Origin of the sequence: Roseivirga sp. UBA1976 (assembly GCF_002336325.1) — a bacterium.
In the GTDB taxonomy this organism is placed as follows: Bacteria; Bacteroidota; Bacteroidia; order Cytophagales; family Cyclobacteriaceae; genus Roseivirga; species Roseivirga thermotolerans.
In genome coordinates, this window is record NZ_DDDQ01000098.1 from 29,837 (window position 1) to 81,306 (window position 51,470).

Annotated in this window: 47 protein-coding genes, 1 pseudogene and 1 riboswitch; of the genes and pseudogenes, 15 read left to right on the forward strand and 33 right to left on the reverse strand. The window is 42.2% G+C overall.

The window, feature by feature from the left end:
• Positions 1 to 314 precede the first annotated feature (314 nt).
• A complete protein-coding gene (locus tag B3763_RS09605) occupies positions 315 to 1,436 on the forward strand; it encodes a hypothetical protein (protein WP_286746005.1) in 1,122 nt (373 codons plus the stop codon).
• Here B3763_RS09605 and B3763_RS09610 read toward each other — a convergent pair.
• Positions 1,417 to 1,560 (reverse strand): annotated as a pseudogene (locus B3763_RS09610) (ketoacyl-ACP synthase III); the annotation flags it as partial. The gene B3763_RS09605 and the pseudogene B3763_RS09610 overlap by 20 nt on opposite strands.
• A 421-nt stretch (positions 1,561 to 1,981) precedes the next feature.
• On the opposite strand from B3763_RS09610, the gene B3763_RS09615 reads away from it, so the two are divergent.
• Entirely contained in the window at positions 1,982 to 3,130 is a 1,149-nt protein-coding gene (locus B3763_RS09615) for a DUF4221 family protein (RefSeq protein WP_286746007.1), read from the forward strand.
• A gap of 20 nt (positions 3,131 to 3,150) precedes the next feature.
• On the opposite strand, the gene B3763_RS09620 is transcribed toward B3763_RS09615, so the two are convergent.
• Together B3763_RS09620 and B3763_RS09625 are read right to left on the reverse strand one after the other, a co-directional pair.
• Positions 3,151 to 4,224, reverse strand: coding sequence for a 3-oxoacyl-ACP synthase III family protein (locus B3763_RS09620; protein WP_286746009.1), 1,074 nt, complete (start codon positions 4,222 to 4,224; stop codon positions 3,151 to 3,153).
• Between the two features lies 1 nt (position 4,225).
• A complete protein-coding gene (locus tag B3763_RS09625; RefSeq protein ID WP_189631556.1) occupies positions 4,226 to 4,813 on the reverse strand; it encodes a TetR/AcrR family transcriptional regulator in 588 nt (195 codons plus the stop codon).
• Positions 4,814 to 5,001: 188 nt separating this feature from the next.
• Between B3763_RS09625 and accD the strand changes: the two genes are divergently transcribed.
• On the forward strand, positions 5,002 to 5,844 hold the full coding sequence (gene accD, locus B3763_RS09630) for an acetyl-CoA carboxylase, carboxyltransferase subunit beta (RefSeq protein WP_189631557.1): 843 nt from the start codon (positions 5,002 to 5,004) through the stop codon (positions 5,842 to 5,844).
• A gap of 234 nt (positions 5,845 to 6,078) precedes the next feature.
• Here accD and B3763_RS09635 read toward each other — a convergent pair whose 3' ends face one another.
• From B3763_RS09635 to B3763_RS09645, 3 genes are all read right to left on the reverse strand, one after another.
• Positions 6,079 to 6,999 (reverse strand): YeiH family protein, encoded by a 921-nt coding sequence (locus B3763_RS09635; RefSeq protein WP_286746013.1) that lies wholly within the window; start codon positions 6,997 to 6,999, stop codon positions 6,079 to 6,081.
• A 13-nt stretch (positions 7,000 to 7,012) separates the two neighbouring features.
• The gene (locus tag B3763_RS09640; protein ID WP_286746015.1) at positions 7,013 to 8,194 is read right to left on the reverse strand and encodes a threonine synthase; all 1,182 of its coding nucleotides are present in this window, start codon (positions 8,192 to 8,194) and stop codon (positions 7,013 to 7,015) included.
• A gap of 62 nt (positions 8,195 to 8,256) precedes the next feature.
• Positions 8,257 to 9,153 (reverse strand): LysR substrate-binding domain-containing protein, encoded by an 897-nt coding sequence (locus B3763_RS09645; protein WP_189631560.1) that lies wholly within the window; start codon positions 9,151 to 9,153, stop codon positions 8,257 to 8,259.
• Positions 9,154 to 9,276: 123 nt separating this feature from the next.
• Positions 9,277 to 9,403: riboswitch (SAM riboswitch) on the forward strand.
• Positions 9,404 to 9,560: 157 nt separating this feature from the next.
• Between B3763_RS09645 and B3763_RS09650 the strand changes: the two genes are divergently transcribed.
• From B3763_RS09650 to B3763_RS09665, 4 genes are all read left to right on the forward strand, one after another.
• A complete protein-coding gene (locus B3763_RS09650; RefSeq protein ID WP_286746017.1) occupies positions 9,561 to 10,628 on the forward strand; it encodes a homoserine O-acetyltransferase family protein in 1,068 nt (355 codons plus the stop codon).
• A complete protein-coding gene (locus B3763_RS09655) occupies positions 10,625 to 11,902 on the forward strand; it encodes a homoserine dehydrogenase (RefSeq protein ID WP_286746019.1) in 1,278 nt (425 codons plus the stop codon). Before B3763_RS09650 ends, B3763_RS09655 begins: the two co-directional genes overlap by 4 nt.
• 126 nt (positions 11,903 to 12,028) lie before the next feature.
• On the forward strand, positions 12,029 to 13,333 hold the full coding sequence (nqrF, locus tag B3763_RS09660; RefSeq protein WP_189631563.1) for an NADH:ubiquinone reductase (Na(+)-transporting) subunit F: 1,305 nt from the start codon (positions 12,029 to 12,031) through the stop codon (positions 13,331 to 13,333).
• Between the two features lie 569 nt (positions 13,334 to 13,902).
• On the forward strand, positions 13,903 to 14,769 hold the full coding sequence (locus B3763_RS09665; RefSeq protein ID WP_286746022.1) for a sugar phosphate isomerase/epimerase family protein: 867 nt from the start codon (positions 13,903 to 13,905) through the stop codon (positions 14,767 to 14,769).
• Between the two features lie 129 nt (positions 14,770 to 14,898).
• Here the strand turns inward: B3763_RS09665 and B3763_RS09670 are convergent, their stop codons facing one another.
• Positions 14,899 to 17,979 carry a cadherin domain-containing protein gene (locus tag B3763_RS09670; protein ID WP_286746024.1) on the reverse strand — a complete coding sequence of 1,027 codons (3,081 nt, stop codon included), beginning with the start codon at positions 17,977 to 17,979 and terminating at the stop codon, positions 14,899 to 14,901.
• A gap of 239 nt (positions 17,980 to 18,218) precedes the next feature.
• Between B3763_RS09670 and B3763_RS09675 the strand changes: the two genes are divergently transcribed.
• From B3763_RS09675 to B3763_RS09685, 3 genes are read left to right on the forward strand one after another with little or no spacing between them, the layout of a single operon-like run.
• The gene (locus tag B3763_RS09675; protein WP_286746027.1) at positions 18,219 to 19,178 is read left to right on the forward strand and encodes a Gfo/Idh/MocA family protein; all 960 of its coding nucleotides are present in this window, start codon (positions 18,219 to 18,221) and stop codon (positions 19,176 to 19,178) included.
• Position 19,179: 1 nt separating this feature from the next.
• On the forward strand, positions 19,180 to 19,953 hold the full coding sequence (locus B3763_RS09680) for an HAD-IIA family hydrolase (protein WP_189631567.1): 774 nt from the start codon (positions 19,180 to 19,182) through the stop codon (positions 19,951 to 19,953).
• Positions 19,954 to 19,981: 28 nt separating this feature from the next.
• Positions 19,982 to 20,839, forward strand: coding sequence for an aldose 1-epimerase (locus tag B3763_RS09685; protein ID WP_286746029.1), 858 nt, complete (start codon positions 19,982 to 19,984; stop codon positions 20,837 to 20,839).
• 5 nt (positions 20,840 to 20,844) lie between these two features.
• Here the strand turns inward: B3763_RS09685 and B3763_RS09690 are convergent, their stop codons facing one another.
• Positions 20,845 to 21,669 carry a universal stress protein gene (locus B3763_RS09690; protein WP_286746030.1) on the reverse strand — a complete coding sequence of 275 codons (825 nt, stop codon included), beginning with the start codon at positions 21,667 to 21,669 and terminating at the stop codon, positions 20,845 to 20,847.
• A 276-nt stretch (positions 21,670 to 21,945) separates the two neighbouring features.
• On the opposite strand from B3763_RS09690, the gene B3763_RS09695 reads away from it, so the two are divergent.
• A complete protein-coding gene (locus tag B3763_RS09695) occupies positions 21,946 to 22,107 on the forward strand; it encodes a DUF1328 family protein (protein WP_189631570.1) in 162 nt (53 codons plus the stop codon).
• Positions 22,108 to 22,180: 73 nt separating this feature from the next.
• Here B3763_RS09695 and B3763_RS09700 read toward each other — a convergent pair whose 3' ends face one another.
• The 7 genes from B3763_RS09700 to B3763_RS09730 all read right to left on the reverse strand — a co-directional run bounded on the left by B3763_RS09700 (position 22,181) and on the right by B3763_RS09730 (position 27,740).
• On the reverse strand, positions 22,181 to 22,546 hold the full coding sequence (locus tag B3763_RS09700; protein WP_286746033.1) for a hypothetical protein: 366 nt from the start codon (positions 22,544 to 22,546) through the stop codon (positions 22,181 to 22,183).
• A gap of 65 nt (positions 22,547 to 22,611) precedes the next feature.
• Positions 22,612 to 23,511, reverse strand: coding sequence for a mechanosensitive ion channel family protein (locus B3763_RS09705; RefSeq protein ID WP_229838761.1), 900 nt, complete (start codon positions 23,509 to 23,511; stop codon positions 22,612 to 22,614).
• A 6-nt stretch (positions 23,512 to 23,517) separates the two neighbouring features.
• Positions 23,518 to 23,712, reverse strand: a complete 195-nt coding sequence (locus B3763_RS09710) for a general stress protein CsbD (protein ID WP_189631572.1) — start codon at positions 23,710 to 23,712, stop codon at positions 23,518 to 23,520.
• 211 nt (positions 23,713 to 23,923) lie between these two features.
• The gene (locus B3763_RS09715; protein ID WP_189631573.1) at positions 23,924 to 24,442 is read right to left on the reverse strand and encodes a Dps family protein; all 519 of its coding nucleotides are present in this window, start codon (positions 24,440 to 24,442) and stop codon (positions 23,924 to 23,926) included.
• 132 nt (positions 24,443 to 24,574) lie between these two features.
• The gene (locus B3763_RS09720; RefSeq protein WP_286746037.1) at positions 24,575 to 26,008 is read right to left on the reverse strand and encodes a PAS domain-containing sensor histidine kinase; all 1,434 of its coding nucleotides are present in this window, start codon (positions 26,006 to 26,008) and stop codon (positions 24,575 to 24,577) included.
• Positions 26,005 to 27,378: a sigma-54-dependent transcriptional regulator gene (locus B3763_RS09725; protein WP_286746039.1), complete on the reverse strand. Its 1,374-nt coding sequence runs from the start codon at positions 27,376 to 27,378 to the stop codon at positions 26,005 to 26,007. Before B3763_RS09725 ends, B3763_RS09720 begins: the two co-directional genes overlap by 4 nt.
• Positions 27,375 to 27,740 carry a response regulator gene (locus B3763_RS09730; RefSeq protein ID WP_189631576.1) on the reverse strand — a complete coding sequence of 122 codons (366 nt, stop codon included), beginning with the start codon at positions 27,738 to 27,740 and terminating at the stop codon, positions 27,375 to 27,377. Before B3763_RS09730 ends, B3763_RS09725 begins: the two co-directional genes overlap by 4 nt.
• A gap of 108 nt (positions 27,741 to 27,848) precedes the next feature.
• Here B3763_RS09730 and B3763_RS09735 point away from each other — a divergent pair, with 108 nt between their 5' ends.
• The 3 genes from B3763_RS09735 (at position 27,849) to B3763_RS09745 (ending at position 30,877) form a co-directional block, all read left to right on the forward strand.
• Complete coding sequence (locus B3763_RS09735; RefSeq protein ID WP_286746042.1) at positions 27,849 to 28,625, forward strand: OmpA family protein; 777 nt, start codon at positions 27,849 to 27,851, stop codon at positions 28,623 to 28,625.
• A gap of 105 nt (positions 28,626 to 28,730) precedes the next feature.
• Positions 28,731 to 30,176 carry an SDR family oxidoreductase gene (locus tag B3763_RS09740; protein ID WP_286746044.1) on the forward strand — a complete coding sequence of 482 codons (1,446 nt, stop codon included), beginning with the start codon at positions 28,731 to 28,733 and terminating at the stop codon, positions 30,174 to 30,176.
• Between the two features lie 113 nt (positions 30,177 to 30,289).
• On the forward strand, positions 30,290 to 30,877 hold the full coding sequence (locus B3763_RS09745) for a hypothetical protein (protein WP_286746046.1): 588 nt from the start codon (positions 30,290 to 30,292) through the stop codon (positions 30,875 to 30,877).
• Here B3763_RS09745 and B3763_RS09750 read toward each other — a convergent pair.
• The 9 genes from B3763_RS09750 to B3763_RS09790 all read right to left on the reverse strand — a co-directional run bounded on the left by B3763_RS09750 (position 30,874) and on the right by B3763_RS09790 (position 43,188).
• Positions 30,874 to 32,403 carry a GH3 family domain-containing protein gene (locus B3763_RS09750; RefSeq protein ID WP_286746048.1) on the reverse strand — a complete coding sequence of 510 codons (1,530 nt, stop codon included), beginning with the start codon at positions 32,401 to 32,403 and terminating at the stop codon, positions 30,874 to 30,876. The two genes, B3763_RS09745 and B3763_RS09750, sit on opposite strands and share 4 nt — an antisense overlap.
• A 501-nt stretch (positions 32,404 to 32,904) precedes the next feature.
• Positions 32,905 to 33,726, reverse strand: coding sequence for a helix-turn-helix domain-containing protein (locus tag B3763_RS09755; RefSeq protein ID WP_286746050.1), 822 nt, complete (start codon positions 33,724 to 33,726; stop codon positions 32,905 to 32,907).
• Between the two features lie 282 nt (positions 33,727 to 34,008).
• Positions 34,009 to 34,584 (reverse strand): c-type cytochrome, encoded by a 576-nt coding sequence (locus B3763_RS09760; RefSeq protein ID WP_286746051.1) that lies wholly within the window; start codon positions 34,582 to 34,584, stop codon positions 34,009 to 34,011.
• A gap of 160 nt (positions 34,585 to 34,744) precedes the next feature.
• Positions 34,745 to 36,556: an alpha-L-fucosidase gene (locus B3763_RS09765; RefSeq protein WP_286746053.1), complete on the reverse strand. Its 1,812-nt coding sequence runs from the start codon at positions 36,554 to 36,556 to the stop codon at positions 34,745 to 34,747.
• A 276-nt stretch (positions 36,557 to 36,832) separates the two neighbouring features.
• Complete coding sequence (locus B3763_RS09770; RefSeq protein WP_286746055.1) at positions 36,833 to 38,293, reverse strand: ATP-binding protein; 1,461 nt, start codon at positions 38,291 to 38,293, stop codon at positions 36,833 to 36,835.
• Between the two features lie 173 nt (positions 38,294 to 38,466).
• A complete protein-coding gene (gene qatD / locus B3763_RS09775; RefSeq protein WP_286746057.1) occupies positions 38,467 to 39,195 on the reverse strand; it encodes a Qat anti-phage system TatD family nuclease QatD in 729 nt (242 codons plus the stop codon).
• Positions 39,195 to 40,574, reverse strand: coding sequence for a Qat anti-phage system QueC-like protein QatC (qatC, locus tag B3763_RS09780; RefSeq protein WP_286746059.1), 1,380 nt, complete (start codon positions 40,572 to 40,574; stop codon positions 39,195 to 39,197). The genes qatD and qatC overlap by 1 nt, the downstream gene beginning before the upstream one ends.
• The gene (locus tag B3763_RS09785; protein WP_062300766.1) at positions 40,564 to 41,310 is read right to left on the reverse strand and encodes a hypothetical protein; all 747 of its coding nucleotides are present in this window, start codon (positions 41,308 to 41,310) and stop codon (positions 40,564 to 40,566) included. The genes qatC and B3763_RS09785 overlap by 11 nt, the downstream gene beginning before the upstream one ends.
• A 3-nt stretch (positions 41,311 to 41,313) precedes the next feature.
• Positions 41,314 to 43,188 (reverse strand): KAP family P-loop NTPase fold protein, encoded by a 1,875-nt coding sequence (locus B3763_RS09790; protein WP_286746063.1) that lies wholly within the window; start codon positions 43,186 to 43,188, stop codon positions 41,314 to 41,316.
• 252 nt (positions 43,189 to 43,440) lie between these two features.
• Between B3763_RS09790 and B3763_RS09795 the strand changes: the two genes are divergently transcribed.
• A complete protein-coding gene (locus B3763_RS09795) occupies positions 43,441 to 44,145 on the forward strand; it encodes a hypothetical protein (RefSeq protein WP_286746065.1) in 705 nt (234 codons plus the stop codon).
• A gap of 774 nt (positions 44,146 to 44,919) precedes the next feature.
• Here the strand turns inward: B3763_RS09795 and B3763_RS09800 are convergent.
• The 9 genes from B3763_RS09800 to B3763_RS09840 all read right to left on the reverse strand — a co-directional run.
• Complete coding sequence (locus B3763_RS09800; protein ID WP_286746067.1) at positions 44,920 to 45,480, reverse strand: hypothetical protein; 561 nt, start codon at positions 45,478 to 45,480, stop codon at positions 44,920 to 44,922.
• 236 nt (positions 45,481 to 45,716) lie between these two features.
• A complete protein-coding gene (locus B3763_RS09805) occupies positions 45,717 to 46,109 on the reverse strand; it encodes a hypothetical protein (RefSeq protein ID WP_286746069.1) in 393 nt (130 codons plus the stop codon).
• 3 nt (positions 46,110 to 46,112) lie between these two features.
• The gene (locus tag B3763_RS09810) at positions 46,113 to 46,775 is read right to left on the reverse strand and encodes a hypothetical protein (protein WP_286746071.1); all 663 of its coding nucleotides are present in this window, start codon (positions 46,773 to 46,775) and stop codon (positions 46,113 to 46,115) included.
• A 96-nt stretch (positions 46,776 to 46,871) separates the two neighbouring features.
• Complete coding sequence (locus B3763_RS09815) at positions 46,872 to 47,132, reverse strand: hypothetical protein (protein WP_286746073.1); 261 nt, start codon at positions 47,130 to 47,132, stop codon at positions 46,872 to 46,874.
• 244 nt (positions 47,133 to 47,376) lie between these two features.
• Complete coding sequence (locus tag B3763_RS09820; RefSeq protein WP_286746075.1) at positions 47,377 to 48,441, reverse strand: DUF6371 domain-containing protein; 1,065 nt, start codon at positions 48,439 to 48,441, stop codon at positions 47,377 to 47,379.
• A 112-nt stretch (positions 48,442 to 48,553) separates the two neighbouring features.
• Positions 48,554 to 49,960: a DUF3987 domain-containing protein gene (locus B3763_RS09825; RefSeq protein ID WP_286746077.1), complete on the reverse strand. Its 1,407-nt coding sequence runs from the start codon at positions 49,958 to 49,960 to the stop codon at positions 48,554 to 48,556.
• 96 nt (positions 49,961 to 50,056) lie between these two features.
• The gene (locus B3763_RS09830; RefSeq protein WP_286746079.1) at positions 50,057 to 50,485 is read right to left on the reverse strand and encodes a hypothetical protein; all 429 of its coding nucleotides are present in this window, start codon (positions 50,483 to 50,485) and stop codon (positions 50,057 to 50,059) included.
• A 56-nt stretch (positions 50,486 to 50,541) separates the two neighbouring features.
• Positions 50,542 to 50,826 (reverse strand): helix-turn-helix domain-containing protein, encoded by a 285-nt coding sequence (locus tag B3763_RS09835; RefSeq protein ID WP_286746081.1) that lies wholly within the window; start codon positions 50,824 to 50,826, stop codon positions 50,542 to 50,544.
• Between the two features lie 112 nt (positions 50,827 to 50,938).
• On the reverse strand, positions 50,939 to 51,470 hold a 532-nt coding region (locus B3763_RS09840), incomplete at its 5' end, for a hypothetical protein (protein ID WP_286746083.1).

Genomic DNA, 51,470 nt, shown 5'->3' on the forward strand with positions numbered 1-51,470 from the left:
CAAATGGAGGCAAGGTTCAGAAATATATTTCTTGCGACTTAAGTAAGTAACCCTATAAATTTTTATAAACTAAGAATAAATATATTTTTTAATTTATTGCTATTAATAGTTTTGCCGAGGATGTTACACCAATGACACGGTATATGTTTGTGGAGAAGATGAGATTGAGCAACTAAGAAATAATGCAAATCTAAATTGCTGTTCTGGTTCCGTTATCTATTACATAGATGTATGTAGAAACATTGATGGAACACATGGTGTAACTAAACATGGAACAAATTTGAGTTGTGCACCGCAATAAGATGAGAAATTTAATGATCAAATTGCCGATACTCTTATGTATCGGCATTTTTCTCGGTTGCAACAAGTTTGAATCTAAAACCAATACAAACGAGCTATCATTTAGAATAGAGGTAAGTAAATCTGAGCTTTCACATGGCGAACTACTTCTTTCTAGCTACCCTTTATTAAATAAAGTAATTAGTAAAGACAGTCTTTTAGTATTTGACGGTGTAAGCTCGCAACTAATACTGTTCAATTTAGTGACGAAAACGCCTATTTTTAACCTTGAGTTAGAAAAAGATGGCCCTAATTTCTTCGAAGGCCATGTTTTAGATGCAGACATCAAAGATGATAAGCTTTACGTTGTAACGAATAATTACTTCACAATTGCTGACCTTACGGGTAATGTAAGTGTTAGAAGAAAACTAAAATCATTAACATCTAATGACAATTTTCGAGTATTGGGATTCAATAGGCTTTCAGACCAATCTTTTCTATTTAGCAGATGGCTAGAATCTTCAATTTTTGCTCATCGAAAGGACAGCGTTGACCAAAGTATATTTTTTGTCTACAATTTGAGGGAGAATTCCTTCTATGATATACCTATTTTCTCACCAGAAGAAGCATTGATTAATGATTCAACTCAGGGCTTTTATGATGGACAATCTAGACACTCCTTTGTATACTTAGACTCAACTATAGTCTACAATTTTAAGTTTTCATCAAAGCTTTATTCTTATGATTTGAGAAATCAGTTGGCACAAGTAAGTAATGGAGAATTTGCTCATATTCCCAATTTGCGAGAAGCATTTCCCTCTAACCAAATAAGTGATGTCAAAGCCACCACAAATTACCTATACAACGGAGTTCAGTTTTCAGATATCGCATATGATGAAAAAAATGAACTATTTGTTCGGGTTGGATCCGAATATGTAACAAATGAGAATGGAACAAACAATGACGTAAGATACCTTATGTTGCTAGATAAGCATCTAAACAGAGTTAAGGAGTTTAAAATAAATGATAGAATATTTGATAAGCCCTTTATAAATGATGGCATTATTTATTTCGTCTCAGGCAAGAGAACCAAAGAATCTACATATGAATTAATTACTTTCGAAATTAAGAATGAATCTATAATCGAAAAACCATAGCATTAATATGCATGCCGGCACCTACCGAAGCAAAGACTATATGGTCTCCGGATTTAATCTCGTGCCCTTCCAGTTTTCCTTTCAGAATCAAGTCTAACATGGTGGGAACGGTAGCCACCGAGTTACACAAATATCAAAAGTATAATATTTATTAACACAGATTAAACAGTCGTTTTTTATTAAAATTTATCTTTCATTGACATATGCCGTTCAAAAAAAAAAATAACCACTGACATAACATGAGCCTAAATTAAAAATCTGAATTAGACAAATTCAAGAAAAAACATAGCACTATGAAAAAAATCATTTTAACTCTGTTATTCGTAGCTACTCTTGGATTAGCCACAAGTCTAAAAGCTAATGAGTGTAACGGCACGTACTACTACACCAACAGCAACTCTGATTATACATCGGCTGTAGTTGCAGCTCTAATGAATTGCTGCGCTGGAAGTACTTTAACTCTTTACAATCTCGACACTAATGAATCGTTTACAATCACTGTGCCTTTGGATGGCCCAAATTCAAGTTGTGCACCGCTTTAGGATATGAAGAACTTTAACTTGGAAATACCAAAGAGTAGTGCCATTCTAAGTCTACTCTTTGTTTTATTAATCAGTTGTAAAGACCAAAAGAATCAAGAAAACCACGAAAGACAAATTGAAATTCAAACCCAAGAACTATTTTTTGAACATGGAGATTTATTTATCTCAAATAATTCAACGTTTTGGAAAGAAATCGGAAAAGATAGCTTAATTCTGTTTGAAGGCAGAGACATCAAAAGTTTCATACTATTTAGTCTAGATTCCAAAAAGACTACTGAATTCCTAACATTCGATTCAGACGGGCCAAATTTTATAGAAGATCGAGTGTTAGACTTTACTCGATATTTAGACAGATATCTTATACTTGGGGCAAAATATCTCCACATAGCTGATAGTGAGGGGAAGATAGTCAAACGAATTCAATCAGATAAATTCGAAAACAACTTGGCAAATCCATCCGCGTACAGAATCAGTGGGTTACAAGTTTATAACAAGGACACTTTACTCATTTCAAAAAAATTGATTAGTGCAGATCTTCCTAAGATTTTAGATGAACCAAAGCAGTCAATTTTTGCCCTCCTCAATTTATCTACTGATTCTATATCGGATTTACCAGTTTATTCTCCAAAAGAAACTCTTGTTGATGACCCAAATCAGGGCTATTACAGCAATTTATCCGATCATTACTTTATTGTAAATAATAACGAAATAGTATTCAATTTTAAATTCTCTCCAACCATATACAAATACAATCTTCACACTGAATTGATACAGGAATACGGAGGTAAGACCAAAAGATTTCCTAGTAAAAGAGAGGCCTTCCCAGCAGATAGATATACTGACTATGCTTATTTATTAAGCCATCTTAATCAAGGTATTTATTTTTCGCAATTGGGCTATGATCCTTCAAATGCTCTATATTTTAGACTAGCCAAACAGGTGATAAATGACGATATGGGAAAAAGCCAGTTGAGCAACTTCCTTCAAATATTTGATAGTAATTTTAACCTAATTAAAGAGGTGGCTATTAATGAGCCCGTGGCACCCATTTTCAGCAAATTTACAAATGAAATATATTTGGTTCCTTTACTCAAATATCAAACGGAGGAAGATAAAACAAGGATTTTAAAGCTAGTAATAACAAGCCATTAATTCAAAAATCATTGTCTCTGTTAAGGCATCTGATAAACCATCGCATTGATATGCATACCGGCACCAACGGAGGCGAAGACCAAATGGTCTCCAGATTTAATCTCATGTCCTTTGAGCTTCCCTTTCAGAATCAAGTCTAACATGGTGGGAATAGTTGCCACCGAACTATTTCCGAGTTTGTTGATGGTCATTGGCATCAGCTGGTTCACATCCGGCTCGTAACCATAAAGCTTATACAGTTTCAGCAGAATGGCCTCATCCATTTTCTCATTGGCCTGGTGAATGAGTACTTTGTCAATATCGTTTAGGTCTAAGTTAGCCTTCTCAATGGCGCTCTTTATAGCCTCGGCCACATTAATGAGAGCATACTCGTAAATCTTACGCCCTTTCATTTTTATGAACTTATTCCCATTGGCACTTAGCTCGGGCTTATATGACGGGCCCATAGCCAAATACTGTAACTCTACGGAAGCGTCAGTTCTGGAAGCCTGACTAAGGAACCCTCCTGTTTGGTTTTGAGTAGCCTGAAAAATAACAGCTCCTGCACCATCGGCAAAAATCATAGAGTCCCTGTCGTGCTTGTCCACAATTTTACTTAGTGTTTCGGCACCTATAACCATTACTGCACGTGCATCGCCACAGCGAATCATTTGGGTAGCCTGAATGGCACCCTGTACCCAACCGGGACAACCAAAGATAATATCGTAGCAAGAGGTAGCGGGATTTTCAATGGCCAGATTGTGTTTTACCTTAGCCGCCAGACTGGGCATCATATCAATTCGGTTGGAGCCTTCATCCAAATCTCCAAAGTTGTGTGCTACAATAATGTAATCGAGCTCCTCCTTACTAACCGTGCTATTTTCAAGTGCTCTGGAAGCAGCTATTGAAGCCAGTTCCGAACATAACTGCCCTTTGGCCGCATAGCGCCTTTCTTTAATTCCGGTAATTTGCTCAAACTTCTTAATGATCACTTCATTGGTGTAGGCAAAGGGTTCTCCGTTTTCCTGATAGAATTCATGATTCAGAAAATCTTCATTCTTTACAATACGGTCAGGAATGCAACTCCCCACACCATTGATAATTACATTCGGCATATTATTCTTCAGATTTATAGGCAACCGCATCCCAGCAAGCCTCGGCTGCTTGCTCCAGGCGGTCATTGGTTAATTGTTGATTATGATCGAGGTGTAGTTTGGCCAATGATACAATTGGCCCATAAAGCAGTGCAATAATAGTGTACAAAGGCAGATCCTTCATTGCTTTGGCTCTTTTCGACTCTATAAAAAACTGCATAATGGGGGCTAGAATAATGAAGGTCTCTTCGCGCGTCATATTGCTCACAAAGGGAGCATATCTATACTGCTCCACAAATTGAAATTCTTTAGGATGATCAATACAGTAGCGAATAAGGTTCTTCCACAAGTGTTTGAACCGTTCTTTAAAAGTACCTTCTTCGCGGTAGTCTTGCAGCATGGCTTTAATTACCCGCTTTTTAATTTCGGTAAACAATTCATTGATGAGGTGCTCCTTGTTGTCGAAATACCGATAAATGGTGCCTGCACCAATACCCGCATGTTGCGCAATAAGCGATATGGGAGTAGCGTGAAAACCATACTCAGTCATGAGATCGAGCGTAGTTTGCAAGATTAGCGTTCTTTTGTCTGCGGTTAAATGTTCTACCATTATTTTGCGGAATGAACGTTCATTCCGCACAAAGGAAAAGACTATATGATTAGAATTCAAAGGTTTTTACATGAAAATTGCCTGTAAATGTTAAATGCACGCATGCATTTGGCTTTGCTTTGGCTGGTGATGACTTTTGATGTATTTTTGCCAACTCACTTGAGTAAACTCAACAAAAACCAGTTGATATGTCTTGGTTTCAAAGAAAAGTTAAGGGTATAACCACACCCACTGAAGAGAAGAAAGATGCGCCTGACGGCCTGTGGTTTAAAACCCCCGGTGGAACGATAGTTCACACCCGAGAATTGAAAAACAATGCGTATGTAAGCCCTGAAGATGGCTTCCATGTAAGAATAGGCTCCAAAGAGTATTTCGAAATATTGTTCGATGGCAACAAGTTCACAGAGCTGGATGCCAACATGAGCTCTGGCGACCCGCTAAAGTTTGTAGATAGCAAGCCCTACCCCAAACGAATAGCAGCTACTCAGGAAAGCACCCGACTTAAGGATGCTGTTCGCACGGCTCACGGTAAAATGAACGGGCTGGATCTTGTGGTAGCTTGTATGGATTTTGCCTTCATTGGTGGTTCCATGGGGTCAGTGGTAGGAGAAAAAATATCTCGTGCCATAGACCATGCACTGAAAACAAAAACACCCTTTCTGATGATCTCAAAATCGGGTGGTGCTCGTATGATGGAGGCCGGCTACTCGCTCATGCAAATGGCGAAGACTTCTGCCAAGCTTGCTCTTCTGAGCGAAGCCAAAGTACCTTATATTTCTCTCCTCACTGATCCTACAACGGGAGGAGTAACCGCTTCATATGCCATGTTAGGTGACTTTAATATTGCCGAACCCGGTGCTCTTATTGGTTTTGCAGGCCCAAGGGTAATTAGAGATACAGTGGGTAAAGACTTACCCAAAGGATTTCAAAGTGCCGAATTCGTGCTAGAGCATGGTTTCCTTGATTTCATAGTTGACAGAAGGGATTTGAAAAACCAACTGACCACGTTGCTCAAAATGCTTAAAGACTAAACTACTAAAGACTTGACCGAAAGGGTGTTGCATGGCAACACCCTTTTTTATTCCCCCTACTCCATTTACCTACTGGGTTTAAAACATCATAGGGTTACTCATTTAGATCGCATTTGTTAGACCAGTATACGAGCCACAAGCTGTGTTCTCACAGCGTCTTTTAACAGCCATTTGTGAAGACAAAAATGGAGGCAAGGTTCAGAAATATACTTCTTGCGACCTAAGTAAGTAACCCTAAAACATTATTTGAATAACTAAAGCTGAAGCTAAACCGATAAAAACCCACAAAAGTACTCCATACACCAGAGGTTTAGCCCCTAAACTTTTGAGCATATTTAAAGACAGTGAACCACCCATTAGAAAAAGTACGGCAGACATTAAGGACTTAGTAGTTCCCAAAGTGAAAGTCTTTAAATGGGGAGGTATAGAGCAAAAAGAAGCCAACGTAAGAGCCGCTACAAACAAAACAATAAACAGTGGCGGAGAACCCCAACCGTTTCTTCCTTTACGAAGCGAGTAGTAAAGAATTAAAGGCAATATCCACAGCGCCCTCATTACCTTGGCAGTAGTTGCCAACTCAAGTGCCTCGTCTCCAAAAACACCCGCTGCGCCAATTACAGAACTCGTATCGTGTATTGCCACAGCACACCACAATCCAAACTGATGGTTACTCATGTTTAATGCTGCGCCAACTGCCGGAAAAATAAAAACAGCAAGAGCGTTGAGCAGAAAGACCACCCCCAGAGCGGACGATGTATCCTTAGGCGTAGCCCCAACCAAGGGAGACACGGCAGCAATGGCACTACCTCCACAAATAGCAGTTCCGTAGGTGATTAATTGTGGCAACTTCCCCTTAAAGCCAAGGCGGAAAGCCAATAACACTCCTCCCAAAACAACCACCAACACCGAAAGTGATGTGAGCCAAAGGCCTTCACTGCCCACGGTAAATACCTGATTAAGGTCTATGCTAAACCCTAAGCAAACAATGACTATTTGCAATAAAAAGTGTCTGACCTTTGCCAGTTGATTTTCGAAGACCGCCCCAAGGCTATTTCTAAAAACGAATCCTAGACTTAATGATATGGCCGGATCTAAGGCAAGCGCGAAACACAGCAGCAAAGCCAAAACCGTAAGCCCTTTTTGCCAAAACCCCATAGCTGCGTTTTAGCTAGTCTAAATTCTCTAAGTACTTATAACCACTACCGGTGTTGATCATCAGTACGCTGTCAGTATCAGAAATATGCTGTGACGCTTTTAGTTTAGGTATAGCCTTAAGCAATGCAGCACCCTCAGGAGCCACCAATACACCTTCCGAAGCGGCCATTTCTTTTACTCCTGCAACCATTTCTTCTTCACTAATGGCAATACCCGTTCCTCCCGACTCATAAAGAACTTCCATGATCATATCTTCCCCAAAGGCTGTAGGCACAGCCAAACCATTGGCCAGCGATTCACGATAGGCTTTGGTTGACCTGTCAACCCCATTTAATCGATCCACTATTGGGGCACAATTTTGAGCCTGCACAACAATCATACGCGGCAATCGTGCGGAAGAATCGAGCCAACCTAAGTCCATCATTTCATAAAAGGCCTTCCAAATACCTAGAAGCCCGGTTCCTCCACCAGTAGGATAAAGAATCACATCGGGTAGATTCCAGTTGAGTTGCTCCACCAACTCATAGCCCATGGTCTTTTTACCTTCTAAGCGATACGGCTCTTTAAGAGTAGATATATTAAACGCTCCGGTCTCTTTCTCAAGTTTTGCGGCCAAAGCACCACACCGATCAATCAGCCCATCAACCAAAATTAGCTCCGCACCAAAATACCGGCATTCGTCCTGGAAAATTCTGGGCGTATGCTTTGGCATTATCACGGTAGCCTGCATACCGGCTGCGGCACAGTATGCACTCATAGCCCCACCTGCATTACCTGCTGTAGGAATTACACAGTGTTTCACTCCAAACTCTTTGGCTTTAGAAATTGCCATGCTCAAACCACGTGCTTTAAACGATCCGGTTGGGTTCAGCGACTCGTCTTTCATTTTCAAAGACTCTAAACCATAGGACTGTGCTAATTTCTTCAGGTTAAGAATAGGGGTCATCCCTTCACCCAGCGATACAATATGATCATCCTTCAAAATGGGCAGAACCTCCTGATACCTCCACATGGTAGCAGGCCTACCGGCCAGGTCTTCCGGGCGAAGCGACTGGGCAAAGTCATACTTAGCAACCAATGGTTTCTGGCAACAGTGGGCATAGGTCTGAAGAGTGTTTAGAGGGTAGTGCTTATTACAATGAGAGCACTCCAGATGAGTGGCCAGTGAAATGGAAGGAGCTATAGACTGATGCATGCCGCAAAACTGCATCGTCAATCATAACCAATCAAATGAATTAATGTAACAACCTATAACCGTTAGTTATAAACACTCTTTGCCTCGCGGATAAACGCCCGGGTGGTGTCGGTGAGGCTTTCTCCCGTCCTTGTGACAAAATTAAAACTTCTCTCTATGAGTAGCCCCGGAATATTCACCTCCTGAAGAAGCCCCAGAGCCACTTCACGCTTTATAGCCAGCGGAGAGAGAAACCCAATAGAATCATCTTCAATAAGAAAGTTCTTTAACACTTCCGTGCCACCAAGCCTAACTTTTATATTGAGATCGCTCGCTTTAATATTCCATTTAGACATGGTTCTGGACCAAGCCGAAAGAGTTCCTGAGCCAATCTCTCTCATGGCCAGTGGTGCGGCCTTAAACTCATCCATAGAAACCTCTCGCCCGGCAAAAGGACTACGCGCAGAACACACTGGCACAATGCGGTCGTTCATAAAGAATTCATAATGCAGCGCATTAGACTCTTGCTTATCTTCTACCACCGCCAAATCGATTTCATGTGCTTTCAAAGCTTTAAGTACATTTTCCGTATTCCGATTGATTAGGGTAATTTTAACCAGCGGCCATTTTTTACGAAAAGAAGAAAGCACCCTAGGCAGTACGTAAAGCGAAAGTGTGGTGCTAGCTCCAATTTTAAGCTCGGCCTTTGCTGTCATCCGGCTTTTTATGATCTCTACATCCGCCTCCATTCGGTTCTGAATCAACTTGGCTTCTCTTAAATAGGTAAGCATTTTTTCGCCCTGAGGAGTAAGTGCAATGGCATTTCCCTGGCGCTCAAAAAGCGGCACTTCAATAAGCGATTCCAGCTTTTTTATTTGCTTACTTACGGCAGGCTGAGAAATACAAAGCACCTCGGCCGCCTTAGAAAAACTCAAGTGGCAGGCTACAGCATAGAATACTTCATACGATACAGACAGCATGGTTGCAATATAAGAAGCTCTTTGAGCTTACTTAAATTTCCTTTGGCTTGTTTTGAAATGTGAAAAACGCCTGTTACGTTTGCACCATCAAGTCATTCAATCCCGATTCAAAGGGAACGAATCGATTTATAAAGAAGCGTGGAGAGACAGGCTCTATGAAGCGCTAGCAACCACTCCCGATCCATCGGGAAAAGGTGCTAAATCCTGATCCCAAAATGGGTGCCAGGTGGCATTCGGGAGAATATAAATTGGTTAAACATGCTTTCTAATCCAATTACAAAACCTTTCAGAGGTTGGGTGAAAGCCACCCAACAGGCAGCGCTTATTACCATTATTTGTTCTGATCGAATGTGTTGTGCCTAGGCCATACACCTTCTAATCCACTTTTCACACAAATCATTCAGAACATGTTAATTCAAAGCCCTAAAGGGTCGGCTGTAGCCAGTGCTCAGCCAGACGCTATACAACAATTTATTATAAAAGGAGATTTTAGCCTGGAAAACGGCAGCTTTCTTACCGATCCGGTTATAGCCTATCATACCTTCGGAAAGCTAAATGCCAGTAAATCTAATGTCGTATGGATTTGCCATGCCCTTACAGCCAATGCCAACCCGCTGGAATGGTGGCCCGGACTGGTAGGCGAACAATACCTCATTAATCCGAGCGAACACTTTATTGTTTGTGCCAACATACTAGGCTCATGCTATGGGAGTACAGGGCCTAAAGACTTCAACCCTGCCACCGGTGAGCGTTATTTGAGAGACTTTCCATTGCTCACTATTCGAGACATGGTAAAAGCCCATGAGCAGCTCAGGCAACATCTGGGCATAAACCGCATTTACCTGGGCCTTGGAGGTTCCATGGGTGGGCAGCAAATTTTGGAGTGGGCTATTGAAAGCCCTACACTTTTTGAAAACCTCTGCATTATTGCAGCCGGGGCCAAAAGTTCGCCATGGGGAATAGGCATACGCTCTGCTCAACGCATGGCTATTGAAGCCGACCCAAGTTTTTTCTCGAGCTCGCCAAAAGGTGGCTGGAAGGGACTGGAAGCTGCACGTGCCATGGCTATGATTTCTTACCGAACGGATAAAATCTATAATGAAAACCAGGAGGATGGCCAGGAAAAGATTGACGGCTTTAATGCCGAGAGCTACCAACGCTATCAGGGTTTAAAACTTCAGAAACGCTTTAATGCACACAGCTACTATGCGCTTTCCAAATGCATGGACTCGCACGATGTAGGTCGCAAAAGAGGCGGAGTACAGCAGGCGCTCAAACGGGTGAAAGCCAACACACTGGTGATAGGTATTAATTCAGATTTACTATTTACCCGCAACGACCAGCAAATACTGGCTCACGGAATAAAACATTCAAAACTCACTTTTATAGACTCAAACTATGGACACGATGGCTTTTTAGTAGAAGCCAAAACCATTTCAACCCACATCGAAAACTTCTTAAACGAGCACCCATGAAAAACATCAATATCGGACTCTTTGGCTTTGGCTGTGTTGGCCAGGGACTTTACGAAACGTTGAATAACTCCCGAAACTTTGCGGGTGAAATCAGCAAAATCTGCATTAAAAACCCCGAGAAGAAAAGAAAACTGCCGGCTCAACTCTTTACTACCAAAAAAGAGGAGATAATCAATGACCCAACTATTGACATAGTGGTTGAACTAATTGATGATGCCGAAGCGGCATTTTACATTGTAACAGAATCACTCAAAGCGGGGAAATCGGTTGTTACGGCCAATAAAAAAATGGTGGCCGAAAACCTGGAGACTTTGGTAGCACTGCAGGAGCAAACAGGAAAAGCGGTGCTCTACGAAGGAGCAGTCTGCGGCAGTATTCCTATTATTCGTACCCTTGAAGAATATTTTGGACATGAACCGCTGCTAGAGGTTAGAGGCATATTCAACGGCTCTACCAACTACATCCTCACTAAAATATTTAATGAACGGATCGACTACCCTAAAGCTCTTAAACAAGCTCAGGAACTCGGCTTTGCCGAAAGTGACCCCACGCTGGATGTTCAGGGCTATGACCCCAAATACAAACTAAGTATTCTGCTTACCCATGCCTTTGGCATTCATGTGCACCCAAACGACATTACCAATCTGGGTATTGACCGCCTCAAAGCGGCCGACCTGGAGTATGCCAGAGCTCATGGTCTAACCATTAAGCTGGTAGCCCAGGCTCGCAGAATTGGTGACAAAGTATATGGCTTTGTTATCCCTCAATTTGTAGAACCTAATCACAGCCTGGCTAGCATTGAAAATGAGTTCAATGCAGTGACCATTCATGGTGAATTTTGCGATGAACAATTATTCATTGGCAAAGGAGCCGGAAGCTTGCCAACCGGAGCAGCCGTGCTCTCCGATATATCGGCATTGAGCTACGACTATAAGTATGAGTATAAAAAACACTATAACTTAGGTCAGCTACCTTTCAGTAATCAATCGCCCGTGCAAGTATATGTCAGCTATAATTCACCGGAAGAAGTAGATCTTACCGACTTTGAAAACATTCAGGAGAAATACTTCAGCTTTGATCACTGCTATATTGTGGGGCACGTTTGTATTGGCAAGCTTCAGCAAAGCCAATGGCAAAACAATCCCAATATTAATGTAGTTCTCACAGCAGAAGCATGTCAGACCAGTCTGGGCAACCTGTGTGTATCTGACTTAAAAGAGGAAATTTCAGAACTAAAGAAAGGACAAAAAATCAGGGAAAGAATCACTGTTTAGGCCATTTTCCGGACAACTATCTTTTTTCAGGTTCTCTTACTGATTTAATCTTTTAGTCAATATATTTGTAGCCCTAACGGCCAGTCTGGCTATAATACAAAATATTGATTTAAAATCGCTTAGTAGATGTCATCTATCATTATTACTTCAATAGTTGCGTTCTCTGTGGTAATCTTGCTATTGGTTCTGATTCTGCTCTATGCACAATCAAAGCTGGTGCAGTCGGGAGACGTTAAAATCATCATCAACGGAGATGAGAAGAATCCCGTAATTGCTTCGGCAGGTTCTACCCTCTTGAACACACTATCGGGTCAGAAGATTTTCCTCCCATCCGCATGTGGTGGTGGAGGAACTTGCGCCATGTGCAAGTGTACAGTGAAAGAAGGAGGAGGAGATGTGTTGCCTACAGAAGTAGGCCACTTGAGCAGATCCGAACAAAAAGAAGGTGTTAGACTTTCTTGCCAGGTAAAAGTGAAGCAGGATATGCGCATTGAAATACCGGAAGAAATCTTCGGTATTAAGAAATGGGAATGCGAAGTAGTTTCTAACTACAATGTGGCATCTTTCATTAAAGAATTTGTGGTGAAGCTTCCTGAAGGAGAACACCTTGAGTTCGAAGCGGGAGGTTATATTCAGGTAGACGTGCCGCCAATTACCTGCGACTTTAAGGATATTGACATAAAACCTCATCCGGAAGACCCTGCCGGCCCGGACAAGTTTAAGGGCGACTGGGATAAGTTTAACCTGTGGGATCTGAAAATGGTGAATAAAGAACCCGTGTTCAGAGCTTACTCTATGGCCAACCACCCGGCTGAAGGAAACATCATTATGCTGAACATCCGTATTGCTACCCCACCGTGGGACAGAGCAAACAACAAATGGATGGATGTGAATCCGGGTATCTGCTCTTCTTATGTATTTACCAGAAAGCCTGGCGACAAAGTAACCATTTCAGGACCTTACGGAGAGTTCTTTATTAAGCCTACCGATGCAGAGATGCTCTACATTGGTGGTGGTGCCGGCATGGCTCCAATGCGATCTCACCTCTTCCACCTCTTCCACACCCTAAAAACCGGAAGAAAAGTAACCTACTGGTACGGTGGTAGATCTAAGAGAGAGCTTTTCTACCTGGAAGATTTCAGGAAAATAGAAAGAGAGTTCCCTAACTTCCAGTTCTTTGTGGTGCTTTCTGAGCCTCTTCCTGAAGACAACTGGAAAGTGAAGAAAGATATTCACGATAAAGAAGGAGACGGTTTCCTCGGCTTTGTTCACCAGGCGGTTATAGACCAGTATTTGAGCAAGCACGATGCCCCTGAAGAAATAGAATTCTACTTCTGCGGACCTCCAATGATGAACGCAGCGGTTCTCAAAATGTGTGACGACTGGGGTGTGCCTGATGAAAACGTTTCTTTTGACGACTTCGGAGGTTAATTAAACCCAACAGAATATTGAAAGCCATCTGTGAAAGCAGATGGCTTTTTTGTTATTCATTTTTCCACAACACAAGTTTACCTACCACACAGATACTAGCCAGTTACAAACAATGGGCAGATCCTTCGACATCGCTCAGAATGAAAACAATCAGACTTAGACATCCACATGGGCAGACAAGATGCATGGCAAGCCTGATCTTATCGAACTTCTCACCACAAACTGATACTCAGAACAAATAAAAGGAGAGCGAAGTAATACAACCCTACGAAGATCTTCACCCAGAGAGCTTTCTCTCTTAGCCCCTCAACCTCATTCTCCAAAAGCCTGTACCTCATAAACCAAGGGCCAAATACTTCCAAAAAGTGTCCAGAGGTAAAATCATCAACTCCCTTTATTTCCCCTCCCTTGAGTAAATAGTATATATGCAATACAATCTTTACTATCATAAACAAGAATGCCAGAAACAGGGATACAAAAGGGAAAAGCATACTATAAAGGGTCGACTATTCTTAGCTTCATCTAATTAATGTAGTCATTTTGTATATTCAACACTGAACCTTAATACTATGACACTGAAACGCAGAAACTTTTTGAAAAAAGCCGGTGGTTTTGCAGCCGGTCTGGCATTAGCGCCCTATGCCTGCGCTACCGAGAAAGAAGCTGAAGTAACCGCAAGCAATGCTTTTGGTATTCAGTTGTATACCTTACGCGAAGATTTTCCCAAAGACCCCAGAGGAGTATTAGCTCAGTTGGCCTCTTTTGGCTATAAGCAAATAGAAAGCTACGAGGGACCTCAAGGCATGTTTTGGGGCATGACCAATAAAGAGTTTAAAGCCTACATGGACGAGCTGGGTATGGAAATAGTGGCCAGCCATTGCGACATTGACAAAGACTTTGAACGCAAAGCGGCCGAAGCGGGAGAAATTGGCATGAAGTACCTCATTTGCCCCTGGCGAAGTATGCAAACACTCGATGAATATAAAAGTGCTACTGAAGATTTTAACCGGAAAGGGGAAATATGCCGAGCCAATGGTCTGCGTTTTGCCTACCACAACCATGCCTACAGTTTTACCCAGTTAGACGGGGTGTATCCTCAAGACATTTTTATGAAAGACTCTGACACCAATCTGGTAGACTTTGAAATGGACATATACTGGGTGGTAACGGCCAATGAAGATCCCATAGAGTGGATGAAAAAATACCCCAACCGATTTAAGCTTTCGCATGTGAAAGACCGGGAGAAAAATGCAACCACCCACGATGCCAGCTGCACTTTGGGTACTGGCAGCATCGACTACCCAACCATTCTGAAAGCCGCCAGGCAATATGGAATGGAACACCTCATAGTTGAACAGGAGAAATACGATGGCACTACACCCCTGCAAAGCGCAAAAGACAATGCCGATTATCTGAGCAAATTGGTTAAAGGCTAAGTCTAACCGAAGGTTGATGGAATGATCCATTTAATCCTTCATTCCAATTAGAGCGAGAAACTCTTTTTAGAATGAAGGATTTATTTTTCAGTTACCAATCGGCACATGCAGTACGAAATAGGAGCTTGCTTAGCGCACCACCAGAATTTTTTTGCGTACTACCTTGCCCTTGGCATCTCGAATGCTCAGTAAATATATGCCCTCCTGAAAACGAGAAACATTGATTTGCGACTCCTTTGCCTGTACCTCTTTCGTAGGCAATACGGTATTCCCTGCCAAATCGAACATTGACATCTGAAATGGAAAGGCTTGCGAGGCCATTTTAATGGTAATCACATCCGATACGGGATTGGGATAAGCGCCTTCCAGAATTTCAGGATCAACCTCCAGGCCGGTAATTACTTCAACGGTTACCGTAAAAGCTTTTTCTACCGCTTGTCCGGAAGCATCGGCCGAGCGAACCCGAATGGAGTAAGAAGACTGCGAATCGAAATCGAAGGAGGCCGTGGTGAGCAGGCTGTTTTCTGCTATGGAAAAGCTGGCGTTATCGGTGTCGCCATCGCCCGCCACTAGCGAATAGGTATGGGTGTCTTCAGCGTCTTCATCGGTTGTTGAAAAGGTTCCTACCTCAGTGCCCGCATCTTGTTGCTCCTGAACGGTCGCATTACTAAGTGCAATATCTGTAGGTGCATCGTTGGCATTGATAATGGCAATTGTGAGTTGCTGATCAAAGGTTGCCCCTTCGCTATCTTCCGCTCTCACTAAAATCGAGTACTCGTTTTTTGCCTCAAAGTTGAAAAGATCAGCAGTTTTAATTACTCCTCCCTCAATGGTAAACGAAGCATTATCCGTATCGCCTTGTCCGGAAACCAGGCTAAAGGTGTGCGTATCATTCGCGTCATCGTCCGTAGCCGATAAGCTACCCACGGTTGCTCCCGCATCCAGATTCTCAGCCACCTCATCCTCGCTCAGCTCAATACCTGTTGGCGCATCGTTGATGTCATTGACCGTTACAATAAAACTCTTTTCAAAAGAAGCGTTATTAGAGTCGGTTGCTTTTATGACTACAGTATAACGGCTCTTTTCTTCATAATTGAGTACCTCTTGCGCCAGCAGTTTATTGCCATCAATGGCAAACTTATCGTTGTCTTCAGCTCCTTCTATAAGCACCAGCTCATGGGTATCTTCCGAATCCGGGTCTGTTACTGCAAGCAGGCCAATCTCTGCTCCGCTTTCGTTGTTTTCGTCCAGACTGGCCGCACTGAGCGAAATATCTGTGGGATCATCGTTCGGATCCAGACTTACCCGTTCTACGGCCCCCGAGTAGAAAGCTATTCCTACCTGATTCCCCGGATCGGTTACCATATCACGATAGGCAATAATGGCCAGCGATCCATCGGCACTCATGTAAGACCATTGCGACTGCTCCCCTCCACCCTGGCCTCCGCCACTTGGCTCCGAGCCCATCATTTGTTTCCCGTTCTGATAAAAGACCTGGACATTGCGATCCAGCTTGGCCACCAGTTCATCGTTGGCAAAAAAGTGAGTTTCAGCTCCTTGCCTCAAAAAGGCAATGTATTCGCCTGTTTCAGCATCCATCATGTCTCCGCCAAAATTCACCACATACCGATCGTTATCAGAAAGCTCTGCTTCGAGCGAACCTGTATCGTTAATCCAAACGGTTTCTCCTGTAGCCACATCTACACGCGCCTGGTCGAACGATTTGGTGCCGGTAATTATAAAGGAACCATCCGATGAAAATTTAAGCCCATTTACAAAAGGCCAACCACCAATAAATGCCTTCCAGATGAGTTGTCCATCGGCCACCCTCACCTTTCTCAGGTGGTTATCTCCAGAACCCACATAGAGGTACTCATCGGCCTCATCGAAAGCCAGAAAGCGTATTTGACCCCAGTTGTCTCCCTGATCGGGTGCATTAGGCACCTGCCTGATAATGTCACCGGTATTGGCATCAAAAAGTGTAACCACTCCGGTTGGTACCGTTCCCACAGCTACCAGAGAGGCATCGTTACTGAGAACCGCCTCAAGACCTTCTATAGCCCTGGCAGAAGAATTAAGCTGAGTAAATTCTTTCTTCCAAAGCAGAGAGCCATCTTCTCCGTTGAGCACTCCAACACCGTAAGTTCCACCATTTGGAACAAGTTGATAGACTACTTTAGAACCATCAGGGCTCATATCGCCTCCCCAGCATTCGTATCCGGGCTGATACTCCCATAGTTTTTGTCCATCAAAATTGTATTTGTAAATGGTGGACTGAACCCTGTAGACGTTTTTCTCTGTATCGGAATTTCCGAACCAATTTTCCTGGCCAGGAATAAACACGACTGTTCTTTCTTGCTCTGAAACCGCCCCTCTCCAAAAACCGGTGGGGGTTACAATGGCTTGTGTAAGACTGAATTCCACCTGATACTCATAGTCTAGAGGAGCCCAATCAATCTCAATTTTTGTCGGGTCGTCAAAAGAGGCTACTTTAACTGTTTTATTAGGGAAATTTACATTGGGCATATCCTGCACATTTCCACTCAAAACCAAAAACCAGTCAGATCGGTCGGCAGCCTCAAACTCAAAGCTAAGGAGTCCTTCTCCGGCAGGCCGGGTTTCTACACTGTACTCCTGGCTTTTAATAGTTTTAACCTTCAGGTTGGCTTGCGGCATATAGCCTCCGGCTATTCGAATGGTACCGGCAATAGTCATATTATCACCATCCGTTAGTGCTGGCTCTGTTCGGCCACCATCGTTTATTATGGTAAAAGATTCTCTCAAGGCAAATTGCTCTCCTGCCTTTTCAAACCTGAATTCACCCACATGCTCAGAAGTACCCTGAGGTAACTGAAGACCATCGCCAAAATAGCAATTGGACCATACAGAAACTACGGTAGACTCACCAGGTTCCAGATTTATAAAGCCTCCATTAGGAAAAGTGGCACAGCCGGGAAAATTTTGTGGCTGATCATCGGCCCTAAAGTCAAAAGCAATATTGGTTACTGCATCGTTTCCATTGTTGGTTATTTGAACTCTAAGTTTTGGTTGCCCATCGAGCGACCAACGAATGGTACGCTGGGTCAAAAACTCGAATTCCAGATTTTGTGCCCAAGCCGGGGTGTTATTGGCAAATGTATGCAGCGGCAAAAGGAGGACAAGCAGTATAAGGCAAAAAAATTCCCTGCATGAAAAATGAAGTGATTTCATGGTCGTGTCGTTTGGTCAATAAAATTTAACAATTATTGCTCACTTTAGGAGCACAGTACTCTGATAGGCCTCTGTGTTGTACATCAATCATACGAACAAGCTAAAAATTACCCTACTTTTTCCCGTTGGCAGGCCTTAAAGCTATCGCTCGAAAACCGGCAAATTCATACCTAAAAGGGACAAAACAAGAATTAAATATTTTCCTTAGGCTTATTGCCAGAAATACAGAACTTAGAAATATGAACTGGGGATTTATTGGTTTTGGAAGAATTGCCCGCAAGTTTTTAGAGAGTCTTTTTGCTGTTGAAGGCGAAGTACCTTATGCCTTTGCATCGCGTTCGAATGCACAGACTTTGCAGCAGGAGTTTCCTCATGTAAAGGTTTATGACAGCTATGAGGCTCTGCTACAAGACCCAAAAGTGGATGTGGTTTATATAAGCACCACCCACAATTTTCATTGTGAAAACACCATTGCGGCTCTTAAAGCCGGCAAGCATGTGCTTTGCGAAAAACCCATGGGGGTTAACAGCCATGAAATAAGAAAAATGACGGAGGTGGCCGAAGCATCGGGCAAGTTTCTAATGGAGGCCATGTGGACACGCTTTTTACCGGCCTATAATGAAGCCTTGAGAAGAGCAAAAGCAGGCGCTATTGGGCCGCTCAATTACCTCACAGCCAGTTTTGGCTTTAGGTCTGAAGATAAACTTACCGCACACGGTCGTTTATTGAATCCTGAGCTGGCCGGAGGGGCCTTTTTCGATGTGGGAGTGTATCCTTTAACTATGGCTGCCGATCTTTTTGGCTGGCACCCTGAGCAGATTCAGGTAACGGCCCGGGTTGGCCATACAGGAGTTGATGAAAGTGTACAGGTACAACTTTCTTACCCAGAGGGAGCCCTGGCTCAGCTTTTTGCCAGTGTAACCACAGGCACAAACAAAGAGGCCTGCATATACGGACAAGACGGATTTATACGCCTGCCTCTCTTTTGGAAAGCACAAAGTTTTGAGATAGTAAAAGGCGATGTGATAGAAAAAGTAGAGTTGCCTTTTTTAAGTACCGGTTATGCCCATGAAATTATAGAAGTGAGAGACTGTATAAGACGTGGCGACAGGCAGTCGGCCAGGGTTTCGCTGAATGAAAGCCTGAAAAGTGCGCAACTGGTAGAAAAAATTCGTGGTCATATTTTCAAAGAAGTATAAAATGCCAAAAGGATTCTTAATCGATCAGGACGGGGTTATTTATGTGGAAAACAAAATGATTCCCGGAGCTGACAAATTCATTAAAACACTGCAAAAGGAAGGCATTCCCTTCACTTTTATGACAAACAACAGCCAGCGTACTCCGTTGGATGCGGTGCGTAAACTATCTAAAATGGGCATTTATGTAGAGCCTGAAAATGTGTATACATCAGCCATGGCAACGGCTCATTTCATGGGGCAGCAGTTTCCCAAAGGCACGGCCTATGTACTGGGAGAAGGGGGTTTAATTTCCAGTCTACATGAGCATGGCTTTACACTGGTGCAGAACGACCCGGACTTTGTGGTGGTAGGCGAAGGCATCAACTTTACGCTTGAGATGGTGAGAAAGGCTATTGACTTTATTCTGGATGGAGCCAAACTTATTGCAACTAATCTGGATCCGTCTCCCCGCAAGCCGGGCTGGAATAATCTGGGCATTGCGGGTATTGTAGCTATGATAGAAGCCGCCACCGGTAAAACGGCTTTCTCTGTAGGCAAACCCAGCCCTGTAATGATGCGCCAGGCCAGAAAACACATTGGGCTGGCTACGGAAGAAGTAACAGTGATTGGCGACACCTTGGCCACAGATATTCAGGGAGGTGTTCAAGTGGGCTATAATACAATACTTACCCTTAGTGGTATGTCCAAAATAGACGATCTCAACGACTATCCTTTTAAACCTGATTTAGTGATTGATTCCATTGCCGACCTAAAGTTGCCCCTTCCCTGGTGGTAGACTTTGAAAATGAGCAAGCGCATGCCTTATGGAAGAATTATCGTATAACGGAAACAGCATAGTAGTGGACTGCAAACGGGGAGCTGCACTTATGCAGTGGACCTGCCGCAAGGGGCAAAACCTCCTGCCCCTAATTCACCACAATAAAACCTATCTGTTCGAAGGTTCCTGGCTATTTCCCTTTCCCAACAGGGTCAGCGGAGGCCGCTACCAGTTTCAGGGGAGCAGGTATGAACTAGCCACCAACGATCTGGATGGGTTACCAAATGCATTGCACGGGCTAGTGCATGACCAGGCCTTTAAGATAGCCCGAAAAGAAGATAACTGTCTGGAACTGGCCTATTCCTACGAAGGTGACCAACCGGGTTTCCCTTTTCCCTACGAACTCCGGCTCTGCTACCAACTAAAGGGCGAGGCCGAGCTGATACTGAGCATTGAAGTGGTAAATCTGGGAGAAGCAGATATGCCCTGTGGACTGGGCTGGCATCCTTATTTCAACCTGAGTATGACACCATCTGCCCGTCTCAAACTCCCTCCTGTGACGCACATGGAGGTTGATGAGCTCATGTTGCCCACAGGTAAGGAAAGGCCTTTTAACGACTTTAAAAATTTTGAATGGCTCCATGGGCATCGCTTCGACACCTGCTTTCGGCTTCTAAAAATGGAAGAGAAAAACAGTGTGTTCCTCAGCTTCCCCAATCAGGGTACCCTGGAGCTCTGGCAAGACTTTAACTTTCCTTTTCTGCAGGTTTATAAAACGCGCGAAGATGCCATTGCCTTAGAACCCATGACTTGTGCCATAGATGCACTCAATAACGGCATTGGCCTGAAAGTACTGAGCCCCCGGCAAAGCTGGAGGCTCCAAATGGGGCTTAGGTTTTTCTAAGGTTCCTATTCGTGCAAGACCATTAGAGGAAGCGGTATATCTAACACCATTTTTTTGGTGTGACTGCCGTGGCGTAGTCGCTCAAAGAAACCATGATGACGGGCAATCATTACCAACAGGTGTATGTTGAGCTCTTTGGCCGTTTGTTGCAGTCCTTCCTCCACATCTTCATACTTTCTAAAATGAAAACTATGGTTGGTATGCTTCACATATTTTTCCATTCGTCTGGCAATATCTATCTGGTCTTTCTTATCAACTTCACCGGTATCGATATGAATAACATGAATTTGAGCATAGAAAGCTTTAGCCAAATCGACTACTACATGAATAAGATCGGGGTTTGGAACAGATAAGAAGTCTCCGGCCAAACCAATGTGAGTCATTCGCGTAATGTCGGCATCTTCCGGCAGAGCGATTACAGGCACAGGCACGTGTTTCATTACATGGTAGGCATTGCTACCAATTAGTGCTCTGGCAAAGCCGGTAGCACCATGGGTGCCCATAACTACCATGGCCACCTGCCCTTCATCATTAATTTCATTGATGCCTTCGTGCAGAGGGCCATAGAGTATATGTATTTTGTGTTTGAGCTTTTCCAACTGCGGAAAGTCTTCAACCAACTTATTCATATCGGCCTGGGCTCTTTCCTGCAGCTCATCTAAACCGTATTCTACACCTGCCACGGGAGCTCCCTCTGCAAAGCCAAGAGGCATGACTACCGAGTGAAACAACACCAACTCAAAGTTGGCCCGCTCGGCAATCTTAATGGCATTGGCCAACGCATTTCTGGCACAGGCAGAAAAATCTATGGGTACAACAATCTTTTTCATAACAACCTCCTTTTTTAAGTGTACTTCAATCTACTTTCAATTCCTTTCTTATTGGCTGATCTAAATCATCAAAAAAAATGATTTGTGTTTTCCCTGTCGGGCTTCAACGCCTGCAATAATTCTATTTCTGACAGCGGATTTCTCAATTTGAAAAGGCTTTGAGATACAAGCTGCCCCTTCAGCCACATACACATGGTCTGTTGTTTTGGTTGAATTTTTGAAACCAATAAGGTGTGCAAGGCGCACACACTATGTTCAACTAAAACTTTTGAAACTATGCTTACATGGGCCATTATATTCTTTATTGTAGCCATCATAGCAGGTTTGTTTGGTTTCAGAGGTGTGGCTACAGCCTCTTCTAAAATTGCCAAATTCCTGTTCTTCATATTCGTAGTCCTTTTTGTGATATCGCTGTTTTTACAGCTACTGGGCTACTAACCCTCAGGGGTTTAAACGAAAGAGGCTGTCTCGTTACCACGAGTCAGCCTCTTTTTTATGCTTAGGGGTAATTTTAGCCATTGCCTGATTTAAAGAAGTCTTCAATATTATTGAACGTACTTTCCACCCACTTTTTGGTGTCGTTCCAGGTCTCTTCTGTGGCATTGGCCACGTCTTCTTTGGCTCTTTCCAAAGCAGACTTACGGTCGAGCAATTCATCTTTCTTTTCTCTTAGATTTTCGGCCACATCTTCCGAAGCATCTTTTAAGTCTGCGTTTACTTCTTCCAGGGCGTTACCCACATCGGCCAGAGCTTCATCTATCTTTGCTTGAATCTCGGCCTTTTCTTTCTCCCATTCAGATTTTGATGAGTTGCCGCAGGCCACAATACCCATAGTGACCAAGGCAATTGATAAAATAGTTACGGTTAATCGTTTCATGTTTATTTTCTTTTTGGTTTAAATGATGTTTGCTAAAGTTTCAAAGGTCGTACCACTCTGGCTGTTCAGGCTTGGAGCTCCTTAAGGTGGCCGTTTAGTTTTTCGCCTCCCTTAATACCAAAGTCGAGCGTACGAATAGGGAATGGAATGGTAATATCGTTGGCATCGAAGGCTTTTTTAATTTCCATTACTGCGCTGCTCCTGGCCTGCAGGTAGTTGGGGTCTTGTGGAGAGTAGTTGATCCAGAACATTACCCTAAAGTTGATGGAGGAGTCGCCAAACTCTTCGAAAACCACGTTTACGTCTTTTTCTGAAGTGAGGTATTCATTTTTGAGAACGGCTTCTCTGGCTATTTCTTTAACTCGCTCCAGGTTATCGCCATAAGAAACTCCAACGGAAAGGTCTACCCTGCGCCTATAAGTTTTGGTATAGTTGGTGAGCGCATTCTGAAAAACCAGTCGGTTAGGAATTATGACGTGTAAGCCCTGAAATGTCTCTATAACGGTAGCTCTTAACTGTATGTCTTTGACAAAGCCCATATAGCCGTTAGTTTCTATAATATCGCCCACACTCAGCGGCTTTTTAAAGGCCATAATTATTCCTGAAATAAAATTGGCCGAAATGTCTTGAAAGGCGAATCCAATAGCCAAACCGGCAATACCTGCACCGGCTAGTAAGGAGGTAACTGCCTTGCTCAAATGCAACAGGTTAAGGGCTATAACCAACCCAGAGCCAATGACCAGAATGGAAATAATGGTAGAAAGAAGACCAATTATGGCAGGCTGTTCAATAAATCGGGCCATAACTTTTCGGGCTCCATACCTCACCATTTTAGAAAGAAAATAAAAGAGAACAAGCACTAAAATGGCCACCACAAAATTGGGCAGCATATTGGTAAGTAGTTCGAGCCATCCTTCTACCTTCTCTATTACTATGTTGATTGCTTTTGATATGTTAAAATCCACAGTGTTTTATTTTTTGGTTATTAATGCTTTCATCTCACGAAAGAGCTCTTGTCTGTCGCAATCGAGCTTACGCTCCAACCTTCGGAGCAGCTCATTCTCTTCCCCATCTTCCCAATGCAAATCGCGTTCGCTCAGCTGGCCGTAGCGACTTCTGAGCCGTGGGGCTATTTGTGACCAGTTACTTTCGAGAAATCGTTTCATTGGTATTCTAATTCGCCATAAGGCTCAAAAAATCCATACCAATCCCGAAATATGCGTTTTGGTGTTCTCTGTGAGGTTGAAGGCCTTTGCTGTGTAGAATATTGGCGTGAGCAAGTGTGGAATATTATCCACAAAAAACCCTTCGGAACAAATGCTCCGAAGGGCTCGGTCTACTTATTAACCTCACTAATACAAAAGGTTGACTCAAAAATTATTTCTTTGAAAAGGCGGTAAACATCCAGTGATTTTTCTCCGTTTTCTTCACCATAGCGTTCATCATATCTACAGTTCCGCTATCACCTTTATCGAGTCCGACATTAATCACATTGAACATGTGTTCCAGCAAAATCTCATAGTCTTTCAGAATTTCGGAAACCATTTCCATGGCTGTAAGGTCTGAGCTGGACTCTTTAATTTCCGATTCGTCCAGATATTCTTTCATAGTACTATAGGGTGTTTGACCAAACACTCTTATACGCTCTGCGATGTCGTCTATGGCCACTTTGGCATCGTTATACTGATCTTCGAACTTTTCATGGATGTCGAAAAAATCGGCTCCTTTTACATTCCAGTGAAAGTTTCTCAGCTTTTGATAATGTACACTGTAATTGGCCAATAATTTATTGAGGGCTTCAACAATTTCGGCTGTTTCCAATTTCGTATAGCCCAATCGTGAATAGGCTCTTTTCTTAGTTTCTGAATGTATTTTAGTTGCTACTCCGTTATCCATATATTTTTTTCGTTTGTTTCTGCCCTAAGTGTTGCCAATACCATTCCAGTATGCCCTGGCGCCCCAAAAGAGGGGTATAGCAGAAACTTTCGGGAAGGGAGTTCCTCAATATTGTGGAATTGCCGCTACGAACTAAAGAGCGATGGATATGGTAAAACGGGTACCCTGGTCTTCTTCGCTCGTTACTTTTATCTCGCCAAGGTGGCTTTGTACAATGTTCTGAACGCTGGTGAGCCCCAGCCCCATGCCTCCTTTTTTGGCCGTGAAAAATGGGTCGAAGAGTTTCTTCTGGTTTTCTTTAGAAATGCCCTTACCGTTGTCTTCTATGTGAATAAGAATGTGCTGTTGTTGTTGCAGAGTGCTCACCCGCAAAACACCTTCGCCTGCTTTCATGGCTTCTATGGCATTAATCATAAGGTTTACCAACGCCATTTTCATTTGGTCTTTGTCAAGCGCTACTGCCGGCAACCCCTCATGAAGTTGCAGCTCCAGTTTCATCTGTTGCAGGTTAATGCGGTCTTCAACCATCTGCACAGCGGCTTTTACTACTTCATTGACTTGACTGTTTTCCAAGCTAAGGGCTTTGGGTTTGGAAGACTCGAGCAGCCCTGAAATGAGTTCTTCTATGCGCCTGGCATTCCTACCTATGATGTTGAAGTAAAGTTCTGCATCTTCCAGGTGTTCGGGCACTTCGTCTTTGAGTTGCTCAAGAGCCAAGCTCAGATTGGTTAGCGGATTGCGTACCTCGTGGGCAATGCTGCGGGCAATTTTACCGGTCATGGAAAGCTTCTCTGCCAGTAACAATTCGGCTTCGGCTTGCTTGCGCTTGCTGATGTCTTTAATGACTCCCTGATAGAGCCCTACCTGAGCCTGGCTTTTCTCTAGAGCTACCAGGTTGATAAGACAAACCACAGTTTGTCCGTTGGCCATACGCATTTCGGCCTCAAACTCTTCTACCTTGTTGTTTTTATACAACTGTTTATTGAAGTGCCAGAAGGTTTCCTCATCAGAAAACAGCTCGGAAAGGCTCAGAAAACGTATCTCTTTTTGGTCGTAACCAAACAGTTGAAGCATGGATGCATTGGACTCCAGAATAAGATATTCGTTGTTCATGAGAAAAATAGAGTCCATGCTCTCCTCAAAGAGTTGCCTATACTTGGCCTCGGATTGGCCTAGCTCCAGGGCATGCTGTTTCTCTTCCGATACATCTACAAAACTAATGGTAAGCCCATCGGCAAACCGTGTGGCATGAATGGAATACCAAAGGGACTCCTGCCCTCTTCGAAATTGCACTTCGCGTTTAAGTCTTTCACCTGTTTCTACCACCTCTTTGAGGGAGTCGAAAAGAGCGTTGGTCACTTGCCCGGGAAAGCTCTCTAAAAAACCTGCTCCTTCAATATCCTCTGCCGAACGCCCCAGTATGTTCAGGCCCTCCGCATTAATAAGTTGTACCTGAAAGTCTTCAATACCCCCTTTGGTGTTGCGTACGGCCTTAAGAGCCACAATGCCATGGGGAGTAGTGTTTAAAATACTCTTCAGTAGTTTTTCGCCTTCTGTGAGTGTCATGAGAGGTTATATGCTTTTAGCTTGTTGTAGAGTGTTTTTCGGTCTACCTGCAAGACTTCTGCCGTCTTACTTTTATTGTTATTGGTTCGCTTCAGGGCGTTGATAATGGCCGTTTTTTCAGCGGCTTCGGTTACTGCCTTTAGGCTTGGAGGGGCTTCTCCATCTATGAGTATTTCAAAGTCGGGCTGATCATCTTCTACCGGAAAGATTATTTCTTCGGGCAAGTGTTCTTTGCTCAAAGCAGGCCCATCGCACAACAGAACAGCTCTTTTAATTACGTTTTTGAGCTCTCGCAAATTACCATGCCAAGTGTAGTTTTCTAGTATTTTGAGTGCTCTCTTGTCTATAGATTCCACGTTTTTTCGCAACTGTTCATTGGCCAGTTTAAGAAAATGTAAGGCAAACACTTCTATATCTTCCTTGCGCTCTCGCAAGGGCGAAAGCTCAATTTTGAATTCGTTTAAACGGTGATAAATATCTTCTCTGAATTCGCCTTTTCGAACGGCTGTTTTCAAGTCTTCATTGGTGGCCACTATAATGCGAACATCTACTTTGCGTTCTTGGCTGCCTCCCAGGGGTTTTACCTTTCGCTCTTGCAATACGCGCAGCAGCTTTATCTGATTCTCGTAGCTCAGATTACCAATTTCATCTAAGAAAAGTGTGCCTTCATTGGCCAACTCAAAACAGCCTTTCTTGTCGCGCAGGGCCCCGGTAAAAGCCCCCTTTACATGTCCAAACAATTCACTCCCGGCCAGGTCTTTGGGCAGAGCTCCACAGTCTACTGCAATAAACGGTGCTCCAGAACGAGCACTCTTTTGGTGAATGGCGCGCGCAACATACTCCTTTCCGGTACCCGTTTCTCCCAAGATAATCACCGACATATCGGTAGGGGCAATAAGTTCAATATGCTTATTCACCTTCTGAGCTGAAAGACTTTTGCCAGAGATAAAGTCTGTTTTGCTTGCCTCCGGCCTCGAGGGCTTTTTGGGTACAGGCGCTGCCTGCTTATGCTCTGTTTCCAGCGCATTGATAATGGTAAGCATTATTTCATCGGGATAGAGCGGCTTGGTTACATATTCAAAAGCTCCTTTTTTGAGTGCCTCCACGGCTATGCGCACATCACTGTAGCCGGTAATGATGATCACTTTGGCAGCTGGCCTTATAATCTTAATCTTCTCCAGCATTTCAAGACCATTGTAATCGGGCAGTTTAAAATCGCAAAGAATTAAATCTACCTCCTGCTTCTTTAGCCATTTTTCGGCTTCTTTTCCGCTCAGCGCTTCATGGGTTTCGAAACCCTTTTTGGTCAGATATTTTCTCAAAAGGAGACATATTTCTCTGTCATCATCTATTATGAGTATCTTCTTCATAAACGTATCTGGCTTACTGCTTCTAAAATTTCTTTTTTATTGAAGGGCTTGTTCACAAAAGCGTTCACCTCAAAAGCTTTTGCCCGTTCTCTTTCTTGCAATCCATCATAGGCACTAATAATAATTATGCCTGAAACCTCAGGCTGTTGCCTGATTTCCGGAATAAGATCAAAGCCACTGCCATCAGACAGGTTCAGGTCAAGAAAATACAGGTCGTATTTTTTTTGTTTCAGCTTTATTCGCCCCTCAGCCACACTGGTGCAAAATTCTGTATGATAGCCTGCCTTTTGAAGCAACCGGGAGAGCATCAGGCCTATATCTTCCTCATCGTCAACAATTAAAACATGTGCTTTAGCTTCCATTCTATTGAGTGTCTTACACAACGATTTTGTAGAAAAAATTACACACCTCAGCTTAATAAATAGCCCTGAGCATATTTTGTTCGAAGCGGCACGAACTTTTCTCCTTAAATGACCAAAAAAAGAATTGATATGATGATTAGAAGTAGAAACAAATGGATTGGAAGCCTGCTGGGAGTAACGGCTCTTATTGCCCTGAGCTCCTGCTCAGCCCAAAAAGACCTTATTGCTACCCAGGCAAGTAACATTGATAGTCTACAAACCAGCATGCAACAGTTGGTAGCCGAGCGCGACAAACTGCTGCAATACAATGAAGAATTGCTGAAAGAGAACGATCGAATGCAAGAGCAAATAGCAGTGTTGAGAGCGAATATTGAGGCTCAAGACGAGCTATTGGAAGATAAAACGGATAAAGCCGAGCTTGTTGAAGAGTGGCAGCAGGAAACTGAAGCCATTGTAGCTACTTTTGAAGACTATGGTATTGATGTGATGGTAGAAGAAGGTATGATTCGGCTTTCGGTAGATGAAGGGCTATTATTTGAGTCGGGCAGTGCCAAAATCAACAATAGAGGCCAAATGCTGGTTGATAGAATAGCAGAAGGTATTATGCAAATGCGCCATGCGGAGATTATAGTGGAAGGTCATACGGACAGCGACCCACTCATTGGTCCCGAAAACAATTGGGATCTTTCGGTAGAGCGCTCCATGGCAGTTGTAGAGCGTATGATCCGTGAACATGATGTTTCGGCCCAAAAGCTAATGGTTGCGGGTAAAAGCAAGTTCGACCCGGTGGCAAAAAATACCTCAGAAGCTATGAAGGCCCTGAACAGACGAGTTGAATTCATCATTGTTCCCAATGTTGAAACTCTACTGCAAGAGGTGGAATAGATTGAAACATCCATTAAAAATAGATATTTCCCAAAGCCCGAAATTCGGGCTTTGGGATTTGCTGAATCAAAAAATATTCTAAATGAATTTTATCCTGAGCCAAGCATGAAAGTATTACTGACGGGTGCTAACGGATATATAGGCAAACGCTTGCTTTACCTCTTACTGGAAAGAGATTTAGAGGTGGTGTGCTGTGTGCGCGATGCCGGCCGATTCAACCATGCTTTGGTCAATCATCCTCAACTAACCATAATAGAGGCTGATTTTCTAAAACCTGACACGCTCAATCACATCCCTCAAGACATTGATGCAGCATATTACCTGATGCACGCCATGTCTGTTTCCGGCAATGGTTTTGAAGACAGAGAAAAGCAAATGGCACAGAACTTTTTAGCCATTGCCACCCAGCGAAGCTTTGAACAAGTCATTTACCTGGGTGGAATTGCCAACGACAACGAACTATCGCCTCACCTGAGATCGAGGCTTAACACAGAAAAAATACTAAGTCGGGGGCCCTATAACTTCACTGCTTTGAGAGCCGGTATAATCGTGGGGTCGGGCAGTGGATCATTCGAAATAATCAGGGATCTGGTAGAAAAACTACCTCTAATGATTGCTCCTCGGTGGCTCAAAACCAAATCGCAACCTATTGCGGTGAACAATATTCTTGAAATACTCGACAAAACCTTACTCAACAAGGCCCTTTACAATAAGACCTTCGACATAGCCGGGCCTGAAGTAATGAGCTACAAGGAAATGCTGCTTCGCTTTGCCCGGGTAAGAGGCCTCAGGCGATTGATAGTGTCCGTGCCGGTACTAACCCCTCGACTGAGCTCCTACTGGCTATATTTTGTAACCTCAACCTCTTACGGACTGGCGCGACACCTGGTAGAGAGCATGAAAACTGAAGTAATTGCTAAACCCAACACACTAACCAAGCAGCTAGACATTGAACTAATTACTTATGAAGAAGCCGTTAGAAGAGCATTTTCGCGCATAAAGCAAAACCAATTGATATCGAGTTGGAAAGACGCTATGTCTAGTGAAACCATTAACAAGAGGTTCGAAGATCTGGTTGAAGTTCCTTCTTTCGGGTGCTTTAAAGATCACCGTCAAAGACCTGTTACTCATGAAGCTGCTGTGCTTAATAACCTATGGTCCATAGGGGGAGAAAGAGGATGGTACTATGGCAACTGGCTTTGGAAGTTGCGAGGACTTATAGATAAAATGGTGGGCGGTGTAGGGCTTAGAAGAGGTCGTACCCACCCCACTGCGATCAACTCGGGCGACTCGCTCGATTTTTGGCGGGTAATTGTAGCCGATAAAACCAATAAACGGCTCTTGCTTTTTGCCGAAATGAAACTACCTGGCGATGCCTGGCTGGAATTCAAAATAGATAAACACAATGTTCTCCATCAAACCGCTACTTTCAGGCCTAAGGGCATTTGGGGCAGGCTGTATTGGCTGGCCGTATGGCCCTTTCATGGCTTTGTATTCAATGGCATGATCAGTGGTATAGCTCAAACGAAATCTGTGGATCCCAAAATCTAATGGCAATAAAGTGATTGAAAATACTCTTTAGAAGCTTGCTACGGAGTAGCCGCCAAAAAACGCAGACTAAGCCTTGAAGTGTAATGAATTAAATATAATTAAAAACGACTGTTATGAAACCTATAGAGACCTTTGGTTATAAGAAAACCATACCCGAAGAAATTTACTTTCCTGCATTGAAGACGCTTTCTTTTTACCCGGAGCTAAAAAATGTTCGCATCATTTTTCGCTTTAATAAGCCCAATGGCCGAACGGTAATGAGCGCCCGGCCGGTAATTAAAAGTTTGTTTGGTGTGCTGGTGGAACGAGCTTATTACGTGAACATTAGCCGATTCATAAAACTAGGTAGCGAAAGTTTAAAAATTGAAGACCTTCCTGAAGATGTTCTTATTGGCTGGCTGGGGCATGAGTTAGGTCATGTAATAGACTATAAAAACCGGTCAGTGCCCGGCATGATTTGGTTTGGACTCAACTATTGGCTGTCTGGCCACTTTGTGAAAGGAGCGGAACGGAAAGCCGATGAATATGCCGTGCAGCATGGCCTGGGCGACATGATTGTAAAAACGAAAAACTACATTTTGAGCCATGCCCAGATACCGAGAAAGTACAAAGAGAAGATGAAGCGGCTATATCTCTCTCCAGAGGAGATTATGCAGATGGTAGAAACCAATCAGCATAACAACGCGCAGCCCGCTCTTTAGGCTTCTAAAAAATGTTCGAACTCCTTTAGCGACTCCTCGTTCATCATTCGAGGGGTTTTTACCTGGCCTCCCTTCTGCTTTTTCTCAGCATTCCAACGGTGAAAGTCTTCGGCAGTAATTAGCCTTACATCTACTCCTTTCAATGCTTTTGACCGGGCCACCCTGTAGTTTTTATTCTTGGTTTTGAGCAGCTCGTCCAGAGCCTCTGAAACCTCCTGAGCATTGAGGTCTTTTGCAGTTCCCAGGCCCAAAAACCACAAATGATAAAACTCTCCTTCGCGTTGAACCGCTCCCACTGTAAACTCAGGAATTTCTGCTCCAAACCTTTCTTCCAACTCCTGAATAGCCTCATTCATTTTAGCCACCGAAAGCTGTGACCCCACTACATTGAGAAAGTGTTTTGTTCTGCCTGTTATTTTGATTTCAGCTCGCTCCAGATCAGTAAACTTTACTGTGTCGCCAATGCTATATCGCCAGGCTCCGCTCACAGTAGAAATAAGAATAGCATAATCTTTCTCTAGCTCAACTTCATTCAACGAGAGAGCCGGAGCCTCAGGAAACGGGCTCCCGTATTCATCGAAATACTTCTCCTCAAAGGGTATGAATTCAAAATAGATACCTGTGTTGAGCGACAGTTGCATGGCCATATTTTGGCTGGGTCTGGCCTGATAGGCCAGAAAGCCTTCAGAGGCAAGGTAGGTATCGAGGTAAAGCATGGGTTTGCTGGTGAGGCTATCGAAACTAGCCCTGTAAGGCTCAAAGGCTACCCCTCCCGAATTGTACACCGCCAGATTGGGCCACAAGTCGTGAATGCTCTCCACCTTATTCCATTCAATAACCTTTTTTAGCATCAGCTCAATCCATGAAGGTATACCGGAAATGGCTCCAATATCCCATTCAGGTGCTTTTTTTGCTATGGCTTCCACTCGCTCGTCCCAATCGTCTATACCGGCAATCTCCTCCCCCGGTTTGTAGTAGCCACGAAACCAAAAAGGTATATTACTGGCACTTATTCCACTAATTTCGCCTTCATAATGCCCATCCACTTCTTTTAAATCGGTGCTGCTGCCCAGCATCAGAATTTGTTTCTCAAAAAAACTATCGGGCAAGTCGTGTTCCGAAAGACTTAATACCTGTTTCAGACCGGTTTCACGAATGGCTTCAATCATTTCCTGAGTGACGGGGATGCGCTTGCTCTTGTTGCCGGTAGTTCCTGAGCTCAAGGCAAAATACTCCGGTGTACCCGTCCAACTAATATCAGGTAGTCCTTCAATAGTTTTGTGCCACCATGCCTCCTTCATCCGTTTGTAGTCAAATGTCGGCACACGGCTGCGAAAATCTTCCACAAGTGTCTCAGACCGGAGAAGCTCTTCAAAGGCATAGGCCTTGCCAAATGCTGTATCTTTCGCCCGTTCGAGCAACTCGCGAAGCATGGTTTGCTGCAATTGGGAGGGGCTGTCGTTCGTTTCGGCTATTTGGCCTCCTACATCTATCGCTTTTTTAATGATTTTTCCGAGTAATGGCATAGTGTTATTCTTGTTTGCGCCCTATTTAATTCAAAGTTTAGACCAGATTAACCTTTACGGCTCAAGGGTTATTTGAAAAGGTGAAATGACCTGGCGTAACTTTCTATCCAAAGGTCTCCCTAAGTCGAATTGGTATTGGAGAGATTTTTGAATCACTATGATCAACTCAATAGCCTTACAGATGTTGGTGTGGATTATAATTTTTCTAATTATCACGGTGAGCACAGCCTTTCTTGCCTTTACGCAACGAAGTATTTCGCGCTCCAGGATACCTCGTTTCTTCTTCTTTTTGTTTGCTACGCTATTGCTGGCCACCTTATTTATTGAAATGATAAAGATGTAAGCAACGGAAGTTCAGCAACAACATACTGTGAAACCGGCACTGACAAAGCCCATTTGCTGAGTATTTTACTTTATCAAATTGACAGTGTAATTACCTATTTGGAAATAACCGGGAAAAATGCTTTTCGCCATTGCCTCTGACTTTTTTAAATAAACTTACTACTTAGCCATAACCCGATGAATGGACGAATCGGCCAGGTTAGCACTAGACGGAGTAAACCCCGCAAAATATTTAAACTCCCGAACCAGATGTGCTCTATCGGAATAACCCAGTTCATCGGCCAGGGTATTCCAGCAAGGTTTGGGGTTTTGGGTAATGCGCTCAATGGTATGGCTGAAGCGGGTAATGCGCTCGTAGGCCTTGGGACTCAATCCAAAATGGCTTTTAAACAAGCGTTGTATTTGCCTGTCGCATAAATAAAAATGATCGCGTAAAGCTTTAGTGCTGAAAAGAGCGTTTCCGGTTCGCGTGGCTCCCACTGCTCTTACGAAAAACTCATTGGCAACCTTCTGCTCATCCACCCAGTCAATGAGAAACTCATCTACCAAAGCCACCTGCTTTTCCAAATTCTCTTCTTTAAGAAGGTGGTTTCTAAGCAAAGAGAATATGGGGTTGTCTAAAAATTGAGCTTCAATGAAAGCATTGTGTACACTGTTTAGTGGAAATCTGAAAATGGCAGAAAACCACTCGGGCTTTAGCGATATGCCGATAACCTGGCTGTTGCCATGCATTTTCCAATGCACGGGTTTGTCCATGAGCCCTACGACATAGTTGCTCGGAAACACCCTCCATTCATTATCAATCTTACCCAATTGAAGCTCTCCTCTTACCTGAATAATCCACTCGGCAGTACCCAGAGGCAAACAGGTTTGTTCCGTGGTAAGGCTGTTAGGCTCAAAGTCTGTTGTGGTTACCCAATAATGGCTAACAATTCCCGATAAATAAGCCGAAGGTTTAAAAGTGTAGTAAGAAGGCCTCATGAATGAATACCAGACTTTGCCAATACTGTATTTTGCCAAAGAAGGTTGCAGCAGGTAAAGAATACTGCTGCAACCTTTCTGTTTCTATGGGTTGAGTTTCTGATAGCTAACCTCTGTTTTGCATCCGGTGCCCCCTCTAACTCGATGGTTGTAAAACTTGTACTACCTGCCTGACGAACTAGCTGATAGCTATTGCACTTGGCTTTATTATTTCGACACACATCCATATGGCTGTAATGTATCTGATATTCATTTTAGGATTCTTGAATAGTAAAAAAACACCTATAAGGTTTCGAGCGGTCGTGCTGCCGGAACAATATTGCGGACGGGAGGAGTAGATTTGAGGTATTTAAAAATAGCCCTGAGTTCGTCTTCCTCCAGCTGAGCATAGTTTGGCCATGGCATTGGCGGCAGCAAATCGCGACTGGCTTCAACACCCTTATATTTGCCTTTGGTCATGGCTGTTTTAAACTGCTCGAAAGTCCAGTTGCCGATTCCTGTTTCGTCCGAACTAATGTTTGCCGCATAAGAGACGCCCCAGGGGCCCACGGCCACTGTGCTTTGGTGGCCAAAGAGTACCCATTCGCTTACCAGTTCTTTATTGACCGCAGGGAGTGGTTCGTTTTGAGGGTGCCCTGAGAGCAAACGGGTGTTATCTTCTTCCGGACCAAATGCCGTAAAAACCTTGGGCGAATGACAGTCGCCACAACCAATGGTGGTAACCAGCTTTTTCCCTTTTAAAATTTCCTGCTGCTCTGTAAGTATTGGAGCCGTTATTTGCTGCTCCATAACAGCCGGTTGGCAAGCGGCTATTAGCCCCACTGCCAATGCCACCATGTAATTGACCTTGCTTTTCATAATGTTTGTTGTTGTAAGTTTTGAGTATGAATTTTTATGAAATTCAGTCACAAAATTAGAGCAGAGCCTTCGTTGGAGTATTGAAAAAAAGCGACATTCTAGCGAAAAGCACCTTACTTTCAGGGCTTTGCAAAGTGTGTAACCCAAAAAAACGGAAGGTCTACCGACTCAGACGAAAAACCCAGGCATGTTTCCCTTCTACACGACTGAACTTTATACCGGAGGTATCAATAATCAGCTTGCCTTTTCGGTAGTGCCAGGGCAGGTCGATAGAGTCATAACCTAAAAGATTGATTCGGGTTTCGCTATTGGGCCGGGGAATAGACAAAACCAACTCATCATCTGGCCATTGCATGGTAATGGCATATATATTACCCCGGTTTTGTGTATAGGCAATGTGTTGCTGCAGCGATTGGTAAGTGGCCTTCAACCCGTTTTCATTGCCTGCGAGGTTTACCAGTAAATTTTTCTGAGGGATGACTTCTTTCTTGCCATTGGGTGTTATCCAGTAGAGTTCCAGACGGGCATTGTGAGTTTTCTCAAAATATTCTATTCGTATGGGATACCTATTGTTTGCCTTTAAATTCAACACTCCCTGACTTACTACTACCGCATCATTACCCATAACAAAGCCATTGGCTCCCTCGGGCGCATTCTTCCATTGGTTAATAACGAGTTGGTCATTGATCCACACCCGAACCCCATCATCGGCCAGTGCTTCTATCCGGAACGGGCCGCTTTGGTCTGGCCTCAAGTATCCTTCCCAAATGGCTGTAAACTCATCTTCCCTTATAGGACTTCCGGGGCTATTCCTTACCCAGTTAAAGTTTATTTGAGCATCCACTCGCTGCAAAGTGACCTGGCGCTCCTCACCACTTACGGTATACGTTTCAGCTCCATAAATGGCTTCCCCATTAATGGCCAGCCAGTCGCCTAATTGCATTAACCGATCTTGCTGTAAAAGCGGAATCTGACCATCAGCTGTTGGTCCCACATTAATAATCATTCCCCCACCATTGGCCACAGCTCTTACAAAACTGTGTACAAGTTCAGTACCGGTTAAGTAGGCTTGCAACTTCTCGAATCGGTTCAATCCAAACGAGCGCCCCAGGCCTCTTACCTCTGCCCACGGCCTGTCTGAGGTCTTTATTCCTGAGCTGTATTCCGGTGTAATAAAGCCCATTCCTTCGCTACCATTGCCCCACCGGTCGTTTACCACAGCGTCTGCTCCCACCAAATTAAAGTACCAGGCTATTAATTCAGCGGCATGCCATTCTTCAGCCGAATTGAACCACTCTCCATCCGCAAAAATCAGATCTGGCCTGTAAGTGGCGACAAGCTCTTTGAATTGCGGAATCATGTGTTGCTCTACATATGGGCCAATGTTACGATGCGGGTCGGTATCCCAACGATGCAATGGGTGGTTCCATTCAGGCAATGAATAGTATAGCCCCATTCTAAGTCCTGCGTCTTTCACAGCCCGGGTCAGTTCTCCCACCAGATCACGCTTAGGCCCCACTTCCATACTGTTCCAGTTGCGGGCATACCGGCTTGGCCAAAGCGCATAACCATCGTGATGCTTGGCAGCCATTACCACATATTTTGCACCTGCCTTGTGGAATATATGTGCCCATTCATCAGGGTTAAAAAGTTTTGCTTTGAACAATGGAGCAAAGTCGTTGTAGGTAAATTTTTCGCCATAATTTTTCTTCATGAAGTTGGTTCTCAGCGAATCACCCAGCATCAATCCGCGCAAATACCATTCTGCATAATCTTCTTTATTGCTGTATGCGGGAACAGAATAAACGCCCCAATGAATAAATACACCGAGTTTGGCATCGGTAAACCACTTGGGGTAAGGGCGGTTCTTCAATTCTTGCCAATTGGCCGAATAGACTTTTTGCCAACCGAAAGCCGGGGTATAACACAAAGTAACAGCCAACAACACAATAGAAACTAACCTCTTTTTCATGGGGCCACAGGAGTAAACCTCTAAGTTAAAGGAAATGGGGTGATGAACTAACTCGATTTAGAGCAACAAAAAAAGCCGATCAAATGATCGGCTTTTACGGTGTAGCGGGAGCAGGACTTTAAATACCATTGATAGTCAGTATCTTACAGTTTATTGTAAAACAATATATATCACAATTTAACCTCCTAATGAACTGGGTTTCCGTTTTCCAATTAAGCAAATACTTACTGTTTATCAGCTATTTACCTATCATTTCCGTTTTCTAATTAAGCAAAATTATGCCCAGAATGGAACATATTCTGCAAACTTCGTTGATACATTATGAGGATCCTTTGGCTTAATCTTATTCTGTTCAAGCGCTTCTTTGATAATTAGAGAAACTTGGGCTCTCTGTTTTTCATGCATACCAAGGCGCTCTCTGAGAGATGTGTTTGTCATGCCTCCGTCAGCATAGTATTTTATCACAGCATGTTGAAAAGCGGCTTCAACCCTCTCTGCCTTTGAAAGTTGGGCAAATGTTTTTGGAGAATACATTGTAACCCTAAAAGAGTTCTCAAGCTCTTCAAATTTCAATGGAGGAAGGCCATATATTTCTATAGCTATAACAGCTTTTTCCAAACCAGAACCCCTCTCTTCACAAATATTGTATCTTCTAAAAGCTGATGCCAATATCTCATTTCTTGACTCAGGCGTAGTTCGAATTAGTCTATCAATCTTTTTCGTTGGCAGTAACCTTCCTGGATTTGAAATGGATATTCTATCATCAAAAACTTCAATCATAGGCCCTGCTCCTTTAACCGTAAAATCCTGATGAATGAGGGCATTTGCAATTAACTCCCTCAGCGCAATTTCTGGATAAACACTCGTCTCTTGTCTTAAGGCATTCTTTATAATTTCACTACTCGGCAATAGGGCCTTTAAGAAGGTAATCAACCCCTCAAATCCAATTGCATAACCCTTTGAACCTGGGTATTCCTTTTCTGCTTCTACCTTATTCTTGCCTTTATACTTTATCAATCTAATGGTCTTTCTAGCAAGCCCATCAAACTCCTTTAAATTGTATGCTGCTGCCAAAGCTCCAAAATTGGTGATATAAAAGCCAGAACCATCAACTTCATCGAGCATTTTTTCATGGATCATCCAGTCGATAATCTCCCTATCAGTTGAGGGTACCGGTGCCTTTAAGAGTCTAAGAATTGACCTATAATCTATCATACTAAAAATCTCATGAGCCACCTTTAACTTTGAAGAGTGCAGCTCTTCAAAATGCAAAGTCTTACTATTGAGCATTAAACCTCCCAGTTCTTGCCGTGAAGCCTGCCTTGTTGTTCCACCACTTCGTATAAAAGCATCTTCCATGGTTCCTCCTTTTAAATGAACTGGTTTGATTGAGCTTTCCTTAACATACACAAAAAGTAAACTCACTCCTTCATAAGTCTGAATAGTGTGATCTATTGTTATAACTGGAAATAAACTGTCACGACAGATTGAAGAAAGTCTTTGCACAACTTGTTCAGCATCCACTTTTGAAATTCCAATAGGATTCGCTGTATTATCCTCTATGCCAAAAACCAAATAACCACCTCCAGGTAGGTTAGCAAAGGCAGATAAGTGCTTACTTAATTTTTTACTGTTTGGAGATAGTGTCTCTTTCCAGTCTATTTCATTCAACTCCTGAGGTACGGGTTTTAAACTATGATCCAATAAGTCGATAGCTTTTTTATACCATTCTTTCATTTTCCGTTTTCTAATTAAGCAAAAACAGACTGTATATCAGATACTTATATACTAATTCCGTTTTCCAATTAAGCAAAACTAATTCCATTTGGTGCATAAACAAATAGGCGAATATTATTCGAATAATCTCATCTTCATGGAGACCATCATTGATTTACTAATGTATGATAAGGTTATCTTATCTGATTAATCATCTTGCTAAAGTTCCCATCTACCACCTTTTCAGCTTCATCGATAGAGCACTTCCATACATTAGCCAAATAATTCAGAACAAGGCTCACATGAGAGGGTTCAATAGGCAACCCATTATTCTCAATGAAGGGGCCATCTGTTTCAGTCAACACTTTTTCAGCAGGAATTCTCCCAACTATCTTTTGCCCATTCCTACTCTTTACCATGGCCGGATTGACAGAAAAATAAAAACCATGCTCTGCTATCTTATCAATAAGCTTTAAAGGACCGCTATACCAGTGGAATATGGCACATTTAATATCATAGTCCATTAACAGCTCAAAAACCTGTTTTTCGGCCTTTCTAGAGTGTATACTCAATACCTTCTTTTGATCACGGATATTAGCCAAAATTCTCTTGAAGCTTGCTACCTGAACTTCCTTTGTACTGATTCCCTCATGCGAAAAATCTAGACCTACTTCTCCTACATATGAGGTGTACTGCAGCGATCTCAGGAAGATATCAAATTCTTCATTATGCTTATTCGCTTCAAGTGGATGCATGCCTAAGGCTAGTCGGATTCTCTTGTATGGTCTTACATACCTGAACCCCATTTCAAAATGACTTGGTAAGTTGGTCACCCCAATTACAGTCATTTGAGATCTGTCAATTCTTTTAAGCAGTTGCTTTGGATTGGGATAAAGGTCAATGTGACAATGGGTATCTATCATTAGAGGCCAAGATGCTTTTTTAATTTCGAATTGCCTTTATCCGAAATCCATTTAATGATTTCCTTCCTGGAATTCACTACTACATCCGCATAAGCATCTAGTTTGGACTGCTCAATATTTCCATCGACTAAGAGGTTCCTCTTAATTTTACCTTTATCTAAATCTGTCTTGAGAAAATCAAATAGTGCTTTGATGTCTGGCCTAAGTTTATCAAAGTCTGTCGCTTTTAGTAGATCAATTCCAAAATCTTCATTATCCCAGGATTTCGCATGAAGGGCAGCTCTTCGGTAAATACAGGGCATGCAAACACCACATTGTCCCGCTTCTCTATTATCCCAATGATATTTATGGCCTCTTTTCCCACACGACTTTGAATCCTTATATGTTGACATCAAAACGGTCTTATCTGAGGAATTATTAACCATACTACCCTTTGTCATAAACTCGAAAGGATTGAAGAGTCTCGTAGTAACTCCAACCGTTAGGAGAATATTTTCAAGAGAGTTAAGAAAGAAAGGGTGGGTGGTTCTAGTACTTAGTGAACTGGATCTGGAAGGAGTAAGAGGGTGATTAAGAGAAATGGTGCCATTTTCTGGAATTATAAGTTCAGTTACTTTTGGCATTTTCCTTATTAGATATAGACCCAGACTAATAAATAGTAATGAACGGCTTCTTTGGTTAAGATCTCTAGAAACTGTCTTTCCAGTTGAAAGCTTACTTTCAACCTTGACTCTCGTTCTTATATGCTCATATCTACCAGGGTAATGTTTTGCAAATTTGCTTATAATCTGATCTTGATCTGACTTAGGTCCAGAGTAAGTGGAATCAAAATGTGAGATTAAAACTCCCTTTTCTTTGATACTTAACTTCTTTAGCTCATTTATTACTCCCATTAATGAATCTAAGCCACCTGAAAAAAGACTTGCGAACTTATATTGATCATAGTCAAAAACTGGGATGTATTTCTTTCTTCGATTAGTTCGCTCCAGGTATAATTTAGAAACAAGTAGAGGCTTAAATGTCAGGGTCCACAAATCTCCGGTTAAGAAGCTTAGCATATCTTCAAATTCCGATTTGACTGAGGCCCATTTGTTAGTGTGCCGCACTGGAATCTCCAATTCAAAATCTCTAGTCCATCCATTGAATGACCATACCTTTCGGGCAAACAAATCATCAACTGCATATATTATGGAAGAGATCAAAAACAGATCGAACTCGATTGAATCTGTCTCTTTTGTAAAGTCATATAATCTTTCAAAATCAGGAAAGGATAGACTTGCTTTAGTTTCTACACCATCTTCCAAATATGAAATTTTAACATCTCCAAACTGCCCTTTTACAGTAGGAGTGGAAGCTTCTACTTTAATTTTAATCATCATCCCCAAATACCTTTAAGACGTCTTCTTGGATATTAAAAATTATTCTTTCCCCATCACTAGAGCCCCAATCCACCTTATTCAATGGATTAGTTTTGTTCATTTTTGTAAGTCTGTTATCAATGAATTTCTTTATTTGACCGAATAAGTTTGAACATTCTGCTTTACCTTTCTCTTCCACTAACTTTTCATAGAACATTACGGAGAGATGCTCAAACACATAATGTCCAAAATAATCAATAACTACCTCTTCTAAAGAACTCTCCTCCAGAGTAGCTTTCAGGGCTTCTTCCAATTCATCTGGCGTTTTTGCATCCTCAGCAATTTTTTCAAGTAATTTTCTCGTTGCCTCTTTAGCTGCTTTGTCATCTATTGACCTGGCAGAGCCGCTACAATAGTCAATCAGATGGTTAATTATGTCTTCCGCTGATTTACCGGTTAGATCAGTTAACCCAGTATCTGCAAGAGCTTGTGTTAAATCTCCTCCGGATGACGAAAAGCCTCCTAAAAAGCTACCTAACTTTTGAGCTGATCTTGCCCCTCCCTGCCCGGCTATTTTGGATTTGCCTCTGCCTGCATTTGATGCTCCCCCAACCACATTGACAAACTTGCTTAAAATTGAGCCAATATTTCTTTCTGCAATTTCACCGGTAGTACAACTTCTGGTTACTGAACTACTCAGATCGCCCCATTGAGGCTGCCCTTTAACTCTGGCTCGATATGACTTTGAAGTACCCATAATTTAAAGATTAAATGCTTTGGCTGCTTTTCCTTTTGAATTTGAAAAGAACTTAGTAAGTGGCTCACCTAAATCAGGATGAGACTTGAACTCTGACAAACTTGAACCAATAGCAGCTGGCATCTTTGCAGGACTCATTACATTTAGAAGTTCTCTATACAATCCTATACTTCCAGGTATACCCTCTTCCATAAGAAGGATGAATATTTCATGCGCTCGGTGACTGTCAGGCTGTTTTTTAATTGAATTGATTGCAAAGTCAAGGAACTGTTCAAGTTCATGGTCTATCATTGGTTTTATTTCGTCCCCAATTATCTTTCTAGAAACGGAGGCACTGATATTTTCCTGATCTAGTTTCTGATACACCATTTTTACAATCGGTGAAATAAGACTTGCCCCTGTAATAGTAGATGCTACATTGTCTCTTGAAAGCCAGAAATAATCCCTTAAATCAACTTCACTGAAGTAAGGTTCGACTTTCAACCACTTAATAACCTTATCCTTAGCCCAGAACTTATAACCTGAATTAATTGCTTCCCTTGCCTCGGAAAAACTAACATCCAGTGTTTTTTTCTCTAATTCTTGAAGCTGAACTGGCTTACCTTCCTGAGTCGACTGCCAATCATAGAGTTGTCTAAAAAGATCAATCTCAGTGTATTCAAGAATCATTAATTTGGCCAAAACAGCCTCATTAAAGCCTGAAATAGATGCAATTTTGGACAGCTTATTTCTTAAAGTGAAGGTGTTTAAAAATCGCTTTATCTGACGGGGATTGCCATAAAGACTTTGTGTGATAATTGGGGCTAGAGCTGGAATAGATCCTAGGCTTGATTTTAATTGCTCATATTCCTCATTAGTCACGATGGGCTTTAAGTTGACCAGGCCAAAGACTCCATACCTATTTTTTGATCTAAAATCCTTAAAAGAGACAAGAACCTTCTCGAAGCTTTTTGGCTCCAATTCTCTCTTTGAGATTAAAAGGGAAATATATGTCTCTACTTCAGAGTCAGAGAGCTTGGGCAATGAATATGGTACTTGTATTAACTTCTCCAGATAGTCATCAACTATACGAGTATTGTTTCTGACCTCACCTTCTTCATTATCATTTAATCCATATCTAGCACGTATGGCATGTCGTACGATTCTCGGATCAGCACCAATTACAAAAGCAGTATTGTCAACATTTAAGAAAAGCTTAATTGCCTCCAAGTTTTCAATAATTCTGTCAGTCGTGCATCTGTCCAAATCATCGATAACAACTATAAGCTTCTTTATCTTTGAAGTCTCGATCAATTCTTTGAATTCTTCCCTAAAATCTCGAATAAGAACAGTTCCATAGTCCTCCTTTGGGGAGTCCTTCAAAAGTGATTTAAGAAATTCTTCAGGCTTATCTCCTTTCAGTTTGTCCGAAATGTCGGAGGCGCTCAAGCTACCTAATTTCTGTGTTAGATATGGTATCAAAGAAACTCCTCCGGTGGCATATGCCGTGGCGGCTGGAATAACTACATTTTTGAATCCCAAGCCAGCAATACGAAGCCAATTGACAGACTTTATCATTGAAGAGGCTTTGTCTCTGACCTTTTTGTCAAACTTTTTATTTTCTTCAAATTCCTTCAAGATCGACTCTAGAAGAGCCGCCTTAGCGTCATCATAGCCCTCGAAGAGCCAACCATTGAAATAAAGAACAAACGTACCCTCATCCTTATTTTCAAGATTCTTGGTGAGTATCTTAAGAATACTAGATTTGCCACTACCCCAATCACCAAATACACCAATAGTGATTGGTAACAAGTTGTTATCCTCTAGAACTTCTGTAATCAGCTTAGCATGTACATCATAGCCTAAGAGATCTTCTGTAGTTTCGTTATCAGACCACATATTTGATAAAACTATTTGTTCTTATTGTTGAATAAAATACCTATTTCTAGGTATTTACATATAGAAATAAGCTATTTAAAACATCAAAACAGAGTCATTATTGAAAACCAATATCAATTGGTAAGACTTTAGATTCAGATTACCTTCAATATTGACACCCTTCACCAGTAATTCACCGTTGAATTGGCACAATCTTAGCCTTTGTTAACCCGAACGCACCTATAAGGCGTTCGCGAACGCTAACCCCGAACAATGGCCGAACCAAAAGCAAAAACCCATATTCAGCAGCTGGGATTCTTTGACCAGGATTTAAACTCCAGCTCCCATGATCAGATCATGATCTGGCTTCAGGATAACATTAACCAGATAATCAATGATCTTTACTATGAACCTATCGAGCCATGGGAGATCCAGAATCTGGTAACATCAACTAAGGAGAAAATTGAAGAGCACCTTCCGGAACTAATCCGGAGGAATCAATACCGGCAGGAATTTGAGCAATACACAGACTTGATCAATTCCCTGCAGGAGTGGGACGGTTCTAAAATTCTCAATAGAGAGTGGGAACGGCCACCAACTAGAGTTTATTCGGTTAAATGGGAAACCTGTATCGAGCGGACCGGTAGATCTCCTGGAGACAAATTCACTCTGGGCTTTGTAGACATGAGTGTTTCCTATACAAAAACCCATTTCTATATGAAAGGAATCCCTTATGGCCATGCCAGGCAGAACCAATTATCCGAATATGCACTTCCTTGGTTGGAGTTGCTAGAAGAACACTATGAGGTTTTCTTTGAAGTGAAGACCCGGATCCAATCGGTAGGAGCTCTTCTAAGACAAATTAACTTCTACAAAAGCCATAAGCCAGGTAATTATGTAGTGGTTTCTCCAGATGACCGACATAGGGATCTACTGGCCAGTCAGGGAGTAGGGTTTGTAAAGGCGTTCTCCAAATAACCGAACGCAAGACGAACGCTAATATTTGCGTTCGGGTATCCGTTCGGGTGCGTTCGCGAACGATGAGAACGGCCGTTCGACTTCCGTTCGTGATACCACCAGACGCTGTTCTTGTTATTCCAAACAGTGAAATCAGTGAAAATTACCGAATAACCGCTTAACTATCCGGTTATTGACCGGTGTTCTAACCGGTTTAACCGGATAGACTAGCTGATTATTCACTTAAGTAACCGATACTTACCCCCAGAGGCTTATAAACATCCCGAGCACCAGGGCGAACACAAATTATACGTTCAGGTGGCCGTTCGGTGCGTTCGCGAACGGAAAGAACGGGCGTTGATAAGGCGTTGGAAATCATCAACAACGCCATTTCTTTTGGCGTTGGTTCGTTGATCAACGGCTACCAACGGGCGTTGGCAACGCCCTCAACAGTGCTTAAATGGCGTTGACCAACGCAGACACAACGGTTATTCAGCGGTGTTTTAACCGGATAAACTGGCAGATTATTCACTTAGTTAACCGGTAATTATGCGTTTATCCAAGAGTAAAAGAGCATGATTTATAGGACGGTTATTTACATTAACACTACACTAGAAACTTTCATTTATTGATGAGTCTATGATCTTATCTATTAAACTGGGAGCATAGGTCAAAATGAGTTGTTTAATATTTTCCTTTTGCCATTTTTGGCAATAAGGTGAAATGTAGACTTGATTAATAAGTTTCTCCAAATCAACATTGAATTGCAATACCTTAGGTAGTTCTGAGGGATTATCAAATTGTCTTTGAACTTCTAGAGCCCAATTCCTCTGAATCTTTAGGAGGTGATTCATCTGAAAATTTGCCTAGATAAGAAACCAAAAATCTAACTTCTGACTCTTCAAAATATGCCGTGGATTTTGTATTAGAAGTTATGGTATTGGATTGAATTTCTTCCGGATCAAACGAATCTCTGTAATCAACTATTCTGTAATCGTATGCCTTGTCTCCCCAATCTATACTATCAATAACTTGTTGAACTGTAGTTACAATGGATATCCCCTGTAGGGTTGAATCCAAATATGAATACCATAAAGCTCTTGACTCAAAATCTTTCATTGTCCAACAGCTTATGTAGGTAGAGTGCCTCATATGATTTATGAATTTCGTAGCACCATCCTTATTTTCTGAAGGCATGTGATTAAGTATAAGTGATAATTCATTCCTATCTGCTGCTATAGCTACTTGATTAAAAGTCAGCCTTCTGTTGAAAAACAAATCGAGCAATTTGTCCATTCCCATGTATCTCCATATTACAGTTGAATCAACGGGCCTTTTAGGTGTTTGAAATCCCATAATCAAATTTAAGAATTGACTGGCTATTTACTTTAAATTGAAACATTAACTACTTACTAATTAAGCAGTTATTCAACAGTGGGAGAACCAGTTTAACCGAATAATCCTTAGAAATTAACCGCTTAGTAACCGCTTAGTATGCGCCTATACCAGCTAGATAACCAATGAAGCCAGGAAATAGGGCATAAAAAAACCACTCCCCCCGGAGTGGTTCCCCAATTGATATATGCCATCAATTACTCGATGGTTTCTACCAGTCCATTTAAGGACTTTTCTTTGTCACGGCCACTTAATGCAATGGCCGTACCGAGAGCTAGTACAAGTACTCCACCGACTATCAAACCGGTATTGGCACTTTGCTTTTTCACTGGTGCATTCATATTTGAAGTCTGTAATTGATTTTGAGCTGCCAGGTTCTGAAACCTAAGTTGCTCCAGCTCTAAAGCAGCTTGGTTATTCTGAGCAGTAATCTGCTGCTGAAGTCTCAAAGCCTCCAATTCTCGTTCAGCTTGTTTCTTAGATTGATTTCCACCAATAAGGTTAGAAACGAAATCAATCCCACTTCCTATCCACTCGCCACCATTAAGGCCTGGCTCAAGAGAATAATACTGACCATATTGATTATACATGGCTTAGTATTTCTTAGGAGAGAACTCTTCTTCTAGGATACCATCGAGCGCTTGCTCTTCTTCCGTTTCTACCACTATCTCATCAGTGAAGTCCGAAATCTCTAATGCTTCCTCAAGGTAAAGGAGATCGTTCTCATCAAAGTTTAACTTAATGGTATCCCCTTCTTCTTTATTGAGCACTAATTGCTCCAGATGATCAATTAACCCCTCAATTCGGTTCCAGATGAAAAGCCTCTGGAACTCTTCCTCATCATGATTACAAGCGGCTTCCACTTTACCTCTTAGAGTTTTCAATTTCTTGACATAAAGGATTACTTCACCATAGTTCCATTTGAAGCCTTGGCAATGGTTTTTAAGAAAAGTAAAGAGCTTTTTGAAGGTGATCATGCATAGCTTTCTTTCTTTGAGCTCTGCCTCTTCCTTCTCTTTTGCATAGAGATTGATTTCTTCTCTCTTCAAACCATTTAATTCCTGGATTGCCTCCAACAATTCTTGTACCTGTTCCGGATCATCACTTAATCCGGCAAGGCTTTGCTCAACATTGTACTCTTTAAACCAAATTTCTGATTGGGCCTCATCTATTCCCAAATCATAGGCAACACTGTCAATGTCGCCCCCTTCTTCGAAGAGCTCAAAGGCCTTCTGTTTCAATTTTAAATGTTTCATTTTTTTGTTGTTTTAAATTAACAGAAGCAATATGAGGGATTCCGTTAAGGGCGATGGGAGTTGCCCGCACTTACCTGTAGATAAAGTGAGTTACCGTTAGATTTCGTAACCAGGAGGGGCTCCTAATAAATCAAAAATCAGCTCTTGTTCTCTCACAGTGAAGTTTCTTTTACCATTGAGTTTGAATTGAGGTATCTCCTTTTGTATCTCACATTCAATTTCCAATATTGAGCTGGTTAAGGCATCTTTTCCAATACCATAAAGGCCTGCTAACTGTTTCCTTCCAAGAAATCCTTTGATTCTATACCTTGGATTTCTCTTGGGGTTGAATGCATCCATTTCCTTATCTAAGCCCATATCCTTATCATTTTGAGTTAATATTTAGGGGTATTCTAATCTCACAATCCATTGTAGGGATGCCATAGGTTTGGACGAACAAAGCCAATTCCTTTGGTGATAGCGTTCTAGAGTGATCAACTCCAATTTCCTTTAACCAATCAGTAATGATACACCGGTCTACTTGGTAAATATCTGCCAGATCCTTTCGCCTGGTACCAGCTTTTATAATGCTTGGTCTGCTCATAGTCTCAAAAAAATGTTTTTATACACGTTCATATTTTTTACTTTTTTCACCAGTTGAATTGCCCCTCCGAAACTCTCTCCAGTCCAGCTTAATCAGATAATCGGCTAGGTCTAGCCCTTTCTCTCTATCCTGAGCGTTCGCGTTGCGTTCGAGCAGATCAGAAACAGTGAAGCTGGTACCAGGTATTGACTTATTGAATTCAGCAGCTCTTTCACTCCATTTGTTGAATGCATGACCATCCTTGGATAGATCCGGAAAGAGTATAACCCTCCTACCCTTGAGTACTTTGCATTTTTCACCGGTTAAACTGCTTAGGTTAAATACAGCCAACCATAGAAGATTAGTTGGTAGATCAGGGAAACCGAAGTAAAGTGTAGCATAAATTGCCGTTTTGGGGGCTTCTACCAGAGCTATCGGATTATTTGGATATGCGTTTAGTAAGTGTTCACCGAACAAGCAGTCTATCAGCTTGTCATTCTTCAGATAATCTTCTAACCACTTAGGGTATGGTTTACTCTCTTTGTCGAGGTGTTTCTTAGTAACCGAATGAATCCAGTTCACATGGGTTCCATGGTTCTGCTCATCAAACTTCTTCAACTGTATTGCCCGAACGCACCCCGAACGGTTAATGAAAGGTAGGGCTAAAGCTCCGGCCATATAACCCTTACCTACTGTTCCCAGGTAATAAAGCTCTACTACTCCTTCGACATCTTCCGGATCTAAAGGAAAGGGTATTTTGTCCATTAGGTTCTGTAAAAAGCCATTCTGGGCATAGTTTTCCGTTCGCAGCGTTCGTTTTAGAATGGCGAACGGTATGTGTGAACGTTCGGTCTGGCGTTCGCGAACGGAGAACGGGCGTTCGGTTTTGCGTTCGTTTTGCGTTCGCTGAATACCGAACGCATCATTATAAGGATTTAGGTGGTAGCCACAGTTTATTTCTCTATCACAACGGCCATATTGTTCCGGCAGGTAGTCTCCAGTGCTGGAATCCACATACCAGACAAAACGCTTTTTACCACATCCAGGACAAGTGTGCTTCCTACTTCCTTTCTCAAGTTGATATAATGTAGTACTGTTTTCCATTTTCCTTTTTTACCATTCTTTCCTTTTGAACTAGCAATTACATTTTCCATTCTTTCTATATCTTCCATTTGACACCCAAAATGGCATAAATGGAAAATATGGTAAATGGAAATCAGGGTAGCTTTTTATATTGTCCATGTTCTAGCTTTTCAAGTAGTCCTGATCCCACAAACTCCTTCAGATAATTTGTCACGGTCCGTTGCTGAACATTCAATTCTTCTCCGATTGAGTCTGCTACTCTTCTTTCAAAAACATTTGGAAGTGATTCGTAAAATTTCTTCTTCTTAAGAGGAAATGACTCAGTAGGATCCTTTTTGAGAAGGCGGGAATGCATATACATTGAATGCTCTATAAATGTCTCTGTAAGGGCTATTGCAGTATCAAAGTCCTTCCCTGAGCAAACTTGATCTCTATTGGAATAGTCCTGGTTTTCCCAGGTTCTAAGAACCGTAAGAATAGCAGCTATTCTAGTTACAATTATGGCAGATCTAAAAATTATACTCTTGACGTCCGAGCCATAAGTCCTCACGTAATAAGCCGTCCATTTCTCATATTTCTCCTGAAGTTTATCTTCTTGTTCAGGCCTCCAGGAGAACTGAACACTTTCCCAACTCTGGCATTTTTCATAAAGGCTAAGTAGTTCCCTCGAATATGGCTCTAGTTGATCACGATAAGGGATCCGTTTTGATTTAGAACCAAATACATTTCTGAATTTTTCATCCCCATCAAAGCAGTAAAACATAAACCGACTAAACAGTCCATCTTCAGTATTTGGGATAATCCCTTTTAATTGGCCAGGTGTTCCACTGAGGGCAACTGAAAGACAAGGGTCTTCAATCTCTTTATAATTACCTGATCCCTTTCTGTTTTGGGAATGGGTTTCATGTTCAAATGCCTTCCTGAGAACGTCACTATAACCAGACCAATCTTGTTTTAAAGTATTGCCAAGGGTGTCGGCCTCCGATTCGAAAAGGATTGAACTGGGAATTCTGGCCATAGTCTCAACAAAAGATGCACTACTACTATTGGCCGGAATAAATAAGTACTGATAGTCGGGCTCCATTGGTTCATCGAGGTAAAGTCTTTCCTTGGCCGGAGTGGCACGGAATCTGGCCATTTCTGTTTGGTAAGCCTCCTTTTTAAGATCATTCTCTTTGATATATTTCCTTTGAATTGGTTGCGCCAAGTCCTTCCCATAATTCATCTTTCCCTTTCCACTAGCAGCTGGAGCAATAACAAAAAGAAAGAGGTTGGTTTTATAAGTCTTGCCATCGTGTTGAAATTGTACCCCTGGCATGCACCCACTTAAAACTGCTAAGGCACTAGCCAAAAAAACATCTCTATCCCTTCCTTGATCAAAGAATGCACAAGTGTCTTTAAGAAATTTGGGCAGTAACCGATAAATGTGTTCAGGAAATTGGGGAGTCTCAACCTTGGTTTTTACTCCCTTTAGCTGATCAATCTCTTTTGTGATTGACTCAGAGTCTTCTAAAACATCATGCTGTGGATTTAGGTCCATTTGGGGTATTGATTTGGGGGTTATACATGTTTGGAGGTTTTTTCAGGTCATGTATAGTCGTGGGTATGTGGAAGAAAAGGGCCAACCGGCCCTAGTTTAGGATTGCGCAGATTCCAAATCAGCCATTTTTTTCTCATTGGCCTCCATTTGAGCTATGAATTCATCACGCTCCTTAACCAATCTCTCCTTCACCCTTTTGGAAGTTTCCTTATGCTTATTTAGTAAATCCAAATATTCCTGATTACAAGAAGATTCTTGTTCAATTACTCGTTTATGAAGGGCTTCTAGCTCCTGGAGATGATCTTGGTCCTCGACAGGCATTTCATATGTTTTCCCTTCAAATACCTCATGGTACTTGTTAATCAAATAAGAAATATCATAACTAAGTCGATTGGGAGATTTGGAAACTTCATCTTGAAAAGCTTCAAACTCTAGAAGAGCTACATTCAAGATATTTTGTTGATTTTCTGGGAGTTCTCCGGCTAAGATTCTCAACCTTTCCAGAGTATTTTCTATATTGTTCATGATTAAAATATTGATTTATAAAAAGAAAAAGGTGTAGAGTTCAGGCTACACCTTTTTTATTCCATTCCGAAATATTGACGAATTGAAGACTCAGGAACGTAGATTTTTCTACCTTTTCTGATATACTCTATCTCACCGTCAGCAATAAGCTGATCAAATTTCCATCTTTTGATATTTAGAGTTTCCATTACTTCTTCTGAAGTCAACATTTTAGGAAGCTCATCTTTGTGAGGTATCTTTTTAACCAGGCTGTATAGCTCAGCAACTTGGTTCAACAAGGCATCTACCTTTTCATCAGAAAAAGCAACCTTAATATTTAATTCATTATTCTGGTTAGACATGATTAGTACTGTTTAACAAATGGTTTACGTCTTTAGAACGCTTTAACAGTACCAATATATGAAATATCATACATAAAAAATATTTATGTATGAATTTTAATACATGAATAGACTAACTAGGGTCGCTTATAAGCTTGTCCTCAAACTTGTTGATGATGTCAGTCCAGGTTTTAATAATATTTTCCCCGTACACGTGTTCTACATTCAGGAGCTTATTCAATATCAATTGATGCTTATTTTCCCAAACATATTCTGGAAGCCAAATGTATTCTTCGGACAACGCATTATGCCCGAAAGCCTTGACGTCTCTTAGCTCAGAAGCAAATTCTTTTATTTTATGATCTGATTGACTTAGATATTTAATTAGTACTTGGGCAATTTGAGTGGAGTCATACCTCCAATCAAGAATGTTTGCTAGATCTTCATGTCCGCAATTGATGAGAAAGTCGTGTAAAAGAATATTCTGATAATTTGAGACAACTTCCTGAACTGTAATCAAATAACTCTCTGTATCGTATAATTTAAGAGCATCACTAAGCTTAAACTTTTGATCTCTTTTTTCCATGTGCCTTGCGTAGAGATTAACAATACATGTTATAAGATGTACCTCCCTCTCTAGAGCCTCCGACAACAAATCATTGGGC

Coding starts and splice junctions, on each gene's coding strand:
- B3763_RS09605 (WP_286746005.1), top strand. CDS start 315: ATGATCAAATTGCCGATACTCTTATGTATCGGCATTTTTCTCGGTTGC.
- B3763_RS09615 (WP_286746007.1), top strand. CDS start 1,982: ATGAAGAACTTTAACTTGGAAATACCAAAGAGTAGTGCCATTCTAAGT.
- B3763_RS09620 (WP_286746009.1), bottom strand. CDS start 4,224: ATGCCGAATGTAATTATCAATGGTGTGGGGAGTTGCATTCCTGACCGT.
- B3763_RS09625 (WP_189631556.1), bottom strand. CDS start 4,813: ATGGTAGAACATTTAACCGCAGACAAAAGAACGCTAATCTTGCAAACT.
- accD (WP_189631557.1), top strand. CDS start 5,002: ATGTCTTGGTTTCAAAGAAAAGTTAAGGGTATAACCACACCCACTGAA.
- B3763_RS09635 (WP_286746013.1), bottom strand. CDS start 6,999: ATGGGGTTTTGGCAAAAAGGGCTTACGGTTTTGGCTTTGCTGCTGTGT.
- B3763_RS09640 (WP_286746015.1), bottom strand. CDS start 8,194: ATGCATCAGTCTATAGCTCCTTCCATTTCACTGGCCACTCATCTGGAG.
- B3763_RS09645 (WP_189631560.1), bottom strand. CDS start 9,153: ATGCTGTCTGTATCGTATGAAGTATTCTATGCTGTAGCCTGCCACTTG.
- B3763_RS09650 (WP_286746017.1), top strand. CDS start 9,561: ATGTTAATTCAAAGCCCTAAAGGGTCGGCTGTAGCCAGTGCTCAGCCA.
- B3763_RS09655 (WP_286746019.1), top strand. CDS start 10,625: ATGAAAAACATCAATATCGGACTCTTTGGCTTTGGCTGTGTTGGCCAG.
- nqrF (WP_189631563.1), top strand. CDS start 12,029: ATGTCATCTATCATTATTACTTCAATAGTTGCGTTCTCTGTGGTAATC.
- B3763_RS09665 (WP_286746022.1), top strand. CDS start 13,903: ATGACACTGAAACGCAGAAACTTTTTGAAAAAAGCCGGTGGTTTTGCA.
- B3763_RS09670 (WP_286746024.1), bottom strand. CDS start 17,979: ATGAAATCACTTCATTTTTCATGCAGGGAATTTTTTTGCCTTATACTG.
- B3763_RS09675 (WP_286746027.1), top strand. CDS start 18,219: ATGAACTGGGGATTTATTGGTTTTGGAAGAATTGCCCGCAAGTTTTTA.
- B3763_RS09680 (WP_189631567.1), top strand. CDS start 19,180: ATGCCAAAAGGATTCTTAATCGATCAGGACGGGGTTATTTATGTGGAA.
- B3763_RS09685 (WP_286746029.1), top strand. CDS start 19,982: ATGGAAGAATTATCGTATAACGGAAACAGCATAGTAGTGGACTGCAAA.
- B3763_RS09690 (WP_286746030.1), bottom strand. CDS start 21,669: ATGAAAAAGATTGTTGTACCCATAGATTTTTCTGCCTGTGCCAGAAAT.
- B3763_RS09695 (WP_189631570.1), top strand. CDS start 21,946: ATGCTTACATGGGCCATTATATTCTTTATTGTAGCCATCATAGCAGGT.
- B3763_RS09700 (WP_286746033.1), bottom strand. CDS start 22,546: ATGAAACGATTAACCGTAACTATTTTATCAATTGCCTTGGTCACTATG.
- B3763_RS09710 (WP_189631572.1), bottom strand. CDS start 23,712: ATGAAACGATTTCTCGAAAGTAACTGGTCACAAATAGCCCCACGGCTC.
- B3763_RS09715 (WP_189631573.1), bottom strand. CDS start 24,442: ATGGATAACGGAGTAGCAACTAAAATACATTCAGAAACTAAGAAAAGA.
- B3763_RS09720 (WP_286746037.1), bottom strand. CDS start 26,008: ATGACACTCACAGAAGGCGAAAAACTACTGAAGAGTATTTTAAACACT.
- B3763_RS09725 (WP_286746039.1), bottom strand. CDS start 27,378: ATGAAGAAGATACTCATAATAGATGATGACAGAGAAATATGTCTCCTT.
- B3763_RS09730 (WP_189631576.1), bottom strand. CDS start 27,740: ATGGAAGCTAAAGCACATGTTTTAATTGTTGACGATGAGGAAGATATA.
- B3763_RS09735 (WP_286746042.1), top strand. CDS start 27,849: ATGACCAAAAAAAGAATTGATATGATGATTAGAAGTAGAAACAAATGG.
- B3763_RS09740 (WP_286746044.1), top strand. CDS start 28,731: ATGAAAGTATTACTGACGGGTGCTAACGGATATATAGGCAAACGCTTG.
- B3763_RS09745 (WP_286746046.1), top strand. CDS start 30,290: ATGAAACCTATAGAGACCTTTGGTTATAAGAAAACCATACCCGAAGAA.
- B3763_RS09750 (WP_286746048.1), bottom strand. CDS start 32,403: ATGCCATTACTCGGAAAAATCATTAAAAAAGCGATAGATGTAGGAGGC.
- B3763_RS09755 (WP_286746050.1), bottom strand. CDS start 33,726: ATGAGGCCTTCTTACTACACTTTTAAACCTTCGGCTTATTTATCGGGA.
- B3763_RS09760 (WP_286746051.1), bottom strand. CDS start 34,584: ATGAAAAGCAAGGTCAATTACATGGTGGCATTGGCAGTGGGGCTAATA.
- B3763_RS09765 (WP_286746053.1), bottom strand. CDS start 36,556: ATGAAAAAGAGGTTAGTTTCTATTGTGTTGTTGGCTGTTACTTTGTGT.
- B3763_RS09770 (WP_286746055.1), bottom strand. CDS start 38,293: ATGAAAGAATGGTATAAAAAAGCTATCGACTTATTGGATCATAGTTTA.
- qatD (WP_286746057.1), bottom strand. CDS start 39,195: ATGATAGATACCCATTGTCACATTGACCTTTATCCCAATCCAAAGCAA.
- qatC (WP_286746059.1), bottom strand. CDS start 40,574: ATGATGATTAAAATTAAAGTAGAAGCTTCCACTCCTACTGTAAAAGGG.
- B3763_RS09785 (WP_062300766.1), bottom strand. CDS start 41,310: ATGGGTACTTCAAAGTCATATCGAGCCAGAGTTAAAGGGCAGCCTCAA.
- B3763_RS09790 (WP_286746063.1), bottom strand. CDS start 43,188: ATGTGGTCTGATAACGAAACTACAGAAGATCTCTTAGGCTATGATGTA.
- B3763_RS09795 (WP_286746065.1), top strand. CDS start 43,441: ATGGCCGAACCAAAAGCAAAAACCCATATTCAGCAGCTGGGATTCTTT.
- B3763_RS09800 (WP_286746067.1), bottom strand. CDS start 45,480: ATGGGATTTCAAACACCTAAAAGGCCCGTTGATTCAACTGTAATATGG.
- B3763_RS09805 (WP_286746069.1), bottom strand. CDS start 46,109: ATGTATAATCAATATGGTCAGTATTATTCTCTTGAGCCAGGCCTTAAT.
- B3763_RS09810 (WP_286746071.1), bottom strand. CDS start 46,775: ATGAAACATTTAAAATTGAAACAGAAGGCCTTTGAGCTCTTCGAAGAA.
- B3763_RS09815 (WP_286746073.1), bottom strand. CDS start 47,132: ATGGGCTTAGATAAGGAAATGGATGCATTCAACCCCAAGAGAAATCCA.
- B3763_RS09820 (WP_286746075.1), bottom strand. CDS start 48,441: ATGGAAAACAGTACTACATTATATCAACTTGAGAAAGGAAGTAGGAAG.
- B3763_RS09825 (WP_286746077.1), bottom strand. CDS start 49,960: ATGGACCTAAATCCACAGCATGATGTTTTAGAAGACTCTGAGTCAATC.
- B3763_RS09830 (WP_286746079.1), bottom strand. CDS start 50,485: ATGAACAATATAGAAAATACTCTGGAAAGGTTGAGAATCTTAGCCGGA.
- B3763_RS09835 (WP_286746081.1), bottom strand. CDS start 50,826: ATGTCTAACCAGAATAATGAATTAAATATTAAGGTTGCTTTTTCTGAT.